Below are 57,671 nucleotides of genomic sequence, written 5' to 3' on the forward strand. Positions count from 1 at the left end.
AGCGGGAATGTTGCTGCCGACCAGCGAGTGGTAGCGGGCAACGGGCAGCGGGTGCGGTAAGCCGCTAAACATGCCGCTGGCATCGTGGTCAATGGCAGACGCTTTGCCATGCAGGATTTCACCCGCTTGGCCGACATGGCCGCCGTAGGCTTCCACGATGGCCTGATGGCCGAGGCAAATACCGATAATCGGCAGTTGACCACGCAGACGTTGTAGCAGTTCTGGCATACAACCCGCTTCGGCTGGGGTGCCGGGGCCGGGAGAGAGCATCAGAATCGGCTTTTCCATCTGCTGTAACCGCGCAATGATAACGTCGGCAGGCAGGTGGTTACGGTAAATCACGACCTGATGGCCGCTGGCACGCAGTTGATCCACCAGGTTGTAGGTGAATGAATCGATATTATCGAGCAGCAGGATGTCGGCCATTAGAAGATCTCCTTTGCATGGTGCGCGCTGGCAATGGCTCGCAGCACGGCGCGGGCTTTATTGCGTGTTTCATCGGCTTCGGCCTGAGGATTGGAATCTAGCACCACGCCTGCTCCCGCCTGAACGGTGGCAATGCCGTCTTCGACATAGGCGGAACGAATGACGATGCAGGTATCCAGATCGCCATGAGCGGTGAAGTAGCCCACCGCACCGCCGTAGCTGCCGCGTCGGGTTTTCTCACTTTCTGCAATTAACTGCATTGCCCTGACTTTCGGTGCGCCGCTCAGCGTGCCCATATTCATGCAGGCGCGGTAGGCGTGCAGGACATCGAGATCTTCACGTAATGTTCCCACCACGCGGGAAACCAGATGCATCACAAAGGAATAACGATCAACCTTGGTTAAGTCAGCAACATAACGGCTACCCGACTGACAGATGCGCGCCAGATCGTTACGAGCTAAATCTACCAGCATCAGGTGTTCTGCCAGTTCTTTATGGTCGGTACGCATTTCCAGTTCAATGCGACTATCGAGATCGCGATCCAGTGAACCATCAGCACGGCGACCGCGCGGACGTGTGCCTGCGATGGGATAGATTTCAATTTGGCGGCTGTCGGCATCGTACTTCAGCGAACTTTCCGGTGAGGCACCGAACAGCGTGAAATCCTGATCCTGCATATAAAACATGTAAGGGCTGGGATTGTTATCTTTCAGCGTTTGGTAAGCGGCCAGCGGTGAAGGGCAGGGTAAAGAGAAACGGCGTGATGGCACGACCTGAAAAATTTCACCGATGCGGATGGCTTCCTGCATCTGGCTGACAACGTCACCAAAGGCTTCATCGCTCTGGTTGCAGCTCAGCGTCATGTTTTCGATAGACTGGCACGGCAGCGCGGGAGCGGGTTGAGTAAGCTGACGTTGCAGTTGTTGCAAACGTTGTTGCAGACGCTGCTTTTCGCTGTGGCTTGGCGTAAACAGGCTAGCTTGCAGGGCGGTGACACGTTTTTGGTGGTCAAGTACCAGCAAGGTTTCTGCCAGATAAAAGCAAAAATCTGGGCAACGTTGCTGCTGGCTCAGTGCGGGCAATGCTTCAAACCCAGCGACGAGATCGTAGGCGAACAGGCCGCCAAGGAACATGGCTTCACGCTCGTCTGCCGGGCAGGCAACCAGCGTCAGAATCTGGCGTAGGGCATCAAACACGGACAGCGAACGCAGGCGGGAATCTTCATCCTGCATGGCATCAGCCAGTGGAAAGGTGAGTTCACGACCATCCGGACGCGGCTGATTGATAATTTCCGCAGGCAGTGCGGCATCCAGGAGCGGTAACAGACTGACACCGTTTGCGGTTAATGCCTGAATGGAAACCTGCTGGCCGAGAGCGGTGATGCGCAGTGCGCTATCAATGATTAGCAGGCTTTTCAGATTTTCCTTGCTGTCGATTTCAGCCGACTCTAACAGCAATGTGGCAGGTCTGGCACCGCAGAGTTGATGAAAGATGGCGCTAGGGTCGTTACGGTAAACGGCCTCAGTACGCAGCAGTTCCAGTTTCGGTTGTGTTGTTTGCATTCTTGCTACCCGTTTAATGTTGTGCCCATCAAATAAAAAACCCGCTTAGCTAAGCGGGTCTGGGAATATCTGCATGTGTGATAACAGCGATGCGTGATTAGTCCACCCGCGATAGGGAAGCTCGCCACCAACCATGTTTCATCATTTTCTGCGTTGCCATTATCATCATCTCACTGTTCGTGTTCGGATTACTGCGCTGAACTTGCGTACTAGTTAACTGGTTCGAGGGTGAAATGTCAACACCTTCAATAGGATTATTTTATTACTCAGGGTCGCGGCAGGCATTACCCTTTTCTTTCTATTAATGGCATCATGCGGCCTTCGTATGATTCTTGTTAATAGGTTGGCTTGTGCCAGAAGATTCTCAACCGATGTCGTCATTCCCTCTTTATGATTTGCATAGCCATACTACTGCGTCTGATGGCTTGTTAACGCCGACGGCACTGGTCAATCGAGCGGTAGACATGCGGGTGAGCGTGCTGGCTATTACCGATCACGACACGACCGCCGGGCTCGAAGAAGCGCGGAATACGATTGCACAACAGGGATTGCCGCTAAGGCTAATCCCCGGCGTGGAGATCTCCACGCTGTGGGAAAATCACGAGATCCATATTGTCGGATTGGGGATGGATATTACCCATCCTGCATTAAGTGGATTGCTGCAACAGCAGGCGGATAACCGGCAGAGTCGGGCGGAACAGATTGCCGTGCGGCTGGAGAAATCCCGTATTCCCGATGCACTGGCTGGTGCACAGCGTCTGGCGACCGGCGGGCAGATTACACGGGCGCATTTTGCGCGTTATCTGATCGAGTTGGGTATCGCGGCGAATATGAATCAAGTGTTTAAAAAATATCTGGCGAAAGGCAAAACCGGCTATGTGCCGCCGCAGTGGTGCACCATTCCACAGGCGATCGAAGCAATTCATCTGTCCGGCGGTGTGTCGGTGTTGGCGCATCCTGGGCGTTACGATCTGACAGCCAAATGGCTAAAGCGTCTGTTAGCCATGTTTGCAGAAAGCGGCGGGATCGCAATGGAAGTCGCGCAATGCCAACAGGCGCCGGATGAACGGACACAGCTTGCTCGTTATGCGCGAGATTTCAACCTGATGGCATCGCAAGGATCGGATTTCCACCTGCCTTGCGCCTGGATTGAGCTGGGGCGTAAGCTATGGCTGCCTGCCGATGTCGAGCCGGTTTGGCATCATCCATTATTGGCCAATTAGCGGGACATTGCCTCGTAATGGCCTCGCTATCTCATGAAATAACAATCTTTTACCTCCGACACGTTCTATAATAACCCTATTGCATTATGACGCGGTGTGGGATGAGCAACGCCGCGCAATGCCAGACGCACGAGGTAGGGTCATGAGTCAGTTTTTCTATATTCATCCACAGAATCCGCAGCCACGATTAATCAACCAATCGGTGGAGTTTTTGCACAAAGGCGGGGTAATTGTTTATCCAACGGATTCCGGCTATGCGTTGGGCTGTATGCTGGGCGAAAAGAACGCGTTGGAACGTATCTGCCGGATTCGCGATCTGGGTAGCGATCATAACTTCACGCTGATGTGTCGCGATTTGTCCGAACTCTCGACATATGCGCATGTTGATAACTCGGCTTTTCGGTTGATTAAAAATAATACGCCGGGTAATTACACGTTTATTCTGAAAGCGACAAAAGAGGTGCCCCGTCGCTTAATGAATGAAAAACGCAAAACCATTGGCCTGCGCGTGCCGTCTAATCCGATTGCTCTGGATTTACTGGCCGCGTTGAATGAACCGTTGATGTCGACAACGCTGATGTTGCCGGGAAATGATTTCGCCGAATCCGATCCAGAAGAAATTCAGGATGAATTAGGAAAATTGGTGGATTTGATTATCCACGGCGGTTCCCTGGGTCAACAGCCGACGACGGTTATCGACTTGACCGAATCCGTGCCGCGCGTCGTCCGTGAAGGTACCGGTGATGTTACGCCGTTCTTATAACTAAGCGCTGCGACAAGCGGTAACAATGAGAATACAAATGGCGCGAAGATCGGTATAATCGCGCCAGCGTGGAATATTAGGTCTGATTTTTACGTAACTTGCTGAATTTTATCAGCTGTTATGACTCCCCCCGACGCCTGGGAAGGCGACACTAGAGGTTGCTCAATGAGCGAGAAGTTACAAAAAGTTCTGGCGCGCGCCGGACATGGCTCACGCCGCGAAATTGAAGGTATCATTCAGGCTGGACGCGTCAGCGTTGACGGTAAGGTTGCTACACTAGGCGATCGCGTTGAAGTGACGAAAGCCACCAAAATCCGCATTGATGGTCATGTGGTTACCGTTAAGGAAACCGAAGAAACCGTGTGTCGCGTACTGGTGTATTACAAACCAGAAGGCGAACTGTGCACCCGCAACGATCCTGATGGGCGTCCAACGGTGTTTGACCGTTTGCCGAAAATTCAGGGCTCCCGTTGGGTTGCCGTAGGGCGTTTGGATGTGAACACCTCCGGTCTGCTGCTGTTCACGACCGACGGGGAACTGGCCAATCGCCTGATGCACCCCAGCCGTGAGGTTGAGCGCGAATATGCCGTGCGGGTCTTCGGTGTTGTTGACGACGAAAAGATCAAACAACTGAGTAAAGGCGTACAGCTGGAAGACGGTCCTGCATCATTCCGCACTATCCGCTATCAGGGCGGTGAAGGTCTGAATCAGTGGTATAACGTGACGCTGACCGAAGGACGTAACCGTGAAGTTCGCCGTCTGTGGGAAGCGGTTGGCGTGCAGGTTAGTCGCTTGATTCGCGTGCGTTATGGCGATATTACCTTGCCAAAAGGCATCCCTCGTGGCGGCTGGGCAGAAATGCCGCTTGAACAGCTGAACTATCTGCGTGAGTTAGTGCAACTCCCGGTAGAAACCGTATCGAAACTGCCGGTTGAGCGTGAGCGCCGTCGGGTGAAAGCGAACCAGATCCGCCGTGCAGTAAAACGTCACAGCCAGATCAACAGTGCTCCGGCACGTCGCACATCGCCAAAGCCGAAACGCAACGGCTAATCTTTTTCTCCATACGCGTCACGGGCAGCCTTCGCTGCCCGTTTTCGTTTCACTACCAGTCAATCCCTTGCTGTGCCTGAATCCCGCTATCAAACGCATGCTTTACCGGGCGCATCTCCGTCACGGTATCGGCCAGTTCCAGCAAATCACGGTGGCAGCCTCGCCCAGTAATAATAACGGTCTGTCCAGCAGGGCGCTGCCTTAATGCCGTGACAATGTCACCTAAATCCAAATAATCATAGCTAACCATATACGTCAGCTCATCCAATACCACGAGATCAAATTGTGGATCGGCCAGCATGCGTTTACCCGCCTGCCAGACCTTCTGTGCTGCTTCAGTATCCGTCTGGCGATTCTGCGTCTCCCAGGTGAAACCGGTCGCCATGACCTGAAATTCCACGCCATGCTGTTGCAATAGGTTTTTTTCGCCGTTTGGCCATTCACCTTTAATAAACTGAATCACGCCCGCCCGCAATCCGTGGCCAATCGCCCGTGTGACGGTGCCAAACGCTGCTGTCGTTTTCCCTTTCCCATTGCCGGTGAAAACAATCAAGATACCGCGCGTTTCATTCGCGGCGGCAATGCGGGCATCGACCTTTTCTTTCAGTCGCTGCTGGCGTTGTTGGTGGCGTTCATCGTTCATGTTCTTCTCTTGTTATTCGGCTGGACCGGCTTTTCTGCCCGGTTGTGCGTCAAAACTCATTCCCGTCTTGCGGCGACTGTCATCACCCATCAGGTAGAGATACAGTGGCATAATGTCTGTCGGTGTCTTCAGCTTCATCGGATCTTCGTTGGGGAAGGCTGATGCACGCATTCCTGTACGCGTTCCGCCGGGATTAATACAGTTCACCCGCAGATTGTGTGAACGATACTCATCGGCCAGCACCTGCATCAGACCTTCTGTTGCGAACTTGGAGACGGAATAGGCTCCCCAATTGGCGCGACCTTCGCGGCCGACGCTGGAACTGGTGAAAACCAGAGAGGCGCAAGGGGATTGTAGTAACAGCGGCAGCAGCGCCTGCGTCAGCATAAAGGTTGCGTTGACGTTGACCTGCATAACCTGATGCCAGATCTCAGGTGTTTGTTGTACGACAGGGACGATTTCCCCAAGCAATCCGGCGCTATGGAGGACGCCATCCAGGTGCGGTACAACCTGTGCCAGCTCATCCACCAACTGAAAGCACTGTGCAGAGGATAAGGCCAACATATCGCAGACAACGACGTGTGCCGTCGTACCGTGTTCCTGTTCGATCTGCTGCTTAACCGCCTGTAGCTTACTTTCCGTGCGCCCCAACAAGATGACGTGAGCACCATAGCGGGCGTAGGTCAGCGCGGCTTCCCGGCCAATGCCGTCGCCCGCACCCGTGACCAGAATGACGCGGTTTTGCAGTAAATCAGTTTTAGGCTGGTAATGCACAATGAATTCCTCTTGCCGTGGCGTAGAGCCGTCCACGCTTCAGATAATAGACCTGCCATCGCCTATCGGCGCTACGAAATGGGCTGGGTCGCGCCGCTCGGAACGTCAGATGAAGGCGTATCCGGGCAGGGTGAATGGGGGTGTTATGCCTCAAATGTTGCACGTTTTCAATGAGACTGCCTCTATTTGTCCCTGTACTGTTGTAAAAATCGGCAATAGATAGAGAAACCGCAGGAATAACATCGCCATATTGTGTGTCATCAGTTAGGTTATAGGAAGGGAATGGCGCGTGGCGTCAGCGCTATCGCTGGCTGGTAAGCCAATATTAATTAATACTCAGTCAATGAGGACGGTGTTTGTGGAATTACTTTCTCTGTACGGTTTATTCCTGGCGAAGGTGCTCACCATTGTGGTGGCGATGGGGGCGTTAGTCGTTTTGGCATTCGGAATGACACAGCGTAAGCGCCCGCATAAAGGTGAGTTACAGGTCATGAATCTGGGCGAGCAATATAAGGAAATGCAGCGTGAAATGCAGACCGCCTGTATGAGCGACACTGAACGCAAGTTGTTATCTAAACAAGAAAAAAAGAAAGAAAAAGAAACTGCGAAGCAAGATAAACAGCGTGCTAAGCGTGGCGAAGAGAAAAATGTAAAACCGTGCCTGTACGTTCTCGATTTCAACGGCAGTATGGATGCAGGCGAAGTCAGTTCTCTGCGTGAAGAGATCTCTGCCGTGCTCGCGGTGGCGAAGCCGAAAGATGAAGTGTTGCTGCGTCTGGAAAGCCCTGGCGGTGTGGTACACGGCTATGGGCTGGCCGCGTCGCAGTTACAGCGCCTGCGCCAAGGTGGCGTACGCTTGACGGTCTCCGTAGATAAAGTCGCAGCCAGCGGCGGATATATGATGGCCTGTGTGGCCGATCGTATTGTCGCGGCTCCGTTTGCTATTGTGGGGTCTATTGGCGTCGTCGCGCAAATCCCCAATTTCCACCGTTTGCTGAAAAATAAAGATATTGATGTTGAGTTACACACCGCGGGTGAATTCAAGCGCACGCTGACGCTGTTTGGTGAGAATACTGAGCAAGGCCGTGAGAAATTCCGCGAAGATCTGAATGTGACGCACACGCTGTTTAAAGACTTTGTACAGCAAATGCGTCCATCGTTGGATATTGATTCGGTTGCGACGGGCGAGCACTGGTTTGGCACTCAGGCGAAAGCGTTGGGATTGATAGATGCTATCGGCACCAGTGACGATTTGCTCATTGCCGAAATGGCGAACCATGAAGTATTAAGCGTGCGCTATACGCGCCGTAAACGTCTGTTGGATCGCCTGACGGGCAGCGCCGGTGATACCGCAGAACGCCTGATGCTACGCTGGTGGCAGCGTGGTTCGAAGCCTCTGCTGTAATTATTTTTATATGTTCAACTGCCCGCCGTTTGCGGGCAGTTGCATTTAATCGACCAAATAATATTTTTCGGATAAAACATGCGCAAGGTGTTTGAACATGTTAAATACCGCGGTGCTTTTTAACGTCGGAATGCCATTCGCATCGAGAAAAAACTCACCGCGAAAAACCAATACGCCGTTTTTTTGTTCTACGCTATCAGCGACCATGCCATGCAAGTAATCATCGTGATGTTTAATGATGTCATTGGCTTCAACTAATAAATTCTGGCGGCTAATCGGACGTTTTTCTTCGTTAACCTGATATTCAGGTGACATGATTGTTACTCCTGTACGCCCCTTGAAAAAGGGGGAATGACACTCTATCAACAATGTTTGTTCTAAAACTGCATCGAAAGAAAGGGTACTGCGATACGGTTTCAGCGTAAAGAGCAGATTATGAGGCAAATGGGCTACATTTTAGAGGCTTACCTGCCGATATTCAGTGTGGCAGAAAGCGGATAAAACACCGTCCCCTTGCTAATTAAGTTGCGTGGCAGCATTTATCAGGTAGAGTGTGGGATTTTGCGCAGTCAGTAGAATCCGCATCTGGATGCCCCGAAAAATATCTGATTTTCAGAAGAATTCAGCAGGTAATAGTACATATGGGTAAAGCTCTCGTTATCGTCGAGTCCCCGGCAAAAGCCAAAACGATTAATAAGTATTTAGGCAATGACTACGTGGTGAAATCCAGCGTCGGTCATGTACGCGATTTGCCGACGAGTGGTTCAGTCAGTAAAAAGAGCGCGGACTCAGCGACTAAAGATAAAACGAAAAAGAAAGTCAAAAAGGATGAGAAATCTGCGCTGGTTAATCGTATGGGCGTCGATCCTTATCATGGTTGGAAAGCTAACTACGAAATATTGCCAGGTAAGGAGAAGGTTGTCTCCGAACTAAAAACACTGGCGGAAAATGCTGACCACATCTATCTCGCAACCGACCTTGACCGAGAAGGGGAAGCCATTGCCTGGCACCTGCGGGAAATTATTGGTGGTGACGATCAGCGTTTCAGCCGCGTAGTGTTTAACGAAATCACGAAAAATGCCATCACGCAGGCGTTTGAAAAACCAGACACGTTGAATATTGACCGGGTTAATGCGCAGCAGGCGCGCCGGTTTATGGATCGCGTGGTGGGTTACATGGTTTCCCCGCTGTTGTGGAAAAAAATTGCCCGCGGTCTGTCTGCCGGACGTGTGCAGTCGGTTGCGGTGCGCCTGATTGTCGAGCGCGAGCGTGAAATCAAAGCGTTCGTGCCAGAAGAATATTGGGAACTGCATGCCGATTTACTGGCAGGCAGCGATATTCAACTGCAAATGCAGGTAACGCACTACAACGGCAAGCCGTTTAAACCGGTTAACAAAGAACAAACGCATGCGGCGGTTAGCCTGCTTGAGAACGCACGCTATGTGGTTGCTGACCGTGAAGATAAGCCGACCAGCAGCAAACCGGGTGCGCCGTTCATTACCTCAACGCTGCAACAGGCGGCCAGTACGCGCCTAGGCTTCGGCGTGAAAAAGACCATGATGATGGCGCAGCGTCTGTATGAAGCGGGCTACATTACTTATATGCGTACTGACTCTACGAACCTCAGTCAGGATGCCTTGACGATGGTGCGTGGTTATATCGGCGAAGCGTTCGGTAAGCGCTATCTGCCGGAGGCGGCAACCGTCTACAGCAGTAAAGAGAATTCTCAGGAAGCGCACGAAGCCATCCGTCCTTCTGATGTTGGCGTGCTGGCCGATACCCTGAAAGATATGGAAGCCGATGCGCAGAAGCTGTATCAGTTGATTTGGCGCCAGTTCGTCGCGTGTCAAATGACGCCAGCGCAATACGATTCCACCACGTTAATTGTGGAAGCCGCTGATTATCAACTGCGTGCCAAAGGCCGTACACTGCGTTTTGATGGCTGGACGAAAGTCATGCCAGCGCTGCGTAAAAATGATGAAGACCGCACGTTGCCAACCGTGGCGGTGGGCGAAGCATTGTCGTTGCAAAAACTGCTGCCAGGGCAACACTTCACCAAACCACCCGCACGCTACAGCGATGCTTCTCTGGTTAAAGAGCTGGAAAAACGCGGGATTGGTCGTCCGTCTACTTATCACTCTATTATTTCGACCATTCAGGATCGCGGTTATGTTCGGGCTGATAACCGCCGTTTCTACGCCGAGAAAATGGGTGAAATCGTTACCGATCGGTTGGAAGAGAACTTCCGCGAACTGATGAATTACGATTTTACCGCACGGATGGAAAGCCGCCTCGATCAGGTCGCGAATAATCAGGCGGAATGGAAAGCTGTATTGGATGAGTTTTTCAACGAATTTAGCCAGCAGTTGGAAAAGGCCGAACAGGACCCAGAAGAAGGCGGTATGCGCCCTAATGCGATGGTATTAACCAGCATTGACTGCCCAACCTGCTCTCGTCAGATGGGAATTCGTACTGCCAGCACAGGGGTGTTTCTGGGCTGTTCCGGCTATGCACTGCCGCCGAAAGAGCGCTGTAAAACCACGATTAATCTGATACCGGAAGCCGAAGTGCTGAACGTATTAGAAGGTGATGAAGCCGAAACTAACGCGTTGCGTGCTCGTCGCCGTTGTGAAAAATGCGGTACGGCGATGGACAGCTACCTGATTGATAATCAGCGTAAGCTACACGTTTGCGGGAATAACCCTGCTTGTGACGGATATGAGATCGAAGTCGGTGAATTCCGCATCAAGGGTTACGATGGGCCGATCGTTGAGTGTGAGAAATGTGGTTCCGAAATGCATCTCAAAATGGGACGCTTCGGTAAATACATGGCGTGCACCAGCGAAACGTGCAGTAACACGCGTAAAATCTTGCGTAATGGCGATGTTGCGCCACCGAAAGAAGATCCGGTGCCGTTGCCTGAACTGCCTTGTGAGAAGTCCGATGCGTATTTCGTATTGCGTGACGGTGCAGCAGGGGTATTCCTTGCCGCCAATACGTTCCCGAAATCTCGTGAAACGCGGGCACCGTTGGTAGAAGAACTGGTGCGATTCAAAGATCGTTTACCGGAAAAACTGCGCTATTTGGCCGATGCTCCGGTGGTCGATAAAGACGGCAATAAAACGCAGGTGCGCTTTAGCCGTAAGACCAAACAGCAATATGTCTCGTCAGAAAAAGACGGCAAGGCAACGGGCTGGTCGGCGTTTTATATTGACGGAAAATGGGTTGAAGGGAAGAAATAATCTCTTTCTGCTACTCTTACGTAACGCTATGTTTGTGCGTCAAAAATAGCCAAATCGAGCCAGCCGCGAGGCTGGCTTTTTTATCTTTGTGCGCCGGGCATGGCGCGTAGCGCCTTGACGGGCGCTGTCCGTTGACTGTAGTGGTCAAGGGGCGACTTGGCGGTGAAAGTCCTCTACACACCCGGCAAGGGGAAGTGTTAGCCGAACGGCAAGGGTGCCCACCGCGAGGTGGGATCTGAAGGAAGCTGAAGGCAAAATGCTGGCCTGACGAACAGGAAGCAGTTTAGGCGGCACAGCGGGGTAAGGTGGCAAATATCATCAAAGCCCAATACTTGCACAGAACGCTGTGACGTAAAGCTGACAGGCATAAGCAGGAAGGTCGCGCGAATTACCCCGGGAGGGCTGCACGTTTGCTTCAGGGCTACCGAGCGTCGAGAGGCGACGGGATGAACGTGCAGCAGTCAGCCGAAGCCGTAGTAGTGCTGCATAACTGGCAGCATGAAGGGCTGAACATGATTAACCGTGATTAGGACACCGATACTCGATGGGAATTAATGAGGCACAAGCGCAGAGCACTGCGGCCAGCGGCAGAGGAGACGGACAGTATCCGTCAGTGCTGCATGAGGGTGCTGAAATCCCCACGGCGGTCGGTGGGCAAACGAAAGCGGAAATGCCGTTGACGATGGAAACGGTGATAACGAGAGAGAACCTGATGCTGGCCTATCAGCGCGTGGTGGAAAACAACGGCGCGGCAGGGGTAGATAACCTGAAAGTGACGGAGTTGAAGCCGTGGCTGAAACAGAACTGGGCGAGTATCAGGCAGGCATTGATTACGGGCGCCTACCAGCCGCAGGCGATACGCAGAGTGGATATCCCAAAGCCGGACGGCGGCGTGAGAACCCTGGGTATCCCGACGGTAGTGGACAGGCTTATCCAGCAGGCGATAGCACAACAACTCAGTCCGGTCGTGGAGCCGCACTTCTGCGAATCGAGTTACGGGTTCAGAAGTAACCGCAATGCGTGGCAGGCAGTGCAACAGGCACAGCGCTACATACAAAGCGGGAAACGCTGGGTGGTCGATCTGGATCTGGAAAAGTTCTTTGACCGGGTGGATCATGACATTTTGATGTCACGTCTGGCGAGGCTGTCAGGGATAAACGGCTGTTGAAACTGATACGTCGCTACCTTGAAGCGGAAATGACGAACGGGTGCGAGACAGAGAAGCGAGGTAAGGGAATGCCGCAGGGCGGACCGTTGTCGCCGCTACTGTCGAACATTCTGCTGGATGAACTGGATAAAGAACTGGAGCGTCGAGGTCACAGCTTCTGTCGCTATGCGGATGACTGCAACATTTACGTGAGCAGTCGCAAAGCAGGCGAGCATATCTTTAGGGCAATCAGGGTGTACCTGAGAGACATACTGAAGCTAAAGGTCAATGAGCAGAAGAGTGCGGTGTCGCGACCGTGGGAGCGTAAGTTCCTGGGATACAGCGTGACACGGCACAAACAGACCCGACTGAAGATCGCAGGGAGCAGTGTCGAGAGGCTGAAGGAGAAGATCCGTAGCCTGACGACAGGGCACGCGACGAAATCAGTGAAAGGCGTAATCAATGAACTCACACCGATACTGCGAGGCTGGATGAGCTACTTCAGATACACGGAAGTAAAAGGAGTTCTGGAGAAGATTGACGGCTGGGTCAGGCGTAAACTGCGCAGTCTACTGTGGCGGCAATGGAAACGAACGTATACGCGAGCCCGAATGCTAATGCGAGCGGGCTTGTGTGAAAAGCGAGCGTGGAGGTCGGCGAGTAACCAGCGAGGAGCGTGGTGGAACGCGGGGTCGAGTCACATGAATGATGCGATAAAGACGGCGCAGTTCAGACGACTCGGCTTGATATCACTAGTGGAGCAGCAACGGCAGTTCCAGAGTTAACATGAACCGCCGTATGCGGAACCGCACGTACGGTGGTGTGAGAGGACGGCGGGAGTAATCTCGCCTCCTACTCGATTAAAATATCCTGCTAAAAAAATGTATGAGGATAGCCTTACCGTAGCGTGAGGATTGTTGATCCGGGATAGAGAATCATGCGGTTTACCTCAGTGATAATCGCATGCGTTGCGTGCTTTATCGCGCTATTCATGTAAATATGGTTATATAAAAAATAATTTTTATGATTAAATGACATTAATTGACGAAAATATGCGCCTGACGATTAAGGCGTATACCCTAAATAATTCGAGTTGTGTGACAAAACGTTAGCGTTTTGAACAACGCTATGCGTTGGCCCGTTAGGGCAAGGCCCATTTATGGCCTTGTAACGCGGCAACGGCGCGAGTCCCCAGTTACTTACGTAAGTGACTGGGGTGAGTAAGGACGGCCCAACACACAAGCAGCTTGAAGTATGACGAGTATAATCAAGGTCAATAAAACGGAACGTCGTCAGATGCTACGCGCACACTTCAATTGGAATGGGATAAATTATGAAACTACAACAGCTTCGTTATATCGTTGAAGTTGTTAATCACAACCTGAATGTGTCTTCTACCGCAGAAGGGTTGTACACCTCCCAGCCGGGGATCAGTAAACAGGTCCGTATGCTGGAGGATGAGTTGGGCATTCAAATTTTTGCCCGTAGTGGAAAACACCTAACACAGGTAACGCCCGCTGGACAGGAAGTCATCCGTATTGCACGTGAAGTGTTGTCGAAAGTTGAGGCCATCAAAGCGGTTGCCGGAGAACATACCTATCCCGATAAAGGATCGCTGTACGTCGCGACTACCCATACGCAGGCCCGCTACGCGCTGCCAAGCGTTATCAAAGGATTCATCGATCGTTACCCTCGCGTGTCGCTGCACATGCATCAGGGGTCGCCGACGCAGATTGCCGAGGCAGTAGCGAAAGGATCGGCGGATTTTGCTATTGCGACGGAAGCTCTGCATTTGTACGACGATCTAATCATGCTGCCTTGCTACCACTGGAATCGCGCGGTAGTGGTAACACCCGATCATCCGCTGGCGGCTAAAACAGACATTTCTATTGAAGAACTGGCCGCTTATCCCATCGTCACTTATACCTTTGGCTTTACGGGGCGTTCAGAGTTGGATACGGCGTTTAACCGTGCCGGCCTCACGCCGCGCATCGTCTTTACCGCAACAGATGCCGATGTGATTAAGACCTACGTGCGTTTGGGGTTAGGGGTAGGAGTGATAGCCAACATGGCGGTCGATCCGCAAACGGAAACCGATCTGGTGACCATCAACGCAAACAGCATCTTCAGCTACAGCACGACGAAAATCGGCTTCCGTCGCAGCACGTTCCTGCGTAGCTACATGTACGATTTCATTCAACGTTTTGCTCCGCATTTGACGCGGGATGTTGTCGATTCGGCCGTTGCATTGCGCTCGAATGATGAAATAGAAGCGATGTTCAAAGACGTTGTGCTGCCAGTGAAGTAAACGACATTCAGACACGTCAATCAACGTAAAAAAGCCAGACAGTGTCTGGCTCAGATTGATGACAAAGTCCTGGCCGTGAAGCCAGGATTTTGATCTAATAAGGTTAGTGCAAAAAACGGACTGACCGCCATGCTCAGAGAACCCTCCCCGCAGCAGTACCAGTTTGAAACCATCACCCTCGACGAACTTGTCCCAGAAGACCATCTGGTCCGTAAAATCGATGCTGCCATCAATTTTGAATTTATCCGCGATGCCGTTTCCCACCTCTATTGCCCCGATAACGGCAGGCCTGCTATCGACCCCGTTCGCCTGATTAAAATGATGCGGTTGGGCTACCTCTTCGGTGTCCCCTCTGAACGCCGTCTGGTCAAGGAAATCCAGGTCAATGTCGCTTACCGCTGGTTCCTGCGCATGGGCTTGACCGAGAAGGTCCCGGACGCCTCTACCCTTAGCCAGAACCGTATCCGTCGATTTAACGGCAGCGATGTCTTCCAGCAGATTTTTGACCATATCGTGTTACAGGCCCTGAGTCAGGGTATGGCAAACGGTCGTGTGCTCTACACCGACAGCACCCACCTGAAAGCCGATGCCAACCCGCGCAAAGCCGTGAATGAACTGCGCCCTGAAGGGGTCAGTGAATACTTCACGCAACTGAATGACGCGGTGGAGGCCGACAGGAAACAACGCGAAAAAAAGCCGCTGCCCGCCGCAAGAAAAGCAACCCAAAACGACGCCGTTAAAAACACCAAAGTGAGCACCACCGACCCGGAAAGCGGCTTTATGCACCGGGACAACAAGCCGAAAGGCTTCTTCTATCTGGACCACCGCACAGTAGACGGAAAGCATGGCATCATCATGGATACCCATGTGACACCAGGCAATGTGCACGACAGCCAGCCCTTTATCGGGCGACTCGAGCGGCAGGTAGAACGCTTCGGTCTGGAGCCGGTGGCGGTGGGCGTGGACGCGGGTTACTTCACGGCGGCGGTGTGCCAGCTCACTCAGGAGATGGGTATCGCGTTGGTTCCGGGCTATCGCCGGCCACACAAGGGTCAGAACGCGTTCCAGAAGAAGCACTTCAGGTACGATGAGGAGCGCGATGTGTATGTGTGCCCGGCAGAGGAGTTACTGAACTACAGCACGACAGACCGTAACGGCTATCAACATTACCGTTCAGACCCGACAGTGTGCCAACGGTGTGAGCAGAGACGGCAGTGTACGCAGAACAGCAAAGCGCAGAAAACGCTAACCCGGCACGTCTGGGAAGCATCGAAAGAGGAAGCCAACAGGTTACGGCTGACGAAATGGGGCAAAAAGATATACGCCCGGCGTAAAGAAACGGTGGAGAGAAGCTTCGCGGATGCGAAACAGCACCATGGTCATCGATATGCCCGGTTCCGTGGACTGTCGAAAGTACAGATGCAGTGCCTGCTTGCGGCCACAGCGCAAAATATGAAGAAGATGGCGCTGCTGGCGCTTCTTTATTGTCTTTATGTGTGGCTGAAAAGGTCTTGTGAAGGTCAATACGCCGCCTTGGGCAAGCAGAAAGCTCAAATGACGAGGTTGTGGAAAAATATCGCGATCGCGACCTGCGGTCGCTAAAAAAGAAGAACCCCACCTGAAAAAGTGGGGTTAGTCAGCAGTCTGAGCCAGACAGTGTCTGGCTTTTTGTCATCTCGCTATCCTTTAACGCTTCACCAATAACACGCCACTCTATCATTTGCGTGACGTGTTTCGGCTCGTTATCAGGCGGAGGCTGTGGTGGTTACTGCATCCATAGGTTCGTCGGCGACATCCTGGGTCATTTGCGTCAATTTCGGTGCAGTCAACAGCATCAGAACGGCGATAATCCCCGTTACGATGCCAATCTGCATGAAGACATTACTATAAATCTCAAATGAAGCCCATCAAACGCTGTGGTACCAACTGAGCGACCATCGCTAGACCCAGACCGGAAATCATTAACTCTCCGATGCTTTGCAACCCATAGCAGAGGATCAGCCAGTTGACGGAAACAGTACCTTGTTCGTTGGCCATGCTTGCACCCCACGGCAGTACCAGAAACGCGCCGGAGCACAGCACCATACCAATCGCAAACTTGTGCGCCATTGGCAGATGGTCACCCAATTTGTTGTAAAACGCAGCCAGAATTGGGCTGGCAAGCATGATCCAGAACGGATTGAGCGCCTGATACTGTTCCGGCTCAAAGGTAAAACCTAAAATTGAGTGTTCAACGTTGCGGATAGCAAAGAAGTTCAACGAGGTTGGCATCTGGTTATATAACACAAAGAAGACAACCGCTTCTAACATGAGTAGAAGTGCCACGATCATTTTCCGGCGTTGAGCACCGTTAACCGCATAGATCTCTTTGGTGAAAATAGCGACGACGACCAGCGAAATCAGCGTCAGAATCCAACGAGCGATGTCCTGATTATGTAACAGCCAGGTCGATAGTATGACTAGCGCGACAATACCGACGAGGGTCATTGCCAGCTTTGACAAATTGATCGGTTGGAAATCAACATGAGAACCGTGCGCACTGACCCATTTACGGCAGAACATGAAGTTAACCAGTGTCAGAATCATACCGACCACGCTCAAGGAAAAGGCAACACTCCAGCCATAGTGGGCTGCTAGCCAGGGTGTTGCCAGCATTGAGAAGAAGGAACCGATGTTCACCGACATGTAGTACATGGTGAAGGCACCGTCCAGACGGGGGTCATCTTTCTCATAGCAGGTAGATAACAGGGCTGATGGGTTTGCTTTAAACAGCCCGCTACCGACGGCGATGGTTGCCATGCCGATATACACCCACATTACGCTGTGGCCGGAGTAGGCAATCATGGTGTATCCAAATGCCAGCACAATGGCACCCAGCACGATCACACGCTTGGTGCCGAGGACTTTGTCACCCAACCAGCCACCAATGGCGACGAAACCGTATACCAACGCGCTGAACGAAGAGAAAAGGGTGATGGAGTCGGTTTCCGACATGCCCAGCATTTTGACCAGATAGACCGCCATAATGCCTTGCAGACCGTAGTAACCAAAGCGCTCCCACAGCTCGATGCTAAAGATGAGATAAAACGCTTTTGGTTGTTTGAAGGCGTTCATGCTGATGCTTTCGGTGGATTCGTTGTTGTTTGCTGTTGACACAAAAACCTCTGATTTTACACATCTCGTTTTTTCTAACGAGAAAATAACAAGAGTGAAACAGTGAAACTGCAACCTCTTTTGGTTGTTATGGGAAGGAAAAACGGCGTTATATTGACGTTATTTTATGGATAGACAAGCTTTTTGACATGTTTCGTTACAAGTGGATTTTGTAGTGGAATAAAACCATAAATTAAATGTTATGCAGAGTTTAATTTCATAACTTGCTTTTGCTTAAAATTATTATCTCGATTTTTCATATTTATTTTTTACTAAAGTGATATAGTCTGCCTTTTACTTAAAATAAAGAAAATATCATTAACTATGAATGAATATTAGGTTTAATATTTTGCATATTACTAAATATGCAGTGAGTATAAAAATTGCTCAATGACAAGTAATAAGATAAAACCCGATATAATAACGATGCGTGACTTTCAATCACTAAATTTCCTATTAAAAATAACTTATTAGCCTTAAATAGTGGTTACTTGTACTTTTATACAGGCTTTTTAATAGAGGAATACGCTACAACACATCGAATAAACAGTCAGAGTACAGCGTTGCCTGAGCAGTAAAATGCAGAGAACATACGGATCACGCCGATAGTGGGAGAGCGAAAGGCGAGGCTGAAGGGATGATTGAAAGAAAGGTCTGGTGCGCCAGACCACAACCGATTAGGCGTCGATCTTCTCGCCAAATTCACACAAATCTTCAATCAGGCAGGAGCCACAGCGTGGTTTGCGAGCGATGCAGGTGTAACGGCCATGCAGGATTAACCAGTGATGGCAGTCGACTTTAAATGCTGCCGGGACGACTTTCAGCAGTTTTTCCTCTACCTGTTCGACATTTTTACCCGGTGCGAATCCTGTCCGGTTACTGACGCGAAAGATGTGGGTATCAACCGCAATCGTCGGCCAGCCAAATGCGGTATTCAAAACCACGTTTGCTGTTTTTCGTCCTACACCAGGTAGGGCTTCCAACGCAGCGCGATCTTCGGGAACCTGTCCCTGATGCTTTTCCAGCAACAAACGGCAGGTCTTGATGATGTTCTCCGCTTTGCTGTTAAACAGGCCGATTGTCTTGATGTAGCCTTTCACGCCGTCAACACCGAGTTCAAGTAAGGTTTCGGGCGTATTGGCGACAGGGTAGAGCTTTGCGGTTGCTTTGTTGACGCTGACATCGGTTGCTTGTGCGGAAAGCAGTACCGCGATCAGCAGCTCAAATGGGGTGTTGAAATTTAACTCAGTCGTTGGATGGGGATTGTTGTCGCGTAAACGCGTTAAGATCTCAACCCGTTTGGCTTTGTTCACAGTGCCTCCTCGACGGCATCGGTTGCGGGTGCCATTTTCCCTTCGGCGGCAACTGCACGGGCTCGGCGTTGTTTCATTTTCTCATCGATCAAATACTTCACAGCCAGTAACAGTCCCAGACCGATAAACGCGCCCGGTGGCAGCATTGCCAGCAGGAAAGGGGAATCAAGGTGGACAACCTCAATGCGGAGAATCTTAGCCCAACTCCCTAGCAGCAAATCCGCGCCGTCGAATAGCGTGCCGTTACCCAGAATTTCACGTAAAGAACCGAGTACCACCAGTGCGCTGGTCGCTCCTAAACCCATCGCCAGACCGTCAATGGCGGAAGGGAAAACCGCATTCTTGGAGGCAAAGGCTTCTGCCCGACCGATAACGATACAGTTCGTCACGATCAGCGGAATAAAAATCCCCAGCGACTGGTATAAACCATAGGCATAGGCGTTGATCAACATCTGCACGGTGCTGACGACAGAAGCAATGATCATGACGTAAATGGGAATACGGATTTCCGCCGGCACCCACCGGCGCAGCGCAGAGACAGCCATGTTGGTACAGGTGAGAACCAGTGTCGTTGCCAGCCCGAGCCCCAGCGCATTAGTCGCAGTAGATGACACCGCTAGCAAGGGGCAAAGACCCAGCAGTTGAACCAGTGCCGAGTTGTTCTTCCATAACCCGTCGATGAAAAGCGCTTTGGTTTGACTCATTGATTCTCTCCACAGGCGGACAGCGTGTTGATTTGTGGCGGCAGTGTTTGCAGATAAAGCGCGCTGCGTTTGACGCTGTTAATCACGGCGCGTGGCGTAATGGTTGCGCCAGTAAACTGATCAAACATTCCGCCTTCTTTCTTCACCGCCCAGCGAGTGTCATGCTCGCCTTGTACCATTAGCCCATTAAACCGCGTGATCCAGTCAGAAATTCGCACTTCGATTTTATCACCCAGCCCCGGCGTTTCATGATGCTCAGTGACGCGGACGCCGAGTACCTTGCCGTGAAAATCAGCCCCGACCAGCAGTTGAATAGCACCAGAATAGCCATCCGGCGCGGTACTTTCCAGTGCAGCGGCAACGGGCTCACCGTTCTGACGGGCGATGAAAACACGGTGCGGTGCTGACGATCCTAATGCTGCATTAGTGACAACGTAACATTCTTTCTGAATGTCGCTGTTGTATAACTCGGCGGGAACCACCTGATCCAACAACATTTTTTGCTGCAACATCGCCTGATGGGAGATCGTCGGTTCCGTCAGCATATTCACCACGGCAGTGACAGCAGTGGTAGCGGCTGCAAACAGCGCTAGTGTTGTCGCATGGCGACGCATTGTCGTCATCATGGGCGTCTCCTCAACGGTGGTGGCCGTAAGCGCGTGGCTTGGTGTAATAGTCGATCAGCGGCACGGTGATATTTGCCAACAGAACGGCAAAGGCTACGCCGTCCGGATAGCCGCCGTAGGTGCGAATTAGCCAGACCAGTAACCCAATCAGCGCCCCGAAAATCAGACGGCCACGGTTCGTCGTTGATGCGGTGACCGGATCGGTCGCGATGAAAAATGCGCCAAGCATGGTGGCACCGGATAATAGATGCAACATCGGTGGAGCAAATTTCTCCGGCGCAATGATCCAACTCAGCGAGGCACAGAACATCAGCGATAGCAGGAAACTGACCGGAATATGCCAGCGAATGGTGCCACGTAGCAATAAGAACAACCCGCCGATGAGAAAACCGAGATTAACCCACTGCCAGCCAATACCAGATAGCGATTGGGCAAACATCGGCTGTTGCAGAATGTCCTGCGGTGTTTGACCAGAGCGGAGGCTGGTTTTAAACGTATCCAGCGGGGTGGCCTGGCTCACGCCATCAACGTTATGCATCAACTGCTGCATGGTGTATCCGTCGGGCGAGTGTCCGGTAAAAATGATGCTTAGCGCATCATGGAAATTGAGCGGGATGGTTTGCAGCGGCGTGGGTGGCAGCCAGCTCGTCATCTGAACCGGGAAAGAGATCAACAGCACCACATAGCCAATCATCGCCGGGTTAAAGGGGTTTTGCCCCAATCCGCCATACAGTTGTTTGGCGATAATAATAGCGAAGACGGTTGCCATCACCACCATCCACCACGGAGCAAGCGGCGGCAGGCTGATACCAAGCAGCACTGCGGTCAATAAGGCCGAATTGTCCGCCAGCGTGGTGCGTACTGCAAATTTTCTCAGTGACAGTGTCACAGCTTCCGCAATCAGCGCGGTGGCCGACGCCAGCCCGACCTGAATCAGATTACCGTAACCAAAGAAATAAACCTGCGCCAGCATGCCCGGCAGACAGGCCAGAATAACCAACAGCATGATGCGCTGTGTGCGCTGTTGGTTATGTGTGAATGGTGAACTCGCAATTCTAAAAGCCATTTATTCCTCTTGATATGACGATGCCTGCGCGGCTTTACGGGCTTTAACGCGAGCGATAGCGGCGGCAACGGCGGCCTTACGTGGATCTTCCGGCTCTTGTGCTTCAACGACGGCGACGGTTTCCATTGCTGATTTAGGAACCGGTGATGATACCGGTTCTGTCGTAATTACTTCGGATTGCTGCGCGGCTTTACGGGCTTTAACGCGAGCGATAGCGGCGGCAACGGCGGCCTTACGTGGATCTTCCGGCTCTTGTGCTTCAATGACGGCGACGGTTTCCACTACTGATTTAGGAACCGGTGATGATACCGGTTCTGTCGTAATTACTTCGGATTGCTGCGCGGCTTTACGGGCTTTAACCCGCGCAAGAGCCGCAGCTACGGCGGCTTTACGTGGGTCAAGCTCGGCAGGTGTCTCCTGCTGCGCCTGTTTTTCACGTACTGCTGCTTTACGCGCGGTACGCGCGGCGATAGCTGCACGGTTATCCGGCTGTGCATCAGGAATTATCTCGATAGGAGAACCGATTTCGGCGGCGGCGGTTTGCTTACGGCGTACGCGCTCTAGTGCGGCCTGAACCGCATCTTTATCCGTGGTGGATACGCCAGCCGCCGCCTGTTTATGGCGCAACTCGCGCGCGGTTTTTTCCCGCTCCAGACGAGCTTGTTTGGCATCAAAACGTACTTTGGCCTGTGCGGCACGCTGTGCGTCTTCGTCGATGGCGCGAATTTCGGCTTTTTCCTGACGATAGTATTGCACCAGCGGAATATTGCTGGGGCAGACGTAAGCACAGGCACCGCACTCGATACAATCGAACAGATGGTGATTGCGGGCTTTTTCGTGTTCCTGCCCGCGGCTGAACCAGTAAAGCTGTTGTGGCAGGAGACCCGCCGGACAGGCATCGGCACATTGGCTACAGCGAATACAGGACTGTTCTTCTGCCACTGGCTCCATTTCTGCATGTGACGGCGCGAGCAGGCAGTTGCTAATTTTGACGATGGGGACATCCAGCGACGGCAGCGTAAAGCCCATCAGCGGCCCGCCCATCACCACCATCGGCTGCTTATTAACATGGAAGCCACCCTGTTTGAGCAGGTGGCGAACGGGCGTCCCTAACCGCGCCCATACGTTACCGGGCTGGCGCAAGGCTTCGCCTGTCAGCGTCACCACACGCTCAGTGAGCGGCTCGCCGTCGATCACGGCGCGTTTGATGGCGAACGCCGTACCGACGTTTTGCATTAACACGCCAATCGCAGCGGAGTGTTTGCCGAACGGGACTTCCTTGCCAGTCAGAATCTTGGTGAGCTGCTTGGCACCCCCTGACGGATACTTGGTAGGGATGACGCGCAACTGTATGTCGCTGCGTTTACCCACGGCCATCCGCAGGGCGCTAATGGCTTCCGGTTTGTTATCTTCAACGCCAATCAAAATGCGTTTTGGCTGCAACAGGAATGACAAAATCTCGACGCCCTGAATAATCTCTTCTGCGCATTCCTGCATGAGTCGATCGTCGGCGGTGATGTAGGGCTCGCATTCTGCACCGTTGATAATCAGGGTTTCAATCCCGCGCATCCCGCCCTGTAATTTTGCTGCGGTCGGGAAACCTGCACCGCCCAAACCCGCAATGCCAGCCTGATGGAGATGGGCAAGCAGGGTATCGACGCTTTGCGCCCGGTAATCCGCATAGGTCTGACGCTCGCACCAGCGATCTTCACCGTCTGGTATGATAATGATACTGAGTTCTGACAGCCCAGAGGGATGCGCCGTCGTGTGTTGGCGGATCGCGTTCACCGTTCCTGATGTCGGCGCGTGAACGGGCAATGTCCGGCCTTTTCCCCGCGTCAATGGCTGACCGCGCAGGACTTTATCGCCGACGCTGACGCAGATCTCGCCTTCCGGCCCAAGATGCTGCTTGAGCGGAATAATGAACTGTTCTGGCAATGGGATCTGGCGCAGTGGCGTCTGGCTGGACTGCGTCTTCATTTCCGGCGGATGAATGCCTCCGTCGAAATCCCAGATCCTGTCTTTTTTAAAGGCGGAAAACAGCTTAAGCATGGCGTTCTACTTGAATAACGCGTACTGGAATCGTATCGAGATCCCATTTCCAGTTAGCGGGAGTCGGAGCGATGGGGCGTAATTCGATACAGTCCGTCGGGCAAGGGGAGACGCAGAGATCGCAGCCGGTGCACAAATCGCTGACGACGGTGTGTACTGCTTTGGTACTGCCGATGATGGCATCAACCGGGCACGCCTGAATGCACTTGGTACAGCCGATGCAGTTGCTTTCATCGATCCAGGCGACGTGGCGAGCAGGGGATTGAACGTCAGCATCGCCCTCCAGTGGCTGCGGATCGACGTTGAGCTTTTGAGCCAGTTTCAGCATCATCGCTTCGCCGCCAGGGCCGCATTTATTAATATTTTCGCCGTTCAACGCGACCGCTTCGGCGTAAGGACGGCAGCCGGGGTAACCGCACTGGCCACACTGGCTTTGTGGCAGCATGGCTTCGACTTCTTCCACGATCGGATCGTTTTCGACTTCAAATCGACGGGAGGCGTAGCCGAGCACCAGACCGAATGCCAGCGCGAGTGCGCTTAATGCCGCAATGGCGATCCAGATAGCGGTCATCAGAATTTCACCAGTCCGGTAAAGCCCATAAACGCCAGCGACATCAGGCCCGCGGTGATCAACGCGATAGACGAACCGCGGAAGGGGGCTGGAATATCCGATACGGCGAGACGTTCCCGAATGGCGGCAAAGAGCACCATCACCAGCGAGAAGCCCGCAGCGCCGCCGAAGCCATAAATCGTCGATTGCAGAAAACCGTGTGACAGGTTGATGTTAAGCAAGACAACACCCAGCACGGCACAGTTGGTCGTAATCAACGGCAGGAAAATCCCCAGCAGGCGGTATAGCTCAGGGCTGACTTTGCGCACGAACATCTCGGAGAACTGTACCACCACGGCGAGCACCAGAATAAACGCCATGGTGCGCAAATAGAGGATATCGAGCGGAACGAGAATAAATTCGTTGATCAGCCAGGAAAACATGGAGCCCAGCGTCATCACGAACGTGGTTGCCATTCCCATGCCAATCGCCGTCTCCAGCTTTTTGGACACCCCCATAAAGGGGCATAGCCCAAGAAACTTCACTAAGACGAAATTATTTACCAGAAGGATGCTAACAAAGAGCAATGCGTATTCGGTCATTACGGTGCCTACAAAACAAAACCGGACTATTATCAGGTATTGTTGGGTTTTCGACAACATACCCAAAGTAGGGTTATCGCCATTCCCTTCGAGAAGCGGGTGGTTAGGTTCTCTGAAGTAAGAAGAACGCCGGGCTATCAGACAGTAACGCGCAAGGCGTTCTGCGTCATAGCCCGGTAGGAAATTATTGCATAATTATTCTTTTTTCGCAGATAACCGTTTATCACTACAGAACATAACGCCAGACGGATTTGGGCACGCAGCCGATATCGAATAAGCGTCCGCCGGATGCTAATTCAGCTCGCCGATGGTCCGCAGCACGATACATGTTGATGATTTCCTGACTCTCTGTCAGAGAATAGTTGAGGTGATCAAAGAGTTTTTCCAGACTTTCTGTTGAACTGACTTTCCTGAATTTGAGCAAATAATCATGAACGGTCATGGTAAATTGGTCTGATAGTTATGTGGTTGAGATGACTAAGTATATTCAAGCGAGGAAGCCTGTCTAGAGGGGGATGTAAAAAGTACGCTTATTTTTCAATAACAAACGAATGGACATAAAAAATAACAGATTGACAGAAAAATAAAACGGTTTTTAAGGCTGAGGGGATGACACATCAGTGATGTAGGAACGATGAATGCCTATAAAGGAGCAGATTGTCTACGAATGAAAGAACCATAGACAACCTGCTCAACGCGTGAACTTAGCGGCTACAAAGTTTGTAGTACACCTCGTTCCAGCGTAACGCATCTTTGAATTCGTGGAGTCGTGTTTCGTTGTCGATCACCAGTAGTTCAATATTCTGCATTTCTGCGTAGAGCCGCATGTGGTCGAGATCCAACGCCTGACTAAAGACCGTATGGTGCGCACCGCCGGCCAAAATCCAGGCTTCTGCCGCCACTTCCAGCGACGGCTGCGCTTTCCAGATGGCGCGGGCAACCGGCAATTTAGGCAGCGGGCGCGGCTGCTCGATGGTATCAACCAGATTAACCAACATTCTGAAACGGTCACCCATGTCGATCACGCTGGCGTTGAGAGATGGCCCTGCTGGCGTTGAGAAAATCAAACGGGCAGGGTCAGCTTTTCCGCCAATACCCAGGTACTGGGCATCCAGAATTGGTTTCTGCTCTTTCGCAATCGTCGGACAGACTTCCAGCATGTGGGAGCCGACGACCAGATCGTTACCATTCTGGAAGTTATAGGTGTAATCCTCCATGAAGGACGTACCGCCCGCCAGCCCCCCCGCCATGACTTTCATAATGCGCAGCAGCGCGGCGGTTTTCCAGTCACCTTCGCCACCAAAACCATAACCTTGCTGCATCAGACGCTGTACCGCCAACCCCGGCAGCTGTTTCAAACCGTACAGATTTTCAAAATCGGTAGTGAACGCGTGATAGCCGCCTTGTTCCAGAAAGCGTTTCATCCCGAGTTCGATCTGGGCTGCATCCAGCAGATTCTGGCGGTTAGCCCCGTTAAGTTTCACCGCGTCCGTTAACTGGTAACTGGCTTCGTATTCTTCGACCAACGCATCGATATCGCCTTTGGATACGGCATCGACCACAGCGGTTAAATCGCCCAGCCCCCAGGCGCTGACGGCGTAGCCGAACTGAATTTGCGCGCCGACTTTATCGCCTTCGGTGACGGCAACTTCACGCATGTTGTCACCAAAACGCGCGACCTTCAGCTGTTTGCTTTCCTGAATGGCGGCGGCAACCCGCATCCATTTGCCAATACGGGCATGTGCGTTCTTATCCTGCCAGTGGCCGACCACCACTTGATGTGCCTGTCGCATCCGGGCGCCGATGAAGCCAAATTCACGACCGCCGTGTGCGGTCTGATTCAGATTCATGAAATCCATATCCATAGTGTCCCACGGCACTTCGGCATTGAACTGGGTGTGGAATTGCAACAGAGGTTTGCTGAGCACGCTTAAGCCGCCAATCCACATTTTGGCCGGAGAGAAGGTATGCAGCCAGGTCAGCAGGCCGACACAGTTATCCTGATAATTGGCATCGCGACACAGTGCCAGAATTTCGTCCGGCGTTTTCACCAGCGGCTTCAGTACCAGCTTAATCGGCAGGTTGGCCTGTTGATTCAATCCGGCGACGACGTTTTCCGCGTTCTCTTTTACCTGACGCAACGTTTCCGGCCCATAGAGATGCTGGCTACCGATGACGAACCAAACTTCAAGCTGCTTAAAATGTTCCATGATGACTCCTGTACGTGATCCCCAGAGGGATAAAATTAATCTTTTGCCGTAGACGCTGGGCTATAAGCGGGTTCCGCATGGCGGCACCATTGCTGATAGCGCTCATAAAGCTGCTGATAACGGGCGACGCGCTGGCTGTCTGGCATTAAGGTGCGCTCTATGCCACTGGCCATATGCTGTTGTGCCGTCGGGATATCGCTGTGAACGCCAGCGGCGACGGCGGCAAAGATCGCCGCGCCGAGTGCGCAGCACTGATCGGAGGCAACGATCTGTAAGGGACGATTCATTACATCGGTACAGACCTGCATGATGACGGGGGACTTCCGCGCGATGCCGCCCAGCGCCAGCACGTTTTCGACAGGGACGCCCTGATCTTCAAAACACTCCATAATCGCGCGTGCGCCAAAGGCGGTCGCGGCAATAAAACCGCCGAACAGCGTGGGGGCATCGGTGCCCAGATTGAGGTCAGTAATCACGCCTTTTAATCGCTGATTGGCGAACGGCGTTCGGCGACCGTTAAACCAGTCCAGCACGATAGGCAGGTGATCCAGCGTGGGTTTTTCCGCCCAGTGGCGAGTGAGCCGTTCCAACAGCTTGGCTTCCACCGCCTGTAGGGACGATTTAAGTTCAGGATGGTCTTTTACCGCTTCCTGTAACGACCAGCCCAGCAGCCTGCCAAACCAGGCGTACATGTCACCGAAGGCGGATTGTCCCGCTTCAAGGCCGATATAGTTGGGAACGACGCTGCCATCGACTTGTCCACAGATGCCGGCGATGGTGCGATCGGCAATGCGGTCTTCATCCGCGATCAGAATGTCGCAAGTGGAGGTGCCAATCACTTTAACCAGCGTATAAGGCTGCGCGCCTGCGCCGACCGTGCCGACATGGCAGTCAAACGCGCCACCTGCCAGCGTGACCGTCTCGGGAATGCCAAGCCGCTGTGCCCATTCAGCGGTGATGGTGCCGACCGGTTGTTCGGCAGTCCAGGTATTGGTAAACAGCGGGTATTGCAATGTTTCGGTCAGACAAGGATCGAGCGCGTATAAAAAATCTTTCGGGGGGAGTCCACCCCAGCTCGGGTGCCAGAGTGACTTATGTCCGGCACTGCATCGACCACGACGTATATCGGCAGGCGCTTGCGTACCGGAAAGCAGGGCGGGCACCCAGTCGCACAATTCTATCCAGGAAACAGCCGCCTGCCGCACTGCCACATCTTCGCGCGAAACATGGAGAATTTTGGCCCAAAACCATTCAGACGAGTAAACGCCGCCGATATAACGGGTGTAATCCGGGAACTGGCCGCTACGACACAGCGCGTTAATCGCATCCGCTTCTTCTATTGCCGTATGGTCTTTCCACAGCACGAACATGGCATTGGGATTGTTGGCAAACTCGGGACGCAGCGCCAGAATCTGACCGTGTTCATCAATCGGCGCAGGGGTTGATCCGGTTGAATCCACGCCAATACCGATAATGCTCTGCCGCTGTTCGTCCGTCAGGCGGGAAACCACGACCTTAACCGCCTGCTCTAGCGATTCGATATAGTCCAGCGGATGGTGCCGGAACTGGTTGTTGGCAGGCTGACAATATTTACCCTCACGCCAGCGGGGGTAGTAGACCACCTCTGTTTCCAGCTCTTTCCCGCTTTGGCAGTCAACGGCTAAGGCGCGTACCGAATCACTGCCGAAGTCGAGACCAATCGTAATAGCGCCCGCGCTCATGCTTTGCTCCTCATTAATCCCAGATCGTTGCTGTTTACGATAGGCAGGGATAGGACGAGGCGGTTAGGAGCGGTTAGCTGGAAGTATGTATTTTTCTGTCGCCAGTAGCCATTTTGTGAAGCTGGTCAAAGGTTAATGATTGGTTAAATTCGCTAAATGTATGCACAAACCTGTCATTGTTCTGAGATGTGATAAAGCTCTATATTCGGACCGATAATAACGACTAAAACATAAAGCGTCTGAATGCTACTGAGTAAAGGAATCGCGCTAAGCCTGTGTTTTTCCTTTATCCAGACCGGAAATACCCTACCAGGAACTCGAATTCGTTTCAGCGTCGCTGGCGAATGAAAAGATAATGACACCGGAGAACATCATGCATAAATTCACTAAGGCGCTGGCAGTAATCGGGTTAGCCGCAGTTATGTCACAATCAGCTATGGCAGAGAACGTAAAACTGGGGTTTCTGGTTAAGCAACCGGAAGAACCCTGGTTCCAAACCGAATGGAAATTCGCTGATAAGGCAGGAAAAGATCTCGGTTTCGATGTGATAAAAATTGCGGTGCCTGATGGGGAAAAAACCCTGAACGCGATTGATAGCCTGGCGGCCAGTGGGGCGAAAGGGTTTGTTATCTGTACCCCTGACCCGAAATTAGGGCCTGCCATTATTGCCAAAGCGCGTAGCTACAATCTTAAGGTTATTGCGGTTGATGACCAGTTCGTGAACGCCAAAGGCCAACCGATGGATACGGTGCCGTTGGTGATGATGGCGGCGACCAAAATTGGTGAGCGTCAGGGGCAGGAACTGTATAAAGAGATGAATAAACGTGGCTGGAAAGTGGATGAAACCGCCGTGATGGCGATTACCTCTGATGAGCTGGACACCGCACGTCGCCGTACGTCTGGCTCCATGGATGCACTGAAAACCGCAGGATTCCCGGAACAACAGATCTACAAAGTACCGACCAAATCTAACGATATCCCCGGTGCGTTTGACGCGGCCAACTCCATGCTGGTTCAGCATCCGAAAGTGAAAAACTGGCTGATTATCGGCATGAACGACAACACCGTGTTGGGTGGCGTGCGTGCAACGGAAGGTCAGGGCTTTAAAGCGGACAACGTGATTGGGATCGGTATCAACGGCGTGGATGCGGTGAGCGAACTGTCCAAAGGTCAGGCAACGGGATTCTTTGGCTCACTGCTGCCAAGCCCGGATATTCACGGCTACAAAAGTATCCAGATGCTGAATGACTGGGTCACCAAAGGCGTAGAGCCGGAAAAATTCACCGAAGTGACCGACGTGGTGCTGATCACGCGAGACAACTTTAAGGTCGAACTGGAGAAAAAAGGCCTGATGTAATCACGCCTGATTTCGTAAAGACGCGGATAACGCTGGTCGAGGTGTTATCCGCGCTCTACCTGCATTGTTATGAGGAAACAGACATGACAGCACAGTCACCCTATTTGTCGTTTCATGGGATTGGTAAAGAATTTCCCGGTGTTAAGGCGCTTTCAGATATCAGCTTTTCCTGCCATGCCGGTCAGATCCATGCATTGATGGGGGAAAACGGGGCGGGCAAGTCGACGCTGTTAAAAATCCTGAGCGGCAACTATTCACCGTCAGCGGGCGAAGTCCACATTCAGGGTAAACCGGTGCAGTTTACTAATACGATGGATGCCTTGAATGCGGGCGTTGCCATCATTTATCAGGAACTGCATTTGGTGCCGGAAATGACGGTTGCCGAGAACATTTATCTGGGTCAACTGCCGCATAAATATGGCATGGTGAACTATTCTCTACTGCGCTATGAAGCCAAACTTCAGTTGCAGCATTTGGGTTTGGATATCGATCCTGATACGCCGCTGAAATACTTGTCGATCGGGCAGTGGCAAATGGTGGAAATCGCCAAGGCACTGGCTCGCAATGCCAAAGTTATTGCTTTTGATGAACCGACCAGTTCGCTGTCTGCCCGTGAAATTGAACAACTCTTCCGGGTGATTAAGGAACTGCGTAGCGAAGGCCGGATCATTTTGTACGTTTCACACCGAATGGAAGAAATTTTTGCGCTGAGCGATGCCATTACCGTGTTTAAAGATGGCCGCTATGTGCGCACGTTTGACGATATGCGGCAGGTGAACCATGAGTCGCTGGTACAGGCGATGGTAGGGCGTAACCTGGGGGATATCTATGGCTATGCGCCGCGTCCGCATGGTGAGGAACGTTTAACGTTGAAAAACGTAAAAGCGCCGGGCGTGAAATCCACCATTTCATTGAGTGTGAAGCAGGGGGAAATTGTCGGGTTATTTGGTCTGGTTGGCGCAGGCCGTAGCGAACTGATGAAAGGGCTGTTTGGCGCGACCAAAATCACTGGCGGTCAGGTGTTGTTGGATGGTAAACCGCTGGTGGTGAATTCTCCCATCGATGCGATTCGCCAAGGTGTGATGCTGTGCCCGGAGGATCGCAAAGCGGATGGCATCATTCCGGTGCACTCGGTGCGTGACAACATCAATATCAGCGCAAGACGTAAGAGCCTGAAAGCTGGATTTATTATTAATAACCAGTGGGAAGCGGATAACGCCGCGCAGCGTATTGACGCGTTGAACATCAAAACGCCGTCCGCTGAACAGCTGATTATGAATCTTTCCGGTGGGAACCAGCAAAAAGCCATTCTTGGCCGCTGGCTGTCCGAAGAGATGAAAGTCATTTTGCTCGATGAACCCACGCGCGGCATCGACGTCGGCGCGAAGCACGAAATTTATCATGTCATCTACGAACTAGCGAATCAGGGGATCGCGGTGCTGTTTGCCTCCAGCGATTTACCCGAAGTGCTTGGGCTGGCCGATCGGATTATCGTTATGCGTGAAGGTGCCGTCTCCGGTGAACTGCGACATGGTGATGCTACCGAACAGAAGGTGCTTAGTCTGGCCATGCTACGAACCCCCGATATCGAATCTGCGGTTGCCTGACCGCAAAGGAGCAAAGTAATGTCAACGGTTACGTCTACAACCTCAGAAAAAAAGAAAGAGAGTATGGGATTATCCCGCATTTGGGATAACTACGGCATGCTCGTTGTCTTTGCCGTATTGTTTCTTGGCTGCGCGATTTTTGTGCCGAATTTTGCTTCGTTTATCAACATGAAAGGGCTGGGACTGGCGATTTCCATGTCCGGTATGGTGGCTTGCGGGATGCTGTTCTGTCTGGCTTCCGGCGACTTTGACCTGTCGGTGGCTTCTATTATCGCCTGTGCCGGGGTGGCGACGGCGGTGGTGATTAATATCAGTGAAAGCCTGTGGATCGGCGTCGGTGCCGGGCTGCTGCTGGGCGTGGCGTTCGGTTTACTCAACGGTTTCGTGATTGCCCGTTTGAAGATCAATGCGCTGATCACCACGCTGGCGACAATGCAGATTGCGCGTGGTCTGGCGTACATCATTTCCGATGGCAAAGCGGTAGGGATTGAAGATGAGCGTTTCTTCGAACTGGGTTATGCCAACTGGCTGGGCTTGCCTGCGCCAATCTGGATCACCATCGGCTGTATGATTTTGTTTGGCCTGCTGTTGAACAAAACCACGTTTGGCCGTAATACGCTGGCGATTGGGGGCAATGAAGAAGCGGCACGTCTGGCTGGGGTGCCGGTTGTGCGTACTAAGATCATCATTTTCGCTTTGTCTGGTCTGGTATCAGCGGCGGCGGGGATCATTCTGGCCTCGCGTATGACGAGTGGCCAGCCGATGACCTCCATCGGGTATGAGCTGATTGTTATTTCAGCCTGTGTGCTGGGGGGGGTGTCGCTAAAAGGCGGGATCGGTAAAATTTCCTATGTGGTCGCTGGCGTGCTGATTTTAGGTACGGTGGAGAACGCGATGAACCTGCTCAATATCTCGCCGTTCTCTCAGTATGTGGTGCGCGGTCTGATTCTGCTGGCGGCGGTTATCTTCGACCGCTATAAACAGCTGGCGAAGAAAACGGTATAAATGTCCATGCGGCAGATGAATAACGCTGCCGCTTTCTCTCATTACTAGCGTGTACCGGAGGCTCGATGTATCACCGTATGGCGCATGACTCTCAGCCTAATCCGCTGCTGCCGGGATATTCGTTCAACGCTTACCTTGTAGCTGGTCTGACGCCGATTCTGGCAGAAGGGCCGCTCGACTTCTTTATCGATCGTCCCGATGGGATGAAAGGTTACATCATTAACCTCACCATGAAAGGACAGGGTCAGGTCTTTGATGGCGATGAGACCTTTTTCTGTAATCCCGGTGACCTGCTGCTGTTCCCGCCGAAATCGACGCATTTTTATGGCCGCTCACCAAGCAGCGACTGCTGGTATCACCGCTGGGTCTATTTTCGTCCACGCGCCTATTGGGCGGACTGGCTGGAGTGGCACACCAAAAGTAGCGGGATTGGTCGCATGAGCTTGCCGAATAACCAACTGTTACTGGAATTCGACAGACTGTTTGCCAATATCGAGCAGACGCAGCGTTCCGGGCGGCGTTTCTCGGAAGAACTGGGTATGAATCTGCTGGAACGACTGTTGCTCAGAGCGATGGAAGAAGATCCACAGAGTCCACAAAAGATTATGGATCCGCGCGTGATTGAAGCCTGCCAGTTTATTACCAGTAATCTGGCCGGAGAACTGCGTATTGACGAAGTGGCGCGGCACGTTTGCCTGTCACCGTCGCGGTTGGCACATCTGTTCCGCGAGCAGGTGGGTATTAACATTTTGCGCTGGCGCGAAGATCAGCGTGTAATTCGCGCCAAACTGTTATTGCAGACGACACAGGAATCCATCGCCAATATTGGTCGCGTGGTGGGGTATGACGATCAGCTGTATTTCTCACGTGTGTTCCGTAAGCGGGTCGGCGTGAGCCCCAGCGACTTTCGCCGCCGCAGCAGCGAAATTAACTATCCGGCAGCCAAAACGCTGCCCGTGGCGTGGGGAGAGCGGCTGCCAAGCTCCGTGAGCGGTTAACGCCAGACTCCCCTGGCGGCGATCCCTCTCTGCAATCTACCGGATGACGGGTATATACTGAGTGAGAGATCACAAAGTCAAATGAGCTAAGGGGAATCGTCATGAGTGAGACCGTTCGTGTTGGGCTGCTGGGCTACGGTTATGCCAGTAAGACGTTCCACGCGCCGTTAATTGCAGGGACGGCAGGGATGGAACTGGTGGCCGTATCCAGCAGTAATGCTGAAAAAGTGCATGCCGATTGGGCAAATTTACGCGTTGAGAAAGACCCGCAGGCATTGTTTAACGATCCCGATATTGACCTCATTGTTATCCCCACCCCTAATGATACGCACTTCCCGCTGGCGAAACTGGCGTTGGAAGCGGGTAAACATGTTGTTGTCGATAAACCGTTTACGGTGACGTTGTCACAAGCATCCGATCTGGGCGTGATTGCCGAGCGTGCCGGAAAAGTCCTTTCTGTGTTTCACAACCGCCGTTGGGACAGCGATTTTCTGACGTTGAAACAGCTGCTGGCGGCGGGAACGCTGGGAAATGTGGTGTACATGGAATCGCATTTCGATCGGTTTCGCCCTGAAGTTCGCCAGCGCTGGCGTGAAGATGGCAGCGAAGGCAGCGGGATCTGGTACGATCTTGGGCCGCACTTGTTGGATCAGGCGCTGGAGCTGTTTGGTTTGCCCGTGGCGATTCAGGTAGATATGGCACAACTGAGACCGGGCAGTAAGGCCACCGATTATTTCCACGCGACGCTGATTTACCCACAACGGCGGGTGGTTTTGCACGCCAGCATGCTGGTGGCAGCGGCTTCCGCACGTTATACCGTGCATGGCACGCGCGGCAGCTTTGTAAAATACGGTCTCGATCCACAAGAAGACCGTCTGAAAGCGGGTGAACGTCCGCCGCTGGCCGATTGGGGGCAGGATAAGCGTGATGGTGTGCTGACGCTGTCCCGCGATGGCATCACGGCAGAGCAAACCATCACCACGATCCCGGGTAACTACCCGGCATACTACGCGGCAGTACGCGATGCGCTGTTGGGGAAAGGCGAAAACCCTGTGAGCGTGCATCAGGCGATTCAAGTGATGGAACTGATCGAGCTGGGGTTGCTCTCCGGTGAGCAGAAAAAAGCCGTTACGCTGAGAAATAACTAGATTTACTGCGTTTAATTCCAGATAGTTAACAGTTTGTTTAAACGGGCGATCTTAGGATCGCCCGTATTATTAGGGTGTTCATTGGGCTGATAACAGGCTAGGGGAAAGGTGTCGGGCATGGGGTGGTTACAACGGTTACGTATTGATAAGTTTTTATTGGTTCTGATTCTGGTCGTGGTGACGGCGTCTATTCTTCCTGCTCACGGTATCGCGAAGGTTTTCTTTGAGAATCTGACAACCGCGGCAATTGCTCTGCTGTTCTTTATGCACGGTGCGAAGCTCTCGCGTGAAGCGATTAGCGCAGGTATGGGGCACTGGCGTTTGCACCTTGTGGTGTTTGCCAGCACGTTTATTTTATTTCCGCTGCTGGGTATGGGCATGAGTCTGCTGTCGCCGATTGTGCTGACACCAACCTTATACCTTGGTTTCCTCTATCTGTGTGCGCTACCGGCGACGGTGCAGTCGGCGATAGCCTATACCTCTATGGCGGGGGGAAATGTGGCAGCGGCCATCTGTAGTGCGTCTGCATCCAGCATTTTGGGCGTATTTCTCTCGCCGATTCTGGTTGGTTTGCTGATGCAAACGCAGGGGGGCGAAACGGATACGCTACACGCCATCGGTTCCATCATCATGCAATTGATGGTGCCTTTCGTCATTGGACACTTGTCACGTCCGCTGATTGCCAAGTGGGTCGAACGCCACCGTAAGCTGATTAATATTACTGACCGGTCATCGATTCTTTTGGTGGTCTATGTTGCCTTTAGTGAGGCGGTGGTTGAGGGCATTTGGGGACAAATCAACGGCTGGTCGCTGCTGGCTGTGGTGGGTTGTTCGATGGTACTGCTAACGATTGTGCTGGTGGTGAATACGCTGGCTGCACGCAAGTTGGGCTTTAATACCGCCGATGAAATCACCATTGTCTTCTGTGGTTCGAAAAAGAGCCTGGCAAATGGGATTCCGATGGCTAACGTACTGTTTCCTGCGGCTACTGTCGGCGCGATGGTGCTGCCGTTGATGATCTTCCATCAAATTCAATTGATGGTTTGTGCCGCACTGGCTCAGCGTTATGCCAAGCGGATAAGCAAGGAACAGGATACGCCTCGTCAGTAAAAAATTATCGCTCTCTCGCATCATGCAAAACGCCCTCGGCCTATGTAAGACCGAGGGCGTTATGATTCTAGGGGGATCGATTTGACGCTATTACTGCACGGCGGCGCGTTTGCGCAACACCTTTTCGCGCAACAGTTGCTTTTCTTGCTCGCTAATAAACGCAATATTCAGGCCATTCTCCTGCGCTTTACGGGTTTCGACTGCCGTCAGGCCAGCAAGGGGGGCGGCGACGTCATATTCATGGCGAATCTCAATACCTTGAACCGCAGGGTCATCGGTGTTGATCGTGGCTGGAATGCCGTAACGCAGGAAGTGGATCAGCGGATGCTTATCCAGTGATTCCACCGTACTGGTTTGGATGTTGGATGTCAGACAGGATTCAATGCCAATTCCATGCTCTGCCATGTGCGTCATCAGACGAGGATCGATAATTGCGGTAACGCCATGTCCGATACGCTCAGCGCCCAACTGGTTAATCGCCTGCCAAATACTTTCTGGCCCGGCGGCTTCACCCGCGTGAACGGTGATGTGCCAGCCCGCATCGCGAGCTTGTTGGAAATGATAAGTAAACTGTGCGCCAGGATGTCCCAGTTCATCACCCGCCAAATCGAGCGCAACGATACGATCTCGTTGGGACAATAGGGCATCCAGTTCTTGCTGACACGCCTCCGTGCCGAATGTTCGGCTCATGATGCCAATCAGGCGAATGTCGGTATCGAAATCACGACTACCTGCCGTAATACCGTCGATCACCGCTTCAACAACGCCAGCAATCGGTAGTTTATGATTCATCGCCATATAGTAAGGAGAAAAACGCAGTTCGGCGTAGTCCAGCCCGGCTTTCATCGCATCTTCAACGTTCTCATAGGCGATACGGCGACAGGCGTCTAACGACCCGAGCACGGCCACGCCCCAGTCGAGTTTTTGTAAAAAACTCAGTAAGTCAGGCTCGTTTTTAGTGATCTGAACATGAGGGCGGAGAGCCTCAAGATCGTTGGCAGGTAACGCAATATTGAACTGACGTCCAAGCTCCAGAATACTCTGGGCGCGGATATTACCATCCAGATGGCGGTGGATATCCGTCAATGGCAGGAGTGAATCAATCATAATGTTATTGTCTGGCTACTGTTTTTGTATGACAAAGTATAAAAAGAAATTGTAGTAAATAGCCAATTGTTACCACTAAAACTCATGCACCTTGGACGGTAATTGAACAAAAACAAGCTCTTATTAGTTTTTTTGCTCTATTTCTGGCGCATTCAACCTGGGGATAACCCGAATATATATAAGCTCGCTGAGTAGCTCAACTAAGGTTTGGCTGACGATCACCGCCGGAAGTAGCGGTAACGCGTCCGGTATCGCCAACGCCAGTGGCAGAATAACCAAAGAATTACGTGTGCTGGCGCTAAAGGCTATAGCTCGTCCGCCAGAGGAGTCCAACCGGAACACGCGGCTCGTGAACCAGCCGAGTAACGGTGCCAAAAGCGCGAAAAGCAGATAAAACGGTACGGCGCGTAAAATCACCTCCCAGGTGGTGCGCAACTGGGGCATGACTGTCGCCACCACAATAAACAGCACCAGAGCGGTAGCGGGAACGGGCAGATAACCCAACGCATCCGAAAATACTGCCACTGTGCGCTGCCGCGCCGCTAGCCATTGCAGAAGGGCAGCCAGCACTAAAGGCACGGCAATCAGCCAGATAAATGCGTCGATAAAGGGCGCGAAAACGATAAGCTCAGCGGCACCATGGCCGAGAAATAACGTCAGATAAAAGGGCAACGCCAGCATTTGTAGTATCAACAGCATGGGCGTTGCGGCCAACAGGCGAGCCGCATCGGCACGCCCCAGATGCGCGAATGTCACCACGTAGTCAATACACGGCGCAAGTAACACCAATATGATACCCAGTTTGATCAACGGTTCGGCAGGAAGAAAGGGCAGTAGCGCCGCGACCAGCAAGGGGATCACGATGAAGTTGGCAACGAGCAATGCGCCGATGAACCTAATCTGAGTGATGCTTTTTCGGATTGTAGTCAGCGGAACTTGCAGGAACGTAACAAACAGCATCAGTGCCAGCGCCGGATTAATCATGACATCCAGTTGCTCTGTTTCCGGTATAACCATGGCTGTGGCCACTGCGGCTATGACAGCAAAAAAGTAGATCGCGGCCTGATGGGCTTCCATAAGCGGTTTCAGCGCGGACATGACGTTATCTCAATATCAAGCAGAAGGTATAGGACAGAAAAAACGGTGGCTGAAAGAGCGGCCACCGTTTTTTTAACGCGTAATGCTACCAAACAAAGGATTATTGCGCGGGTGGCGTAACGGATTCTTCTTGTGCCCCGGGCAGAGACTCTTCATCTTCTTCCGTGGGAACGGAGAAATAAGGCGCGATAAAATCGGCTAACGATATTTTGTTGCCATTGAAGTCAATTTGACCATCCGCGTAGTGCAGTGAGCTGGTAATCGCATTGTCTTTGGTGACGCTCAACTGATTTCCCTGACCGATCTCGGCCATCATATTAACCTGTTGTTTCGCCATATCCTCCAACTGCTTTTGCTCTTCCGCATTGGCCGTTTTAGGGCTGCTCTGTACCATTAACTCCGTCAGCATATCCAACGGTACGTTGAGTTTCGCATCGAGTTTTTTGACCGACTGACGAATAATTTTTTCTTCGTCAGATACCGTGGCGTCAGCCGCTTTATCTGTACTCTGCAACGGATCGGTTAAATCCAGCGCCAGTGTGAACGTTCCTTCGCCTTTACTGTTTTTCCAACTGATCGGCGAGATGGCAATACTTGGGTTGCCTTTCAGCAACTGTGGCAGATATTGCAGAGCGAACATGGCAACGTCGTGCTGATAAGCATCGGGGTCTATCGTGCTCGGGTCTTGTAACAGTTTTTGAACTTTTTCCTGATAGGCGGTGAGGAATTGCTTAGTGCCTTCGCCATCAAGCTGTGAAATAGATATGTTTACGTTACCCGAACCCAGATTGCGATCGCCGATGATCAACGATCCCAGCGTCACTGCCATCTTGCCTGCCAGATTCTTGTCATCTTCCGTCGCGTTGCTTTGCAAAGAGAGGTCGTTGAGTGTAACGGGTTCGCCACCTTCTACAATAAACGTCATCGTTTTAAGAGAGAGGGCACCATCACCTAAATCAAGATCGAATTTACCTTTTTGATTGATCGCTTTGATGGAGAAATCGGTGATATCGACATTTTCTGTCTGACCCCAGGTATTTTTCCTTTCCATCTTCACGCTGCCGATGGTGGTATCTAGCTTGCTGCTGCGCAGGTCGTGCCCGATATCCAGCAAGATATCTGCACCGCTGAAGGAAAATTTCTGTTCTGGCGTTTGATGGTCGATGGGTGCCAGCGTAACGAGTGACTGTGTATCACCGCTGTAGGCGACGCGGGTTTCGGCCGTAAAGAATGGCTTATCTTTAGTCAGTTCAAACCAGGCTTTGACGGCTGGTGTATTAGCCAACTCGGTATGGACAGAGCCCATCGCCGGTGCAAGATTGAATTTCTTGAGCTGTGCCAATGGGAACGGCCCATGAGAGACGGTTTCGTTGAAGACCAGTTCTTCACCGGGCGCAAGGATTTGTGTACCTTTTGCTGTGCCATCACTCTGTAATACATAGGCTAGCGTGCTGCTGAATACGCCGCCCTGATAGTCGCGATAAACGACTTTCAACCCTGCGTTGGGGTAGGCTTGCTTAAGTTGAGTATTCAACGTATCGGTAAAACCATCAATCTGCTGAGCTAACTGCTTGCCGGTGTACCAGGATGCACCGGTCCAGATGGCACCCAGAGCAACAATCACACCTACGGCGACTAACGATTTCTTCATCTTTATTCATCCTTTAGTAAAAAAATGCGCGTTTTCAACGCGAAACGCAGAGAACTTTGCATGCAATACACGGCTAATTTTCAGCGCCGTACATGTGTAACAACCGTGTACGGAACGCGTTATCGGTTAAATACGCGAGCGAGACGCCCTTGTCCCTCAACCGTTATCGGTGACTCACTGGCGGAAATAAAGCAGGACTCTCCCGGGCGTAGCGAAAGTCGCTGCTCATTTTTTTGCAGGACGGCATGACCGTCAACGCAAAATACAATAGCAGCGCTGTTTTGGCCGAGCGTTTGTGGATTCTGACTCAATTCATGCAGTGAAAAAGCAAAATCATCAACCGGGATAGGAAAACGTAGTTCATTACCCCTACGGTGTGGCGTCGTCAGTAACTGGTTTGCGGGTTTGGCTTCAAACACGACATTTTCCAGCAGCTCTGGAATATCAATGTATTTCGGTGTTAACCCTGCACGCAGCACATTATCCGAGTTTGCCATGACTTCTAATGCCACGCCTTTTAAATAGGCATGTGGCGTTTGAGCAAACAGGAACATGGCTTCACCGGGTTGAAGTGTAATCACGTTCAGCAACAGCGGGGAAAACAACCCGCTATCATCGGAATAATAGTGGGTAATCGCACGAATTGTCTCCCAAGGCTCGCCGTTTTGGCTGTTTAGTGCGGCTTTCAATACGCCGAGTGCACGTGATTTTTGTTCGCCTTCCATACTAAGCAGGTTGGTGAACAACATGGCGAGGTTTTTTGCGTCGGGTTGTTGTAAAAACGCGACAATTGAGGGATGTGCACTGGCTATTGGTTCCAGCAGATGAACAATTTCAGATAATTCTCGAAACCCGTTCATCGCCTGAAAAGGCGTTAACGCGTAGACCAATTCTGGTTTGTGATTGGCATCTTTATAGTTCCTTTCGGCCGCATCCAGCGCGATACCGGCCGCATTCTCTTTCTCAAAGCCTTGTTCTGCCGCTGATTTACTGGGATGAACCTGAATGGAAAGCGGTTGCTCTGCGCATAACACCTTAAACAGAAAGGGCAACTCACCAAAACGTTGCGTAACCGTTGCGCCAAGGTGGGTTATGGCATCTTCGGCAATGACGTCTCGTAGGCTGCGAGTGTTGCCTTTTTCATCAATAATTGCTGAACTACTTTTGGGATGCGCACCCATCCACAGTTCTGCCATTGGTAAATCATTAGGGTTATCAATACGATAAAGCTCAGTTAAGGCTTTTTTGCTGCCCCAGGCGTAGTGCTGGACGCAATTGAGCATTTTTTGCATTTCGGCTCCCTGCGATTACATTAAATTGTTAATTTTTGTGATGCCAGCGGTTAACTACTTGAATGATTATGAATACACTGCATCTTCTTCGCTTCATGGTAATGTTTTATGTAGCGCGATACCAGACCGTGTTATAGGCCAGTCAGTGTTATCAGAATAGGCCCAGCGATGTGATTCGATGTCTTCTACTATTTGAATCTGTATTTTAAAGAGGAAAGATAATGAGCACGACGCGTAGTGAAAAAGACTCAATGGGGCCAATTGATGTTCCTGCTGATCGTTTATGGGGAGCTCAAACGCAACGGTCACTGGAGCATTTCCGTATTTCAGAAGAGAAAATGCCACAAGCGCTGATTTATGCACTCGCGCAAACCAAGCGTGCAGCGGCACGCGTTAACATGGATCTCACGCTGCTACCTGCCGATCGCGGGAATGCGATTATTCAGGCAGCGGATGAGGTGTTGGCAGGCAAACACGCGGGAGAATTCCCGTTAGCGATCTGGCAGACGGGGTCCGGCACGCAAAGTAATATGAATATGAATGAAGTGTTGGCTAACCGTGCTAGTGAGCTACTAGGGGGAGCGCGGGGCAACAATCGGCTGGTTCATCCAAACGATGATGTTAACAAAAGTCAGAGTTCTAACGATGTGTTCCCAACGGCGATGCATGTTGCGGCCGTTGTTGCGATCAACGAACATCTGATACCAGAGTTGAAAGCCCTGCACGCCACGCTGGCGTCAAAGGCGGAACAGTTCAAAAATATCGTTAAAATCGGCCGTACGCATTTACAGGATGCGACGCCGCTGACGCTGGGACAGGAAATCTCTGGTTGGGCCGCGATGTTGCAGCATAACCTGAAGCATATCGAAAACAGCGTGCCGCATATTTGCGAGCTGGCACTGGGCGGTACGGCGGTTGGAACGGGGCTAAACACGCATCCTGAATACGCAGTGCGCGTGGCGGCGGAACTGGCGAAACTCACTGGCCAGCCGTTTGTAACGTCACCGAATAAGTTCGAAGCTCTGGCGACCTGTGATGCGCTGGTGCATGGGCATGGTGCTTTGAAGGGGCTGGCCGCATCGTTAATGAAGATTGCCAACGATGTGCGCTGGCTGGCATCAGGTCCGCGCTGTGGTATCGGCGAGCTGAGCATTCCTGAAAACGAACCGGGCAGTTCCATCATGCCAGGCAAGGTCAATCCGACCCAGTGTGAAGCGCTGACAATGCTGTGTTGCCAGGTGATGGGCAATGATGTCGCGGTGAATATCGGCGGCGCGTCTGGTAATTTTGAGTTGAATGTCTACCGCCCTATGGTGATTCATAATTTCCTGCAATCGATCCGCCTGCTGGCTGACGGTATGAAGAGCTTTGATGAGCACTGTGCTGTGGGGATTGAGCCTAATCACGATCGCATCACCCAACTGTTGAATGAATCGCTGATGCTGGTGACTGCGCTGAACACGCATATTGGCTATGACAAAGCGGCAGACATTGCCAAAAAAGCGCACAAAGAAGGGCTGACGTTGAAAGCGGCGGCGCTCAAACTGAACTATCTCACTGAAGTGCAGTTCGATGAATGGGTCCGACCAGAAGAGATGGTCGGTAGCCTGAAAAAATAATGGCGCGGTAGTCAGCGTGTTATCGCATCGCCTGCTGATGTCTATCTGCAGGCGTTTTCTTTTGTGCGCCGGGCATGGCGCGTAGCGCCTTGACGGGCGCTGTCCGTTGACTGTAGTGGTCAAGGGGCGACTTGGCGGTGAAAGTCCTCTACACACCCGGCAAGGGGAAGTGTTAGCCGAACGGCAAGGGTGCCCACCGCGAGGTGGGATCTGAAGGAAGCTGAAGGCAAAATGCTGGCCTGACGAACAGGAAGCAGTTTAGGCGGCACAGCGGGGTAAGGTGGCAAATATCATCAAAGCCCAATACTTGCACAGAACGCTGTGACGTAAAGCTGACAGGCATAAGCAGGAAGGTCGCGCGAATTACCCCGGGAGGGCTGCACGTTTGCTTCAGGGCTACCGAGCGTCGAGAGGCGACGGGATGAACGTGCAGCAGTCAGCCGAAGCCGTAGTAGTGCTGCATAACTGGCAGCATGAAGGGCTGAACATGATTAACCGTGATTAGGACACCGATACTCGATGGGAATTAATGAGGCACAAGCGCAGAGCACTGCGGCCAGCGGCAGAGGAGACGGACAGTATCCGTCAGTGCTGCATGAGGGTGCTGAAATCCCCACGGCGGTCGGTGGGCAAACGAAAGCGGAAATGCCGTTGACGATGGAAACGGTGATAACGAGAGAGAACCTGATGCTGGCCTATCAGCGCGTGGTGGAAAACAACGGCGCGGCAGGGGTAGATAACCTGAAAGTGACGGAGTTGAAGCCGTGGCTGAAACAGAACTGGGCGAGTATCAGGCAGGCATTGATTACGGGCGCCTACCAGCCGCAGGCGATACGCAGAGTGGATATCCCAAAGCCGGACGGCGGCGTGAGAACCCTGGGTATCCCGACGGTAGTGGACAGGCTTATCCAGCAGGCGATAGCACAACAACTCAGTCCGGTCGTGGAGCCGCACTTCTGCGAATCGAGTTACGGGTTCAGAAGTAACCGCAATGCGTGGCAGGCAGTGCAACAGGCACAGCGCTACATACAAAGCGGGAAACGCTGGGTGGTCGATCTGGATCTGGAAAAGTTCTTTGACCGGGTGGATCATGACATTTTGATGTCACGTCTGGCGAGGCATGTCAGGGATAAACGGCTGTTGAAACTGATACGTCGCTACCTTGAAGCGGAAATGACGAACGGGTGCGAGACAGAGAAGCGAGGTAAGGGAATGCCGCAGGGCGGACCGTTGTCGCCGCTACTGTCGAACATTCTGCTGGATGAACTGGATAAAGAACTGGAGCGTCGAGGTCACAGCTTCTGTCGCTATGCGGATGACTGCAACATTTACGTGAGCAGTCGCAAAGCAGGCGAGCATATCTTTAGGGCAATCAGGGTGTACCTGAGAGACATACTGAAGCTAAAGGTCAATGAGCAGAAGAGTGCGGTGGCGCGACCGTGGGAGCGTAAGTTCCTGGGATACAGCGTGACACGGCACAAACAGACCCGACTGAAGATCGCAGGGAGCAGTGTCGAGAGGCTGAAGGAGAAGATCCGTAGCCTGACGACAGGGCACGCGACGAAATCAGTGAAAGGCGTAATCAATGAACTCACACCGATACTGCGAGGCTGGATGAGCTACTTCAGATACACGGAAGTAAAAGGAGTTCTGGAGAAGATTGACGGCTGGGTCAGGCGTAAACTGCGCAGTCTACTGTGGCGGCAATGGAAACGAACGTATACGCGAGCCCGAATGCTAATGCGAGCGGGCTTGTGTGAAAAGCGAGCGTGGAGGTCGGCGAGTAACCAGCGAGGAGCGTGGTGGAACGCGGGGTCGAGTCACATGAATGATGCGATAAAGACGGCGCAGTTCAGACGACTCGGCTTGATATCACTAGTGGAGCAGCAACGGCAGTTCCAGAGTTAACATGAACCGCCGTATGCGGAACCGCACGTACGGTGGTGTGAGAGGACGGCGGGAGTAATCTCGCCTCCTACTCGATTATTCCGGCGCATCGGTATACAGATGCAAACGCGGGATAAGCAAGCGAAGTTCGGCGGCTTTCGGCTTGTGCTTATGTTTGATGTTGTTAGCATCATAAGGATTAAGCTCGCCGATGGTCGGTACATCGCCGTCGGCTCCCTGCTGACAAAGTACGAGCAGAGGAGACGGGCAGGGGTGCTGAACCTGCTTCTGCTGCTCGGGATACCATACGCGTGCGATAGGCTGCACTTTTACCGGGCGTTTTATCTTCAATATCGTCTCTTCCGGCAGCGGTAATACGGTTTCTATCTCTTGTTCCACATGCTCCATCCACTGCGCTTTGGTATACGGTGCTGCATTTTTTGCTGCGTTCAGGCTTTTGGTCAGTTTCTCCAGCAACTCCCCGCGCGTCATGTTTTTGATGATGTGCTTATTCGCCCAACCAAACCGGACTGATGCCGGGTTCGTTATGAACGTTAACGAACGGTAAGCGCTGAGCGTGATCAACCCCTTCAAATGCGTATGGACGAAGTCAAAGCGCTGTTCCGGCTCTAGTCCTGATTCGACAGTAATAATCTGCTCCAGCTCCTTTTTCAGCGCATTAATTTCCGCGATAAGTGACTGCGCCTGCTGATACTGTGCGGCGTTGACGGAAAAACAGAGTGCGCCTGGCAAGCGGATCGCGCTTTTACTGCTGAGCGTTTCTGGATAGTGGTGAATGAACAGACGCTGAAAATGGGCTAACCCTTTCTCGCGTGCCTCTTGCCCAACGTACTGCGTGACGGCGATATGCTCAATAGGGTCATGCTCCGTTCCTTTTTCCACATTCGGAAGGGAATAGACGCGGCCTGCCAGCAGCCGATATTCGCCAAACTGTCGTTGCATCAGAGCCAACTTGGTCTCTAACGTTTGGAAACAGCGGTTCATGCGATCGATTAGCACGTAGCGATTCATAACCCAACCCATTTTAGTTACAACATACTTATCTTTATACTTACAAAAACTCGCTTCAGCAACTGTGTATTTCATCATTTTTAGCAGGGCTCGGGGGAAATACAAGGGAGTGAACGGGAGCAGCGCGGAGTTTACCTGAATCAGATAAACTCCTATAAGAAAAGGGTTTAAAGACGACGTTTCAGTATAAGGCTGACGAACAATGCGGACAATAAGAGGGCTGCGAGAAACACCGTAATCCCCATCCAGCCGAATGAATGCCAGAAGAATCCTCCCAGTGTGCCAGCCAGACTCGACCCCAAATAGTAAGAAAAAAGATACATTGATGAAGCCTGGCCTTTGGCGCGACGCGCCCGTTGCCCAATCCAACTGCTGGCTACCGAGTGTGCGGCGAAGAACCCAGCGGTAAAGAGCATCATCCCTCCAAAGATAGCGAATACGGGTGTCAGTGCCGTTATTCCCAGACCTGTCAGCATAAGCAGAATCGCAATACTCAGCACTGGGCCACGGCCATAGCGAGAAGTCAACGCTCCAGCTTTTGGTGAACTATAACTTCCAGTGAGATAGACCACGGAAAGTAAACCAACCACCGCCTGACTGAGCAAATACGGTGGAGCTAACAGCCGATACCCGATGTAGTTAAACAGGGTAACGAATGCGCCCATCAGCAAAAATCCCTCAAGGAACAGCAACGGCAAACCCGCATCGCGCCAATGTAGTTTGCTATTTAACAGCAACGTTGTCGGACGCAGTGAACCGGGGCGGAAATGGCGTGATTCCGGCAGAATTCGCCAGAATGTTATCGCCGCAATAAGCGCCAGTATACCGATTGCACCGATGGCAACCCGCCACGGGAAATAATCCGTCAACACGCCGCTGACCAAACGTCCGCTCATTCCGCCGATCGAGTTACCGCTGATATATAATCCCATCGAAAATGCCAGCACGCTGGGGTGAATTTCTTCACTCAGATAACTCATAGCAACGGCTGCGACGCCGCTTAGCGACAGGCCGATCATCGCTCGCATAATCAATACGCCGTTCCAACTGGTCATGAACGCGCAAATCACGGTACAGAGTGCAGCCAGCATCAGCGACACCGCCATCACGTTCTTACGACCCATCGTGTCGGAGAGTGGACCGGTGAACAACAGCCCAAAAGCCAGCATCACCGTGGAGACGGAGAGTGACAGGCTGCTGGTTGCGGGCGAAATACCAAAATCCTGAGATAACACCGGCAACAACGGTTGTACGCAATATAGTAGGGCGAACGTGGCTAGCCCGGCAGAAAATAGCGCCAGCGTGACACGCATAAATTGTGGTGTACCACGCGTAATATAAGACGTTTTAGCGAAGGGTTTCGGGGCTATATCCTCCACATCATCGGTCGTAGAAATAGACCAGTCATTCGGTGCAGAAGATGGCAGGTTACTCACAATAATTCCTTACCGGAAAAGGTCAATCAGGCGTAGAACAACAATGTGGCGATCATAGAAGAGTGACATTATTTTGTATAATATATTAATAATCACAATTGATACGTTAAAAATATGAATATTGAACTACGCCACCTACGCTATTTTATTGCGGTTGCCGAAGAGCTACATTTTGGGCGCGCCGCGGAAAGATTACGCATTTCACAGCCGCCACTGAGCCAACAGATCCAGATTCTGGAGGAACAGGTGGGGGCGAAATTGTTGGCGCGTAACAACCGTAATGTTCAGCTTACCCCTGCGGGCGCGATGTTTCTGAAAGAAGCCTGGTCGATCATCAGTCAGGTTGAGCAGGCGGCGGAGCGGGCATCCCGCATTCAACGCGGCGAGATTGGAGAATTAACGATCGGCTTTACGTCGTCTGCCCCGTTTATCAAAAAGATTTCCAGTAGCCTGCTGCGTTTTCGCCAAACCTACCCGGAAGTCCATATTCAGATGATAGAGCTCAACACCAAGCAGCAAATTGAACCGCTGCTGAACGGTAAGCTCGATATTGGCATTATGCGCAATAATCCACTGCCTGATGCGTTGAATCACCAGTTGTTATTGCGTGAACCGCTCATCGCCGTGGTACAAGAATCTCATCCGTTAGCGCAGCAAGTCTCAGGGCGTGCAATTAACATCACACAGTTAGCGCATGAGCCGTTCGTTTTCTTCTCTCGTGCAGTTGGAACTGCACTGTATGACGATACGCTGACGTTGCTGAAGCGCTATGGCATCAGCCCCTACATCACGCAAGAAGTCGGCGAGGCAATGACCATTGTTGGATTGGTATCGGCGGGGTTGGGGGTGTCTATTTTGCCTGCGTCATTCTTGCGTATTCGGGTTGATGGAGTGAAGTATTTGCTGCTGGAAGAAGAGGACGCCACAACGGAAGTCTGGCTGGTTACCGCGCAACATCATCCGCAAAGTGCGGCGGCTAACATGCTGATGTCGCTAATGTTGGGGGATAATCGTTAAAATATGCGCGCTAAATCACATAACGAATCAAATATTTGACGGCTTTAGTGAAAAGCCCCACCATACCCGCAGTTTTTTTATTTTGCAGCGTAAAAAATAACCGTGCTGCGATAATAAAGATAAATATTTCAACAGCTGTGCCAGCAATAATGCGAATGAGTAGGAGCCAGGTTTGTGATAGCCGACGGTCAACCAGGACACATCGATCAAATCAAACAAATGAATGCCGGTGCAGTGTATCGGCTGATCGATAAGTACGGCCCGATATCACGTATCGAACTGTCCAAACGCGCTCAGCTCGCGCCCGCCAGTATTACCAAAATCGTCCGTGAACTGCTGGAAGCCCATCTGGTACAAGAAACGGAATACCAGGATGTGGGTAGCAGGGGGCGTCCCGCTATCGGCCTAATTTTGGATACCCAAGCCTGGCACTATCTTTCTGCACGCATCAGCCACAACACCCTATTGTTAGCGCTGCGCGATCTCAGCAGCAAGCTGGTTGTGGAAGAAGAAATCCCGCTTCCCGCTGCGTCGCCACAGCCACTGCTCGACCGTATTTTGAATGAAATCGACCAGTTTTTTATTCGGCACCAAAAGCGCTTGGAACGGCTAACGGCAATCGCGATTACCGCACCGGGCATGATTGATGCCAGTAAGGGCATTATTCACCGGATGCCATTTTATGACGTTGAGGAGATGGCAATTGGTCCGGCACTAGAACAGCGCACGGGGTTGCCAGTGTACTTGCAGCACGATATCTGCGCCTGGACAATGGCCGAAGCGCTATACGGTGCATCACGCGATTGCCAAAATGTGATTCAGGTGGTGATCGACCATAACGTTGGCGCGGGCGTGATCACTGGAGGACGCATTCTGCACGCAGGGAGCCGGAATCTGGTCGAAATCGGGCACACGCAAGTCGATCCTTATGGCAAGCGTTGCTATTGCGGCAATCACGGCTGTCTGGAAACGGTCGCCAGCACGGCAAACATGCTGGAACTGGCGCAGCAACGCATGAATACCTCCATGAGTTCGCTCCTACACGGTTCACCGCTCAGCGTAGAGAACCTGTGTGATGCTGCGCTAAACGGTGATCAATTAGCCAAAGATATTATCAACGATGTGGGTAATAACGTGGGTCGTATTGTCGCCATTATGGTGAATCTCTTCAATCCCGATAAAATTCTGGTAGGTTCCCCTCTGAACAAAGCGGCCAGCATTTTGCATCCCGCCATTTTAGGCTGTATTCAACAGCAGTCATTCCCTCCCTACAGTCACAATATCCAGGTGGAAGCGACCCAGTTCTACAATCAGGGTACGATGCCCGGTGCAGCACTGGTAAAAGATGCGCTCTACAATGGATCGCTGCTGGTTAAACTGCTACAGGGATAACCATAGAGGTGTAGAGCAACAAAACATTGCGCTAACGCAAACTGCCCGAATGGGGCATAGCCTAGACTTTCACGCTTGGAAAGCATTTAGCTGTGCTTGTTTTGTTGTATTTGGGTGGTCTGGAGTTATCCCATGTTGAAACGTATTTTTGTCACTGGTACTGATACCGCCGTTGGCAAAACAGTGGTATCCAAGGCGCTGCTGCAAAAACTAGCGCTGGCAGGTAAATCAGTTGCGGGCTACAAACCGATAGCAAAAGGGTGCGAAGAAACGGAAGCGGGTTTGCGTAATAAAGATGCGCTATTGCTACAGGCGGCCTCCACGCTGGAATTACCCTATAACATGGTTAACCCCATTGCACTGCGAGAAGATGAAATCAGCGCCAGTGAAAGCGCGATTGATTACTGCACGATGACGCAAGGTCTACGCCATATGAGTGAAGCCGCCGATATCGTGGTGGTTGAAGGCACGGGCGGATGGCGAACCGTCATGAACGATCTGCGGCCATACTCCGAATGGGTAGTACAGGAACAACTACCTGTTGTGCTGGTTGTTGGCATCAAGTTGGGCTGTATCAGCCATGCGTTGCTGACAGCGCAGGCGATTATCAACGATGGCTTACCGCTGGTTGGTTGGGTTGCTAACCGTATTAACCCTGGTCTGGCAAATTACGCAGAAATTATTCATGTTCTGCGCAAAAAAATTCCGGCACCGCAACTGGGTGAGCTGCCTTATTTGCCACGTGTCGAGCAGCGGGATCTCTCGTCTTATATCGATCTTTCTGCCGTCAGCTATTAATTCCTTTTGTTCTCTATTCCCGCTTCTCTGCGGGAATAAATTTTCTCCGCCACGCCACCTGTTATACTCACAGGCAGTTTTTCTTCTTATCCTGAAAATATAATGAAAACAGAGAATAACCAGAAACATACGCCTGTCCCACATCGCCACTGGATTTTAATTGCCTGTATGCTGGCGATGTTCACGGCAGCGATTGAGGTGACCATCGTTGCCACCGCATTGCCTACGATCATCGCGGATTTAGGTGGATTTTCCCTACTAGGTTGGGTTTTTGCGGGTTATTTGCTGACACAGTCGATCAGTATTCCAATTTATGGTCGATTGGCCGATTTGTATGGTCGTAAAAAGGTTTTCTTTTTTGGCATGATGGTATTTCTGCTGGGATCGATTCTGTGCGGGTTCTCTACGCAGATGGGCTGGCTGATTGTCTTCCGAACCTTGCAAGGGCTGGGGGCTGGCGCGATTACGCCGATTGCCTTCACCATTGTCGCCGATGTATACAGCTCAACCGAACGCCCGAAAATCCAAGGTTATCTGTCCAGCGTGTGGGGCTTTTCCGCCATCATGGGCCCACTGCTGGGTGCGTTCATCGTACAACATTTCAACTGGGCGCTCGTTTTCTGGGTCAACGTGCCAATTGGGCTCTTTTCGATCTTCCTGCTGGCTCGCTATCTACCGACGATCAATGCGGTGCGCCAGCATAAGTTGGATTGGATGGGGGCGTTCTATCTGGTGGTGTCTGTCGCCAGTTTACTGATGGCGTTACTACAGGCGGAGGTGTTTGGTTATTGGGTGATTCCGCTGCTCACAATCTTCGTCGTAGGTAGCATCTTGCTAGTTCGACAGGAGAAACGCACGCCAGAGCCGCTGTTCCCGCTGGCGCTGTGGCGCAATCGGGTCATTATCGCTGGTAATCTTGGCGGATTAGTTGTCGGGGCTGCCATGATGGGCGTGAGCGCTTTTTTACCGACGTTTATTCAGGGAGTCATGGGCAGAACCCCGTTGGAAGCAGGCAGTATACTGGCGATGATGTCGATTGGCTGGCCGTTGGCCAGTACGCTGAGTGGACGGTTAATGCTGTGGACGTCTTATCGATTTACGGCGATGTGCGGCGGTATAGTGCTGATTATCGGTAGCCTGACGCTGTTAACCGTTCAACCAGACAGTAATCTTATGTGGGCGAGACTGGCGGCATTCTTGATCGGTTCAGGAATGGGGCTAAGCAGCACCACGTTTCTGGTATCGATACAAAACTCGGTGGACTACTCCATTCGCGGCATTGCAACGGCTTCCGCCATGTTCACCCGCATGCTGGGTTCCGCGTTGGGAACGGCAATGCTTGGCGCCACGTTGAACATCAATCTGCATTGGAGATTGCCGGACGTGAACGATCCGCTCCAAACGCTTATGGACCCAGCCAAACGTATTTTGCTGAGCGTAAACCAGCTCGATACGCTGGCATCGCAGGTCGCCTCATCAATCCATGGTGTATTCATCGTTTCCGCTCTCATCGCCGCCATTACGCTGCTTTCTGCCAGAATGATTCCCGCGAACCAGCGGCCGGGACATATCGAAACCGGAAAAAAATAGCAACAAAAGAAAAGGCGCGAAAGCGCCTTTTGAACATCCAGAAGAAGAGGTTACGGTGTGGTTGTCGGCTGGCCTTCTACTGGAGCAGGAGCGCTTTCAGTATTAGCTTCGCCCTCGGCATGGCGGGTGTAAACAATCTTGTGTGAATCATTCTCGCAGTGGCCAACCACCTGACCACCGGCCTGATTCACCTGATCGTTCGGTACAATATCCAGTGTAAAACCGGATTCTGGTACGCCATTGGCAATGATTTTCTGGGTAATATCCGCTTTCACGCTTTCGCAAGATGCCTGAGCAGCCAGCGGAGCAACTAGGAATAACGCAGCACCAAAAATGACGGTTTTTTTCATCTTTTGGATCCTTTTCTCTGAAAAAAGTCTCTTTGAGTATATCAAACGATGAAGATAACGCGAAAAAGCCGCGAAATCAGGCCATCAACGATGGCCAGGAAACATTCTAGACGCAGGGGCCCGTGGCGCAGCCATACATCATAAACAGAGGAAAAAGGATAACAGCCGGAATCATGAGAGGGGCAAGCAGTACTTCTTTACCGGAGTTATCACTGCTATTGATTACAACAGGGATTGGCTGCGGCAAGCGACCATTTTCTGTCGGGCTGACCAGTGACCCTTTTTTCTTACTGAACGTGCCTTGCGCGCTAAACGTCACTTCGCCTTTTCCCATCGTCGTGGGAATTTGTGCCGCGTAAAGCTCACGTAAATCGATTTTCTGATCGTTGGTCAATCGGTGAGTATCAATCATGTTTTTATAGCTTGCATAGACTTGACCATTATTACGGAGAGAAAAATCGACCCTCACACCCGTGATGATGTCTTTATAATCGCGATAAAACGCATAATAGTCCTGATACTCCTTTTGCGTTCTTGCGTCGGGGAATGTGTAAACGTAGGTATTGGACTCAGCAATAAGCGTACCGTTGTTATTGGCGATATGCGTGATGTTGTCCGTTTCTGGATACGTGCTTGCGCATGAGCTGACCAACAAGCACATCATGAGCAGACCCCACAACTTTATGTGAAAAGGACGTGAAAATAATCGAGCTAAATCCATATTCATCCTGATGCACTCCATTCTCTGGATAAGCGCAGCTGTTGCTACGACATAAAATGGTCATGTTGAAATGTAACGGCGATACTCCTCGCATACAGACGAATGCGCGGCAATACGAAGAAAAAAGGGAAACCCACGCCGGAAGGCGTGGGTAAAAATCAGGGGGCAACCGGGCGACCAGTACGACGATCGAGGCAACGATCGGTCGTGTTTTCCCAGTAAGCATTGACGTTATAGCTGGCGTTACATTTTTCACGCCCATCAATGGCTTTTTCAGTTTTATCGAATTCTTTCTCAACGCGGTTGTTCACTTTATTACGCAGTGAGCGGGTTGAGTCCCATTGCTCTTTGCTTTGACGCGCCGCTTCTTTCGACAACGTGCTATCACCAGAATCGACAATGATGTGACGCGTATCAGCCAGTGCGGCAGGCTGCCAGGCAGCAGAAACGATAACCAGAGAAAGTGGGATGAAAGCCCGAGTCAGAGAAGAAAAAGAGTAGTGGTTCATGTTTCACCTTGACAGAACGAATGATAAAAACACACGCTGATGCCGCAAAACGATAACACGCACACGGCAAGCGATAGACAACAAAAGGCGACCGCCGTTCCCTGTAACCTTCGCGCGTCGTGCAAAACGAAAGGTTGCCTATAACGGGAAGTATACATCCTTCGTATCAACCGCACTATAACCGCACAGCATTGCGCTAAAAGGGAGATAAAAGGGCATGAAACTTACGTCCATGCCCCGAGTCTTCGTGTTGTAGGTGGCTATCAGCCTTCGCGGTGTACACTTAAACCGGCAAAAGATTGGCTGACCGGCATCATTTCCAGTGTGTTGATATTAACGTGCGCAGGCAGGGTAGCAACCCAGAAAACGGCTTCAGACACGTCTTCGGCCGTCAGCGGTGTGGTGTTGTCATAGGTTTTGCTGACTTTGTCATCGTTACCTTTGAAACGCACGGCCGAGAACTCGGTTCCACCGACCAGACCTGGTTCGATATTCGTTACGCGGATTCGGGTGCCAGACAGATCGGCACGTAATCCCAGGCTAAACTGCTGTACGAACGCCTTGCTGGCACCGTACACATTACCGCCCGCATAAGGCCAGTTTCCTGCGGTAGAACCGATATTGATGACGTGACCGATATTACGCTCCACCATGGCTGGCAGCAGCGCACGCGTCATAAACACTAGCCCTTTATTGTTGGTATCGATCATATTTTCCCAATCGTCTACCGATGCTTTATGTGCCGGTTCAAGACCCAGTGCCAGACCGGCGTTATTGACCAGCACATCAATTGCCCGCCACTCAGCAGGCAGAGAGGACACAGCCTGTTCTATCGCCTGACGATCGCGCACATCTAATTTTAGCGTATACAACGCATCGCCCAGTTCCACCTTCAACGCATCCAGACGTTCCTGACGGCGGCCCGTCGCGATCACTTTATGGCCCGCGCTAATAAATTTACGGGTAATCGACTCACCAAACCCAGCCGTTGCACCAGTAACAAAAATAATCATGCTCTTTTCTCCCTGACCGTTTTCATATTTTGCTTGTGCCTGATATCAATATAAATAATGAAAGGCATAAGATCATTTAGCCGTGCAATTCACGATGGGTCAAGCGTTACTCCGGTTTCAACGAGGTGGTTCAGAAATTATTGCCCCTCAGAGAGAGGGGCAGAAGTCGAATACCGTTCAATAAAGACAAGCCAGGGAGGCAGGGTACCGCACCATTGCGGGGCGACAAGAGCGGTATGACAGAGAATTAAATCCAGTTCTTGTTGCGGAATTCGCGCATGGTATCCGCGACCCATTGCATTTCCTGCGGCGTCCCTAACGAGATACGGCACCAGCTATCTGCCGGAGGAAACGCGCGACCGATCAGCACGCCTGCGTCTGCCATATGCTTTTGGTAATCCTTAAGTGGAACGACTAGTTGGTGGAAAACAAAATTTCCTTCAGACGGTAAGTATGGCAGTTTCAGGTCATCTAACGCTTTCAGCAGGATTTGACGTGACACATCATTACTCTTTTTGCTGTAAGTAATAAATGCCGAATCGTTCATTGATGCCAATGCGGCATCCACGCCACTAAAGTTGATTTTTTCACCCGCGACATACCGTCCCATCAACGCAATCACAGCTGGATGCGCGACGGCATACCCAACGCGCATACCGGCCATAGCGTGTATTTTGGAGAAGGTTTTGAGCAGAATAATATTCTCTGCACCTTGGGTAATCATCGGCGAAATAGAGCGGAAACGTGGGTCATTAACGAACTCGGCGTAGGCTTCATCGACGATAAACATCGTATTGGCAGGCTTGCTGGCAATCCACGGTTCGATTAAATCCGCAGGTGTAATCGTGCCCGTTGGGTTGTTGGGATTGACCAAATAAACGATAGAAGGGCCGCTGTAACCCGCAACAGCGGCTTTTAGCCCTTCAATATCGAACGCCCAGTTGTCGAGCATTTTAACTTTGGTGACTTTAATTCCGGCAATCTTGGCAAAATGTTCGCCATCACCATAGGTTAATTCAGGGATCACCAGTTGTGCATCCAGCGACGCGTAGGCTTCAATCGCCGCACGGATACCTTCGGACGATCCCGCCGTCAGTAAAATGGATGGGGCTTCCACCTGGTGGTGCGCCGCCAGTTTATTGCCGAGCATCAAAATTTCATTCTTTGCGTAGCGGTTGGCTTTCACGACGGCATCGCGTGCCGCGGCTTGCGCCTTGGGCGACATACCCAACGGATTTTCATTGAAATTAATGCGGATTGGGTTATCAGCCGATGGTGCGGTAAACGCTGAGTTTTCAGGCTGAGTTTCGGCAAAAACTCGTGAACTTACCCCTGTTGTTACCGCAACCGTCCCCAGCAGGGCGCCAGAAAGTTTTAATAATGCTCTGCGTTTCGGGTTTAATACGTCGCTTTCATTGATTAAAAAATTCATCAAAACACTCTCCTTAGTTACATAATGGCAGGAAAGCTAAAGCATAAAATGCGCCAATTTTTCTAATCGGTCGTTCTCTAATGTCTTGTCAAATAGGTGAAATAATATTTTCTTACGCCAAGTTTTCCCGTATAGCGGGAAACTTCACCTTTTCTACGTATCGATTAAAGGTAAAAAAAATTTATTTATTCATCCAGTAATTAAGTCAAATGATATGAATTACTTATGCAAGAGATCCATCATGACGCATGAAGTGATGCATCATGATGCGCTTGCTCTATGAAGTAGCGATGGCATGGAGGAGAAATCATTCTTCCTGATTGTCGGCTTCTACCGCCGCGTACAATCGGTCAAGGATGTCGGGAAAAGCAGACTGCACGCGATTCCAGCTCGGCACAAAGGGTTTATCACCCGGGCTATCGCTATAGGCATGGCCGGAAAAGGTGATGACATCAGAAAATAACTCCACCGCCGACTCCTCTTTATGACGGTCGAAACTCAGGCCGTTCATTCGGGCATCGTGTTCGAAGGCATCGATCATATCAAGAGCGGTTCGATAGTAGGTCGCCCGTAGGACACGGAAAGAGTCCGTGGTGATATTCACGCCGAGAATCGCCAGCTTGCGGTACAGCGCTTTGGTGATGTCAGCCGCCATGCGCTGCAATCCTGCGTTCGGGTCGTCTTCAGAGATCGGCTGATGTTTATGGTCGTAGCGGTCCGCGATATCTACCTGACAAATACGGCGGGTTGCGGTTCCGCGATGAATTTCTGACAGCACACCAATCTCCAGCCCCCAATCGCTTGGAATACGCAAGTTGTTCAGGATTGAGGTACGCATTGCAAACTCACCAGAAAGTGGGTAACGGTAACTGCGCATGTAATCGAGGTAGTCGGAATTGCCGTAAACCTTTTGCAGCGATTTCAATAACGGATAGACCAGTAAGCGACCCACACGGCCATTCAGTTTTCCCTCAGCAACGCGGGCGTAATAGCCTTTACAGAAGTCATAACTAAAGTGCGGATTCGCCACCGGGTAGAGCAGGCGAGCCAGCATTGCGCGATCATAAGTGACAATGTCACAGTCATGCAGTGCGACACAGGCAGAGCGGCGCGATGCTAGCGTATAACCGACACAAAACCAGACATTCCGGCCTTTGCCGGGTTCCTGCGGTGCGAGTGATTTTTCAGCCAGCTCGTCGCTGAGCGCTTTCAGACGTGGGCCATCGTTCCACAGAATTCGATGTCGTTGTGGCAGGCGAGAGAAGAATTTTCGGGCGTAAAGAAACTGTTCCCGATCAGCACGATCCAGCCCAATCACAATTTCGCCAAGGTAAGAAACCTGAGACAGCTGATCGATGATATGACTCAGTGCAGGACCTTCTAGCTCAGAATAAAGCGATGGCAAAATCAGCCCCATGCTGTTTTGCCCGGAAAAGACCTGAAGTTCATATTCCAACTCTTCCGTGCTTCTCTGAGTGAGGTTGTGAAAATTGGTAATGATGCCATCTTGATAAAATTCGCTCATCATGTGCTCCCATACTATCTGGTGGCTAGTTCATGCCGAGAAATAGCCGTTGCCGATAAAATGTTCCAGCCCTTCACTCCAGCCTTGAGGCCCTGAATTCTGCGTACAATATTGCTCACCGACGTATGATTCAGGCAGCTTAACGATTTGATTCTCCTTGCCTTTAATTAATACGGCCCAATCTACTGCGCATAGAAGGGATAGATCATTCGGACCATCGCCCAGACCCAGTGTTTTGATATTCGCGCCGTATCTCTCAATGTACTGTGTTTTTATCCAGTTACTCGTAAATCCCTTACTCGCTTGTCTATCCATGACGTGATAGAAGCGACCGCCTTGCGTCAGAGTCAGGCCCACATCCGCCAATAACTGACGAAAATGCGGTAACCTGTCGGCATCATCCAGCCAAAGCAACGGTTCAGAGGCTTCACGCTGTT

At 51.7% G+C, this 57,671-nt stretch carries 48 protein-coding genes, 2 pseudogenes and 1 other annotated feature (2 of these 51 running past the window's edge); of the genes and pseudogenes, 21 read left to right on the forward strand and 29 right to left on the reverse strand.

What is annotated here, in order from left to right; translation table 11 throughout:
- Both trpD and AACH44_RS10195 read right to left on the reverse strand, forming a co-directional pair.
- Nucleotides 1–426: pseudogene (gene trpD / locus AACH44_RS10190) on the reverse strand (bifunctional anthranilate synthase glutamate amidotransferase component TrpG/anthranilate phosphoribosyltransferase TrpD); it reaches 1,220 nt to the left of the window's first position.
- The gene (locus AACH44_RS10195; RefSeq protein WP_261849815.1) at nt 426–1,988 is read right to left on the reverse strand and encodes an anthranilate synthase component 1; all 1,563 of its coding nucleotides are present in this window, start codon (nt 1,986–1,988) and stop codon (nt 426–428) included. The pseudogene trpD and the gene AACH44_RS10195 overlap by 1 nt, the downstream one beginning before the upstream one ends.
- Nucleotides 1,989–2,019: 31 nt before the next feature.
- Nucleotides 2,020–2,124: a sequence feature (Trp leader region), on the reverse strand.
- Nucleotides 2,125–2,338: 214 nt separating this feature from the next.
- Here AACH44_RS10195 and rnm point away from each other — a divergent pair.
- The 3 genes from rnm (at nt 2,339) to rluB (ending at nt 5,024) form a co-directional block, all read left to right on the forward strand.
- On the forward strand, nt 2,339–3,211 hold the full coding sequence (gene rnm, locus AACH44_RS10200; RefSeq protein ID WP_338659583.1) for an RNase RNM: 873 nt from the start codon (nt 2,339–2,341) through the stop codon (nt 3,209–3,211).
- 142 nt (nt 3,212–3,353) lie between these two features.
- A complete protein-coding gene (locus tag AACH44_RS10205; RefSeq protein WP_338659584.1) occupies nt 3,354–3,974 on the forward strand; it encodes an L-threonylcarbamoyladenylate synthase in 621 nt (206 codons plus the stop codon).
- A 165-nt stretch (nt 3,975–4,139) separates the two neighbouring features.
- A complete protein-coding gene (gene rluB / locus AACH44_RS10210) occupies nt 4,140–5,024 on the forward strand; it encodes a 23S rRNA pseudouridine(2605) synthase RluB (protein ID WP_261849817.1) in 885 nt (294 codons plus the stop codon).
- 52 nt (nt 5,025–5,076) lie between these two features.
- On the opposite strand, the gene cobO is transcribed toward rluB, so the two are convergent.
- Both cobO and AACH44_RS10220 read right to left on the reverse strand, forming a co-directional pair.
- Nucleotides 5,077–5,667 carry a cob(I)yrinic acid a,c-diamide adenosyltransferase gene (gene cobO, locus AACH44_RS10215; protein ID WP_261849818.1) on the reverse strand — a complete coding sequence of 197 codons (591 nt, stop codon included), beginning with the start codon at nt 5,665–5,667 and terminating at the stop codon, nt 5,077–5,079.
- A gap of 12 nt (nt 5,668–5,679) precedes the next feature.
- Entirely contained in the window at nt 5,680–6,441 is a 762-nt protein-coding gene (locus tag AACH44_RS10220; protein ID WP_261849819.1) for a YciK family oxidoreductase, read from the reverse strand.
- 358 nt (nt 6,442–6,799) lie between these two features.
- Here AACH44_RS10220 and sohB point away from each other — a divergent pair, with 358 nt between their 5' ends.
- Complete coding sequence (gene sohB / locus AACH44_RS10225) at nt 6,800–7,846, forward strand: protease SohB (protein ID WP_338659585.1); 1,047 nt, start codon at nt 6,800–6,802, stop codon at nt 7,844–7,846.
- Nucleotides 7,847–7,891: 45 nt separating this feature from the next.
- On the opposite strand, the gene AACH44_RS10230 is transcribed toward sohB, so the two are convergent.
- Entirely contained in the window at nt 7,892–8,161 is a 270-nt protein-coding gene (locus tag AACH44_RS10230; RefSeq protein ID WP_107170395.1) for a YciN family protein, read from the reverse strand.
- A gap of 326 nt (nt 8,162–8,487) precedes the next feature.
- Here AACH44_RS10230 and topA point away from each other — a divergent pair, with 326 nt between their 5' ends.
- The 5 genes from topA to AACH44_RS10255 all read left to right on the forward strand — a co-directional run bounded on the left by topA (nt 8,488) and on the right by AACH44_RS10255 (nt 16,145).
- Complete coding sequence (gene topA, locus AACH44_RS10235) at nt 8,488–11,088, forward strand: type I DNA topoisomerase (RefSeq protein ID WP_261849821.1); 2,601 nt, start codon at nt 8,488–8,490, stop codon at nt 11,086–11,088.
- 544 nt (nt 11,089–11,632) lie between these two features.
- A complete protein-coding gene (locus AACH44_RS10240) occupies nt 11,633–12,256 on the forward strand; it encodes a reverse transcriptase domain-containing protein (protein WP_338659246.1) in 624 nt (207 codons plus the stop codon).
- Nucleotides 12,253–13,020: a group II intron maturase-specific domain-containing protein gene (locus tag AACH44_RS10245; RefSeq protein WP_338659417.1), complete on the forward strand. Its 768-nt coding sequence runs from the start codon at nt 12,253–12,255 to the stop codon at nt 13,018–13,020. Before AACH44_RS10240 ends, AACH44_RS10245 begins: the two co-directional genes overlap by 4 nt.
- Nucleotides 13,021–13,568: 548 nt before the next feature.
- Nucleotides 13,569–14,543: an HTH-type transcriptional regulator CysB gene (gene cysB, locus AACH44_RS10250; protein ID WP_261850234.1), complete on the forward strand. Its 975-nt coding sequence runs from the start codon at nt 13,569–13,571 to the stop codon at nt 14,541–14,543.
- Between the two features lie 129 nt (nt 14,544–14,672).
- On the forward strand, nt 14,673–16,145 hold the full coding sequence (locus AACH44_RS10255; RefSeq protein ID WP_338659255.1) for an IS1182 family transposase: 1,473 nt from the start codon (nt 14,673–14,675) through the stop codon (nt 16,143–16,145).
- 143 nt (nt 16,146–16,288) lie between these two features.
- Here the strand turns inward: AACH44_RS10255 and dtpA are convergent.
- The 11 genes and pseudogenes from dtpA to AACH44_RS10310 form a co-directional block, all read right to left on the reverse strand.
- Nucleotides 16,289–17,699 (reverse strand): annotated as a pseudogene (dtpA, locus tag AACH44_RS10260) (dipeptide/tripeptide permease DtpA).
- Nucleotides 17,700–18,373: 674 nt separating this feature from the next.
- Entirely contained in the window at nt 18,374–19,009 is a 636-nt protein-coding gene (gene nth / locus AACH44_RS10265; RefSeq protein ID WP_261850120.1) for an endonuclease III, read from the reverse strand.
- Nucleotides 19,006–19,713, reverse strand: coding sequence for an electron transport complex subunit E (locus AACH44_RS10270; RefSeq protein ID WP_261850119.1), 708 nt, complete (start codon nt 19,711–19,713; stop codon nt 19,006–19,008). Before AACH44_RS10270 ends, nth begins: the two co-directional genes overlap by 4 nt.
- Complete coding sequence (gene rsxG / locus AACH44_RS10275) at nt 19,710–20,339, reverse strand: electron transport complex subunit RsxG (RefSeq protein WP_261850118.1); 630 nt, start codon at nt 20,337–20,339, stop codon at nt 19,710–19,712. Before rsxG ends, AACH44_RS10270 begins: the two co-directional genes overlap by 4 nt.
- A gap of 10 nt (nt 20,340–20,349) precedes the next feature.
- Complete coding sequence (gene rsxD / locus AACH44_RS10280; protein WP_261850117.1) at nt 20,350–21,405, reverse strand: electron transport complex subunit RsxD; 1,056 nt, start codon at nt 21,403–21,405, stop codon at nt 20,350–20,352.
- Nucleotides 21,406–23,457 carry an electron transport complex subunit RsxC gene (rsxC, locus tag AACH44_RS10285; protein ID WP_338659586.1) on the reverse strand — a complete coding sequence of 684 codons (2,052 nt, stop codon included), beginning with the start codon at nt 23,455–23,457 and terminating at the stop codon, nt 21,406–21,408.
- Nucleotides 23,450–24,028 (reverse strand): electron transport complex subunit RsxB, encoded by a 579-nt coding sequence (gene rsxB / locus AACH44_RS10290; protein WP_261850115.1) that lies wholly within the window; start codon nt 24,026–24,028, stop codon nt 23,450–23,452. The genes rsxC and rsxB overlap by 8 nt, the downstream gene beginning before the upstream one ends.
- Nucleotides 24,028–24,609 (reverse strand): electron transport complex subunit RsxA, encoded by a 582-nt coding sequence (gene rsxA / locus AACH44_RS10295; RefSeq protein WP_011093834.1) that lies wholly within the window; start codon nt 24,607–24,609, stop codon nt 24,028–24,030. Before rsxA ends, rsxB begins: the two co-directional genes overlap by 1 nt.
- Nucleotides 24,610–24,835: 226 nt before the next feature.
- Nucleotides 24,836–25,051 (reverse strand): transcription modulator YdgT, encoded by a 216-nt coding sequence (gene ydgT, locus AACH44_RS10300; protein WP_261850114.1) that lies wholly within the window; start codon nt 25,049–25,051, stop codon nt 24,836–24,838.
- 262 nt (nt 25,052–25,313) lie between these two features.
- The gene (gene araA, locus AACH44_RS10305; RefSeq protein WP_261850113.1) at nt 25,314–26,819 is read right to left on the reverse strand and encodes an L-arabinose isomerase; all 1,506 of its coding nucleotides are present in this window, start codon (nt 26,817–26,819) and stop codon (nt 25,314–25,316) included.
- Between the two features lie 35 nt (nt 26,820–26,854).
- Nucleotides 26,855–28,540, reverse strand: coding sequence for a ribulokinase (locus tag AACH44_RS10310; protein WP_261850112.1), 1,686 nt, complete (start codon nt 28,538–28,540; stop codon nt 26,855–26,857).
- A gap of 373 nt (nt 28,541–28,913) precedes the next feature.
- Between AACH44_RS10310 and AACH44_RS10315 the strand changes: the two genes are divergently transcribed.
- From AACH44_RS10315 to AACH44_RS10340, 6 genes are all read left to right on the forward strand, one after another.
- Complete coding sequence (locus AACH44_RS10315; RefSeq protein ID WP_261850111.1) at nt 28,914–29,897, forward strand: arabinose ABC transporter substrate-binding protein; 984 nt, start codon at nt 28,914–28,916, stop codon at nt 29,895–29,897.
- A gap of 83 nt (nt 29,898–29,980) precedes the next feature.
- On the forward strand, nt 29,981–31,504 hold the full coding sequence (gene araG / locus AACH44_RS10320; RefSeq protein WP_261850110.1) for an L-arabinose ABC transporter ATP-binding protein AraG: 1,524 nt from the start codon (nt 29,981–29,983) through the stop codon (nt 31,502–31,504).
- 18 nt (nt 31,505–31,522) lie between these two features.
- Entirely contained in the window at nt 31,523–32,509 is a 987-nt protein-coding gene (gene araH, locus AACH44_RS10325) for an L-arabinose ABC transporter permease AraH (RefSeq protein ID WP_261850109.1), read from the forward strand.
- A gap of 65 nt (nt 32,510–32,574) precedes the next feature.
- Complete coding sequence (gene araC / locus AACH44_RS10330; RefSeq protein WP_261850108.1) at nt 32,575–33,507, forward strand: arabinose operon transcriptional regulator AraC; 933 nt, start codon at nt 32,575–32,577, stop codon at nt 33,505–33,507.
- Nucleotides 33,508–33,608: 101 nt separating this feature from the next.
- A complete protein-coding gene (locus AACH44_RS10335; RefSeq protein ID WP_261850107.1) occupies nt 33,609–34,655 on the forward strand; it encodes an oxidoreductase in 1,047 nt (348 codons plus the stop codon).
- A gap of 117 nt (nt 34,656–34,772) precedes the next feature.
- The gene (locus AACH44_RS10340; RefSeq protein ID WP_261850106.1) at nt 34,773–35,765 is read left to right on the forward strand and encodes a bile acid:sodium symporter family protein; all 993 of its coding nucleotides are present in this window, start codon (nt 34,773–34,775) and stop codon (nt 35,763–35,765) included.
- A 90-nt stretch (nt 35,766–35,855) separates the two neighbouring features.
- Here the strand turns inward: AACH44_RS10340 and add are convergent, their stop codons facing one another.
- From add to manA, 4 genes are all read right to left on the reverse strand, one after another.
- Nucleotides 35,856–36,872, reverse strand: a complete 1,017-nt coding sequence (gene add / locus AACH44_RS10345; RefSeq protein WP_261850105.1) for an adenosine deaminase — start codon at nt 36,870–36,872, stop codon at nt 35,856–35,858.
- A 123-nt stretch (nt 36,873–36,995) separates the two neighbouring features.
- On the reverse strand, nt 36,996–37,970 hold the full coding sequence (locus tag AACH44_RS10350) for an arsenic resistance protein (RefSeq protein ID WP_261850104.1): 975 nt from the start codon (nt 37,968–37,970) through the stop codon (nt 36,996–36,998).
- Nucleotides 37,971–38,070: 100 nt separating this feature from the next.
- Nucleotides 38,071–39,621: a YdgA family protein gene (locus AACH44_RS10355; protein WP_261850103.1), complete on the reverse strand. Its 1,551-nt coding sequence runs from the start codon at nt 39,619–39,621 to the stop codon at nt 38,071–38,073.
- A 119-nt stretch (nt 39,622–39,740) separates the two neighbouring features.
- Entirely contained in the window at nt 39,741–40,913 is a 1,173-nt protein-coding gene (manA, locus tag AACH44_RS10360; RefSeq protein ID WP_261850102.1) for a mannose-6-phosphate isomerase, read from the reverse strand.
- Nucleotides 40,914–41,134: 221 nt separating this feature from the next.
- Between manA and fumC the strand changes: the two genes are divergently transcribed.
- Both fumC and ltrA read left to right on the forward strand, forming a co-directional pair.
- Nucleotides 41,135–42,532, forward strand: a complete 1,398-nt coding sequence (gene fumC / locus AACH44_RS10365) for a class II fumarate hydratase (RefSeq protein ID WP_261850101.1) — start codon at nt 41,135–41,137, stop codon at nt 42,530–42,532.
- 519 nt (nt 42,533–43,051) lie between these two features.
- Complete coding sequence (gene ltrA, locus AACH44_RS10370; protein ID WP_338659228.1) at nt 43,052–44,440, forward strand: group II intron reverse transcriptase/maturase; 1,389 nt, start codon at nt 43,052–43,054, stop codon at nt 44,438–44,440.
- Between the two features lie 75 nt (nt 44,441–44,515).
- Here ltrA and tus read toward each other — a convergent pair whose 3' ends face one another.
- Nucleotides 44,516–45,451, reverse strand: a complete 936-nt coding sequence (gene tus, locus AACH44_RS10375) for a DNA replication terminus site-binding protein (RefSeq protein WP_261849734.1) — start codon at nt 45,449–45,451, stop codon at nt 44,516–44,518.
- Nucleotides 45,452–45,618: 167 nt separating this feature from the next.
- Complete coding sequence (locus AACH44_RS10380; protein ID WP_261849735.1) at nt 45,619–46,887, reverse strand: MFS transporter; 1,269 nt, start codon at nt 46,885–46,887, stop codon at nt 45,619–45,621.
- Between the two features lie 114 nt (nt 46,888–47,001).
- Here AACH44_RS10380 and AACH44_RS10385 point away from each other — a divergent pair, with 114 nt between their 5' ends.
- From AACH44_RS10385 to AACH44_RS10400, 4 genes are all read left to right on the forward strand, one after another.
- Nucleotides 47,002–47,904: a LysR family transcriptional regulator gene (locus AACH44_RS10385; protein WP_261849736.1), complete on the forward strand. Its 903-nt coding sequence runs from the start codon at nt 47,002–47,004 to the stop codon at nt 47,902–47,904.
- A 174-nt stretch (nt 47,905–48,078) separates the two neighbouring features.
- Entirely contained in the window at nt 48,079–49,296 is a 1,218-nt protein-coding gene (mlc, locus tag AACH44_RS10390) for a sugar metabolism global transcriptional regulator Mlc (protein WP_261849737.1), read from the forward strand.
- 132 nt (nt 49,297–49,428) lie between these two features.
- Entirely contained in the window at nt 49,429–50,094 is a 666-nt protein-coding gene (gene bioD / locus AACH44_RS10395; RefSeq protein WP_261849738.1) for a dethiobiotin synthase, read from the forward strand.
- 102 nt (nt 50,095–50,196) lie between these two features.
- Complete coding sequence (locus AACH44_RS10400; protein WP_261849739.1) at nt 50,197–51,684, forward strand: MDR family MFS transporter; 1,488 nt, start codon at nt 50,197–50,199, stop codon at nt 51,682–51,684.
- 50 nt (nt 51,685–51,734) lie between these two features.
- On the opposite strand, the gene AACH44_RS10405 is transcribed toward AACH44_RS10400, so the two are convergent.
- From AACH44_RS10405 to AACH44_RS10435, 7 genes are all read right to left on the reverse strand, one after another.
- Nucleotides 51,735–52,034 carry a DUF1161 domain-containing protein gene (locus tag AACH44_RS10405; RefSeq protein ID WP_261849740.1) on the reverse strand — a complete coding sequence of 100 codons (300 nt, stop codon included), beginning with the start codon at nt 52,032–52,034 and terminating at the stop codon, nt 51,735–51,737.
- Nucleotides 52,035–52,140: 106 nt separating this feature from the next.
- The gene (locus tag AACH44_RS10410) at nt 52,141–52,761 is read right to left on the reverse strand and encodes a hypothetical protein (RefSeq protein WP_338659587.1); all 621 of its coding nucleotides are present in this window, start codon (nt 52,759–52,761) and stop codon (nt 52,141–52,143) included.
- 152 nt (nt 52,762–52,913) lie between these two features.
- On the reverse strand, nt 52,914–53,264 hold the full coding sequence (locus tag AACH44_RS10415; protein WP_261849742.1) for a DUF1283 family protein: 351 nt from the start codon (nt 53,262–53,264) through the stop codon (nt 52,914–52,916).
- A gap of 263 nt (nt 53,265–53,527) precedes the next feature.
- Nucleotides 53,528–54,277, reverse strand: a complete 750-nt coding sequence (gene ydfG, locus AACH44_RS10420; RefSeq protein WP_261849743.1) for a bifunctional NADP-dependent 3-hydroxy acid dehydrogenase/3-hydroxypropionate dehydrogenase YdfG — start codon at nt 54,275–54,277, stop codon at nt 53,528–53,530.
- Between the two features lie 247 nt (nt 54,278–54,524).
- Nucleotides 54,525–55,709 carry a pyridoxal phosphate-dependent aminotransferase gene (locus tag AACH44_RS10425; protein ID WP_261849744.1) on the reverse strand — a complete coding sequence of 395 codons (1,185 nt, stop codon included), beginning with the start codon at nt 55,707–55,709 and terminating at the stop codon, nt 54,525–54,527.
- Nucleotides 55,710–56,016: 307 nt separating this feature from the next.
- Entirely contained in the window at nt 56,017–57,234 is a 1,218-nt protein-coding gene (locus AACH44_RS10430) for a glycosyl transferase (protein WP_261849774.1), read from the reverse strand.
- 30 nt (nt 57,235–57,264) lie between these two features.
- Nucleotides 57,265–57,671, reverse strand: partial view of a mannosyl-3-phosphoglycerate phosphatase-related protein gene (locus tag AACH44_RS10435; RefSeq protein ID WP_338659588.1) — the 3' portion only. Its footprint extends 418 nt past the window's final position; the window shows 407 of its 825 coding nt (coding positions 419–825); its start codon lies off the right edge, out of view; it ends in the stop codon at nt 57,265–57,267.

This window comes from Pectobacterium araliae, from assembly GCF_037076465.1.
Lineage (GTDB): Bacteria > Pseudomonadota > Gammaproteobacteria > Enterobacterales > Enterobacteriaceae > Pectobacterium > Pectobacterium araliae.

What these genes read in the sequence shown, in the direction of transcription:
- AACH44_RS10410 (WP_338659587.1), bottom strand. Translation starts at nt 52,761, where the DNA reads ATGAATATGGATTTAGCTCGATTATTTTCACGTCCTTTTCACATAAAG.
- cysB (WP_261850234.1), top strand. Translation starts at nt 13,569, where the DNA reads ATGAAACTACAACAGCTTCGTTATATCGTTGAAGTTGTTAATCACAAC.
- AACH44_RS10340 (WP_261850106.1), top strand. Translation starts at nt 34,773, where the DNA reads ATGGGGTGGTTACAACGGTTACGTATTGATAAGTTTTTATTGGTTCTG.
- rsxD (WP_261850117.1), bottom strand. Translation starts at nt 21,405, where the DNA reads ATGGCTTTTAGAATTGCGAGTTCACCATTCACACATAACCAACAGCGC.
- topA (WP_261849821.1), top strand. Translation starts at nt 8,488, where the DNA reads ATGGGTAAAGCTCTCGTTATCGTCGAGTCCCCGGCAAAAGCCAAAACG.
- AACH44_RS10350 (WP_261850104.1), bottom strand. Translation starts at nt 37,970, where the DNA reads ATGTCCGCGCTGAAACCGCTTATGGAAGCCCATCAGGCCGCGATCTAC.
- AACH44_RS10355 (WP_261850103.1), bottom strand. Translation starts at nt 39,621, where the DNA reads ATGAAGAAATCGTTAGTCGCCGTAGGTGTGATTGTTGCTCTGGGTGCC.
- rsxA (WP_011093834.1), bottom strand. Translation starts at nt 24,609, where the DNA reads ATGACCGAATACGCATTGCTCTTTGTTAGCATCCTTCTGGTAAATAAT.
- AACH44_RS10400 (WP_261849739.1), top strand. Translation starts at nt 50,197, where the DNA reads ATGAAAACAGAGAATAACCAGAAACATACGCCTGTCCCACATCGCCAC.
- AACH44_RS10425 (WP_261849744.1), bottom strand. Translation starts at nt 55,709, where the DNA reads ATGAATTTTTTAATCAATGAAAGCGACGTATTAAACCCGAAACGCAGA.
- AACH44_RS10255 (WP_338659255.1), top strand. Translation starts at nt 14,673, where the DNA reads ATGCTCAGAGAACCCTCCCCGCAGCAGTACCAGTTTGAAACCATCACC.
- rsxG (WP_261850118.1), bottom strand. Translation starts at nt 20,339, where the DNA reads ATGATGACGACAATGCGTCGCCATGCGACAACACTAGCGCTGTTTGCA.
- tus (WP_261849734.1), bottom strand. Translation starts at nt 45,451, where the DNA reads ATGAATCGCTACGTGCTAATCGATCGCATGAACCGCTGTTTCCAAACG.
- AACH44_RS10405 (WP_261849740.1), bottom strand. Translation starts at nt 52,034, where the DNA reads ATGAAAAAAACCGTCATTTTTGGTGCTGCGTTATTCCTAGTTGCTCCG.
- AACH44_RS10430 (WP_261849774.1), bottom strand. Translation starts at nt 57,234, where the DNA reads ATGAGCGAATTTTATCAAGATGGCATCATTACCAATTTTCACAACCTC.
- AACH44_RS10240 (WP_338659246.1), top strand. Translation starts at nt 11,633, where the DNA reads ATGGGAATTAATGAGGCACAAGCGCAGAGCACTGCGGCCAGCGGCAGA.
- ltrA (WP_338659228.1), top strand. Translation starts at nt 43,052, where the DNA reads ATGGGAATTAATGAGGCACAAGCGCAGAGCACTGCGGCCAGCGGCAGA.
- manA (WP_261850102.1), bottom strand. Translation starts at nt 40,913, where the DNA reads ATGCAAAAAATGCTCAATTGCGTCCAGCACTACGCCTGGGGCAGCAAA.
- rsxC (WP_338659586.1), bottom strand. Translation starts at nt 23,457, where the DNA reads ATGCTTAAGCTGTTTTCCGCCTTTAAAAAAGACAGGATCTGGGATTTC.
- rluB (WP_261849817.1), top strand. Translation starts at nt 4,140, where the DNA reads ATGAGCGAGAAGTTACAAAAAGTTCTGGCGCGCGCCGGACATGGCTCA.
- AACH44_RS10415 (WP_261849742.1), bottom strand. Translation starts at nt 53,264, where the DNA reads ATGAACCACTACTCTTTTTCTTCTCTGACTCGGGCTTTCATCCCACTT.
- AACH44_RS10310 (WP_261850112.1), bottom strand. Translation starts at nt 28,540, where the DNA reads ATGAGCGCGGGCGCTATTACGATTGGTCTCGACTTCGGCAGTGATTCG.
- araG (WP_261850110.1), top strand. Translation starts at nt 29,981, where the DNA reads ATGACAGCACAGTCACCCTATTTGTCGTTTCATGGGATTGGTAAAGAA.
- rsxB (WP_261850115.1), bottom strand. Translation starts at nt 24,028, where the DNA reads ATGACCGCTATCTGGATCGCCATTGCGGCATTAAGCGCACTCGCGCTG.
- araH (WP_261850109.1), top strand. Translation starts at nt 31,523, where the DNA reads ATGTCAACGGTTACGTCTACAACCTCAGAAAAAAAGAAAGAGAGTATG.
- AACH44_RS10205 (WP_338659584.1), top strand. Translation starts at nt 3,354, where the DNA reads ATGAGTCAGTTTTTCTATATTCATCCACAGAATCCGCAGCCACGATTA.
- AACH44_RS10230 (WP_107170395.1), bottom strand. Translation starts at nt 8,161, where the DNA reads ATGTCACCTGAATATCAGGTTAACGAAGAAAAACGTCCGATTAGCCGC.
- ydfG (WP_261849743.1), bottom strand. Translation starts at nt 54,277, where the DNA reads ATGATTATTTTTGTTACTGGTGCAACGGCTGGGTTTGGTGAGTCGATT.
- ydgT (WP_261850114.1), bottom strand. Translation starts at nt 25,051, where the DNA reads ATGACCGTTCATGATTATTTGCTCAAATTCAGGAAAGTCAGTTCAACA.
- araA (WP_261850113.1), bottom strand. Translation starts at nt 26,819, where the DNA reads ATGGAACATTTTAAGCAGCTTGAAGTTTGGTTCGTCATCGGTAGCCAG.
- araC (WP_261850108.1), top strand. Translation starts at nt 32,575, where the DNA reads ATGTATCACCGTATGGCGCATGACTCTCAGCCTAATCCGCTGCTGCCG.
- AACH44_RS10315 (WP_261850111.1), top strand. Translation starts at nt 28,914, where the DNA reads ATGCATAAATTCACTAAGGCGCTGGCAGTAATCGGGTTAGCCGCAGTT.
- AACH44_RS10385 (WP_261849736.1), top strand. Translation starts at nt 47,002, where the DNA reads ATGAATATTGAACTACGCCACCTACGCTATTTTATTGCGGTTGCCGAA.
- cobO (WP_261849818.1), bottom strand. Translation starts at nt 5,667, where the DNA reads ATGAACGATGAACGCCACCAACAACGCCAGCAGCGACTGAAAGAAAAG.
- fumC (WP_261850101.1), top strand. Translation starts at nt 41,135, where the DNA reads ATGAGCACGACGCGTAGTGAAAAAGACTCAATGGGGCCAATTGATGTT.
- AACH44_RS10195 (WP_261849815.1), bottom strand. Translation starts at nt 1,988, where the DNA reads ATGCAAACAACACAACCGAAACTGGAACTGCTGCGTACTGAGGCCGTT.
- add (WP_261850105.1), bottom strand. Translation starts at nt 36,872, where the DNA reads ATGATTGATTCACTCCTGCCATTGACGGATATCCACCGCCATCTGGAT.
- AACH44_RS10335 (WP_261850107.1), top strand. Translation starts at nt 33,609, where the DNA reads ATGAGTGAGACCGTTCGTGTTGGGCTGCTGGGCTACGGTTATGCCAGT.
- bioD (WP_261849738.1), top strand. Translation starts at nt 49,429, where the DNA reads ATGTTGAAACGTATTTTTGTCACTGGTACTGATACCGCCGTTGGCAAA.
- AACH44_RS10270 (WP_261850119.1), bottom strand. Translation starts at nt 19,713, where the DNA reads ATGAGTCAAACCAAAGCGCTTTTCATCGACGGGTTATGGAAGAACAAC.